The organism is Serratia sp. TSO36, assembly GCF_057808395.1.
This window is the reverse complement of record NZ_JBJZOU010000023.1, coordinates 1-57671: the sequence shown is the minus strand read 5'-3', so window position 1 is coordinate 57671 and position 57671 is coordinate 1. Positions and strand designations below refer to the sequence as shown.

At 59.8% G+C, this 57671-nt stretch carries 47 protein-coding genes and 1 rRNA gene (1 of these 48 running past the window's edge); 35 read left to right on the top strand and 13 right to left on the bottom strand.

Annotated elements, in window-relative coordinates; genetic code table 11:
* On the bottom strand, positions 1-294 hold the beginning of the coding sequence (locus ACK3CV_RS20075) for an MFS transporter (protein ID WP_033654117.1). 945 nt of this gene lie to the left of the window's left edge; only the first 294 of its 1239 coding nucleotides appear in the window; the start codon lies at positions 292-294; its stop codon lies off the left edge, out of view.
* A 178-nt stretch (positions 295-472) separates the two neighbouring features.
* Between ACK3CV_RS20075 and ACK3CV_RS20070 the strand changes: the two genes are divergently transcribed.
* From ACK3CV_RS20070 to ACK3CV_RS20050, 5 genes are all read left to right on the top strand, one after another.
* Positions 473-799 carry a YqcC family protein gene (locus ACK3CV_RS20070; protein WP_033654135.1) on the top strand — a complete coding sequence of 109 codons (327 nt, stop codon included), beginning with the start codon at positions 473-475 and terminating at the stop codon, positions 797-799.
* A gap of 146 nt (positions 800-945) precedes the next feature.
* A complete protein-coding gene (locus ACK3CV_RS20065; protein ID WP_164040294.1) occupies positions 946-6921 on the top strand; it encodes an alpha-2-macroglobulin family protein in 5976 nt (1991 codons plus the stop codon).
* A gap of 49 nt (positions 6922-6970) precedes the next feature.
* Complete coding sequence (gene pbpC / locus ACK3CV_RS20060; protein WP_047570726.1) at positions 6971-9319, top strand: penicillin-binding protein 1C; 2349 nt, start codon at positions 6971-6973, stop codon at positions 9317-9319.
* Between the two features lie 60 nt (positions 9320-9379).
* Positions 9380-10150, top strand: coding sequence for a tRNA pseudouridine(65) synthase TruC (gene truC / locus ACK3CV_RS20055; RefSeq protein WP_033635741.1), 771 nt, complete (start codon positions 9380-9382; stop codon positions 10148-10150).
* A 33-nt stretch (positions 10151-10183) separates the two neighbouring features.
* Positions 10184-10636: a flavodoxin gene (locus tag ACK3CV_RS20050; protein ID WP_016929894.1), complete on the top strand. Its 453-nt coding sequence runs from the start codon at positions 10184-10186 to the stop codon at positions 10634-10636.
* 57 nt (positions 10637-10693) lie between these two features.
* On the opposite strand, the gene ACK3CV_RS20045 is transcribed toward ACK3CV_RS20050, so the two are convergent.
* The 4 genes from ACK3CV_RS20045 to map form a co-directional block, all read right to left on the bottom strand.
* Positions 10694-11083: a DUF3461 family protein gene (locus ACK3CV_RS20045; protein WP_004931929.1), complete on the bottom strand. Its 390-nt coding sequence runs from the start codon at positions 11081-11083 to the stop codon at positions 10694-10696.
* Between the two features lie 129 nt (positions 11084-11212).
* Positions 11213-12037: a 2,3,4,5-tetrahydropyridine-2,6-dicarboxylate N-succinyltransferase gene (dapD, locus tag ACK3CV_RS20040; RefSeq protein WP_004931932.1), complete on the bottom strand. Its 825-nt coding sequence runs from the start codon at positions 12035-12037 to the stop codon at positions 11213-11215.
* Between the two features lie 42 nt (positions 12038-12079).
* Entirely contained in the window at positions 12080-14743 is a 2664-nt protein-coding gene (gene glnD, locus ACK3CV_RS20035) for a bifunctional uridylyltransferase/uridylyl-removing protein GlnD (RefSeq protein WP_164040290.1), read from the bottom strand.
* 73 nt (positions 14744-14816) lie between these two features.
* Positions 14817-15611: a type I methionyl aminopeptidase gene (map, locus tag ACK3CV_RS20030; protein WP_004931936.1), complete on the bottom strand. Its 795-nt coding sequence runs from the start codon at positions 15609-15611 to the stop codon at positions 14817-14819.
* A gap of 345 nt (positions 15612-15956) precedes the next feature.
* On the opposite strand from map, the gene rpsB reads away from it, so the two are divergent.
* From rpsB to ACK3CV_RS19905, 25 genes are all read left to right on the top strand, one after another.
* Complete coding sequence (rpsB, locus tag ACK3CV_RS20025; RefSeq protein WP_016929891.1) at positions 15957-16682, top strand: 30S ribosomal protein S2; 726 nt, start codon at positions 15957-15959, stop codon at positions 16680-16682.
* Positions 16683-16811: 129 nt separating this feature from the next.
* Positions 16812-17663, top strand: coding sequence for a translation elongation factor Ts (gene tsf / locus ACK3CV_RS20020; RefSeq protein ID WP_033635739.1), 852 nt, complete (start codon positions 16812-16814; stop codon positions 17661-17663).
* A gap of 148 nt (positions 17664-17811) precedes the next feature.
* Positions 17812-18537, top strand: a complete 726-nt coding sequence (gene pyrH / locus ACK3CV_RS20015; protein WP_004931940.1) for a UMP kinase — start codon at positions 17812-17814, stop codon at positions 18535-18537.
* Between the two features lie 119 nt (positions 18538-18656).
* A complete protein-coding gene (frr, locus tag ACK3CV_RS20010; protein ID WP_004931943.1) occupies positions 18657-19214 on the top strand; it encodes a ribosome recycling factor in 558 nt (185 codons plus the stop codon).
* A gap of 157 nt (positions 19215-19371) precedes the next feature.
* The gene (ispC, locus tag ACK3CV_RS20005) at positions 19372-20568 is read left to right on the top strand and encodes a 1-deoxy-D-xylulose-5-phosphate reductoisomerase (RefSeq protein ID WP_164040288.1); all 1197 of its coding nucleotides are present in this window, start codon (positions 19372-19374) and stop codon (positions 20566-20568) included.
* A gap of 277 nt (positions 20569-20845) precedes the next feature.
* Positions 20846-21604, top strand: coding sequence for a (2E,6E)-farnesyl-diphosphate-specific ditrans,polycis-undecaprenyl-diphosphate synthase (gene ispU, locus ACK3CV_RS20000; RefSeq protein ID WP_033635737.1), 759 nt, complete (start codon positions 20846-20848; stop codon positions 21602-21604).
* Between the two features lie 9 nt (positions 21605-21613).
* Positions 21614-22456, top strand: coding sequence for a phosphatidate cytidylyltransferase (gene cdsA / locus ACK3CV_RS19995; protein ID WP_004931949.1), 843 nt, complete (start codon positions 21614-21616; stop codon positions 22454-22456).
* 27 nt (positions 22457-22483) lie between these two features.
* Positions 22484-23839, top strand: coding sequence for a sigma E protease regulator RseP (gene rseP / locus ACK3CV_RS19990; protein ID WP_004931952.1), 1356 nt, complete (start codon positions 22484-22486; stop codon positions 23837-23839).
* A gap of 35 nt (positions 23840-23874) precedes the next feature.
* On the top strand, positions 23875-26301 hold the full coding sequence (bamA, locus tag ACK3CV_RS19985) for an outer membrane protein assembly factor BamA (protein WP_033649807.1): 2427 nt from the start codon (positions 23875-23877) through the stop codon (positions 26299-26301).
* A gap of 156 nt (positions 26302-26457) precedes the next feature.
* On the top strand, positions 26458-26955 hold the full coding sequence (gene skp, locus ACK3CV_RS19980; protein WP_004931958.1) for a molecular chaperone Skp: 498 nt from the start codon (positions 26458-26460) through the stop codon (positions 26953-26955).
* Between the two features lie 3 nt (positions 26956-26958).
* Positions 26959-27981, top strand: coding sequence for a UDP-3-O-(3-hydroxymyristoyl)glucosamine N-acyltransferase (gene lpxD / locus ACK3CV_RS19975; protein WP_121535364.1), 1023 nt, complete (start codon positions 26959-26961; stop codon positions 27979-27981).
* A 160-nt stretch (positions 27982-28141) separates the two neighbouring features.
* The gene (gene fabZ, locus ACK3CV_RS19970) at positions 28142-28597 is read left to right on the top strand and encodes a 3-hydroxyacyl-ACP dehydratase FabZ (protein WP_004931962.1); all 456 of its coding nucleotides are present in this window, start codon (positions 28142-28144) and stop codon (positions 28595-28597) included.
* Between the two features lie 3 nt (positions 28598-28600).
* A complete protein-coding gene (lpxA, locus tag ACK3CV_RS19965; protein WP_004931964.1) occupies positions 28601-29389 on the top strand; it encodes an acyl-ACP--UDP-N-acetylglucosamine O-acyltransferase in 789 nt (262 codons plus the stop codon).
* A 3-nt stretch (positions 29390-29392) separates the two neighbouring features.
* Positions 29393-30541: a lipid-A-disaccharide synthase gene (lpxB, locus tag ACK3CV_RS19960; RefSeq protein ID WP_033635734.1), complete on the top strand. Its 1149-nt coding sequence runs from the start codon at positions 29393-29395 to the stop codon at positions 30539-30541.
* Positions 30538-31131 (top strand): ribonuclease HII, encoded by a 594-nt coding sequence (rnhB, locus tag ACK3CV_RS19955; protein ID WP_049195379.1) that lies wholly within the window; start codon positions 30538-30540, stop codon positions 31129-31131. The genes lpxB and rnhB overlap by 4 nt, the downstream gene beginning before the upstream one ends.
* 82 nt (positions 31132-31213) lie before the next feature.
* Positions 31214-34702, top strand: a complete 3489-nt coding sequence (gene dnaE, locus ACK3CV_RS19950) for a DNA polymerase III subunit alpha (protein WP_048321892.1) — start codon at positions 31214-31216, stop codon at positions 34700-34702.
* Positions 34703-34714: 12 nt separating this feature from the next.
* Complete coding sequence (gene accA / locus ACK3CV_RS19945; RefSeq protein ID WP_004931972.1) at positions 34715-35674, top strand: acetyl-CoA carboxylase carboxyl transferase subunit alpha; 960 nt, start codon at positions 34715-34717, stop codon at positions 35672-35674.
* A gap of 111 nt (positions 35675-35785) precedes the next feature.
* Positions 35786-37930 (top strand): lysine decarboxylase LdcC, encoded by a 2145-nt coding sequence (locus ACK3CV_RS19940; protein WP_060431013.1) that lies wholly within the window; start codon positions 35786-35788, stop codon positions 37928-37930.
* Between the two features lie 105 nt (positions 37931-38035).
* Complete coding sequence (locus tag ACK3CV_RS19935; RefSeq protein ID WP_033655316.1) at positions 38036-38425, top strand: VOC family protein; 390 nt, start codon at positions 38036-38038, stop codon at positions 38423-38425.
* Positions 38426-38514: 89 nt separating this feature from the next.
* A complete protein-coding gene (gene cadC / locus ACK3CV_RS19930) occupies positions 38515-40068 on the top strand; it encodes a lysine decarboxylation/transport transcriptional activator CadC (RefSeq protein ID WP_047570737.1) in 1554 nt (517 codons plus the stop codon).
* Positions 40069-40436: 368 nt separating this feature from the next.
* Positions 40437-41780, top strand: a complete 1344-nt coding sequence (cadB, locus tag ACK3CV_RS19925; RefSeq protein ID WP_041036471.1) for a cadaverine/lysine antiporter — start codon at positions 40437-40439, stop codon at positions 41778-41780.
* Positions 41781-41875: 95 nt separating this feature from the next.
* A complete protein-coding gene (cadA, locus tag ACK3CV_RS19920) occupies positions 41876-44014 on the top strand; it encodes a lysine decarboxylase CadA (RefSeq protein ID WP_043139919.1) in 2139 nt (712 codons plus the stop codon).
* 68 nt (positions 44015-44082) lie between these two features.
* Positions 44083-45534: a dipeptide permease DtpD gene (gene dtpD / locus ACK3CV_RS19915; protein WP_049213637.1), complete on the top strand. Its 1452-nt coding sequence runs from the start codon at positions 44083-44085 to the stop codon at positions 45532-45534.
* Between the two features lie 56 nt (positions 45535-45590).
* Positions 45591-46922 carry a tRNA lysidine(34) synthetase TilS gene (gene tilS / locus ACK3CV_RS19910; protein ID WP_049213635.1) on the top strand — a complete coding sequence of 444 codons (1332 nt, stop codon included), beginning with the start codon at positions 45591-45593 and terminating at the stop codon, positions 46920-46922.
* Positions 46922-47236 carry a c-type cytochrome gene (locus tag ACK3CV_RS19905; protein ID WP_033635721.1) on the top strand — a complete coding sequence of 105 codons (315 nt, stop codon included), beginning with the start codon at positions 46922-46924 and terminating at the stop codon, positions 47234-47236. Before tilS ends, ACK3CV_RS19905 begins: the two co-directional genes overlap by 1 nt.
* A 50-nt stretch (positions 47237-47286) precedes the next feature.
* On the opposite strand, the gene rof is transcribed toward ACK3CV_RS19905, so the two are convergent.
* Positions 47287-47550 (bottom strand): Rho-binding antiterminator, encoded by a 264-nt coding sequence (rof, locus tag ACK3CV_RS19900; protein ID WP_004931991.1) that lies wholly within the window; start codon positions 47548-47550, stop codon positions 47287-47289.
* Positions 47537-47737, bottom strand: a complete 201-nt coding sequence (locus ACK3CV_RS19895) for a YaeP family protein (protein ID WP_004931993.1) — start codon at positions 47735-47737, stop codon at positions 47537-47539. The genes rof and ACK3CV_RS19895 overlap by 14 nt, the downstream gene beginning before the upstream one ends.
* 213 nt (positions 47738-47950) lie before the next feature.
* Here ACK3CV_RS19895 and ACK3CV_RS19890 point away from each other — a divergent pair, with 213 nt between their 5' ends.
* From ACK3CV_RS19890 to nlpE, 3 genes are read left to right on the top strand one after another with little or no spacing between them, the layout of a single operon-like run.
* The gene (locus ACK3CV_RS19890) at positions 47951-48499 is read left to right on the top strand and encodes a YaeQ family protein (protein ID WP_033635720.1); all 549 of its coding nucleotides are present in this window, start codon (positions 47951-47953) and stop codon (positions 48497-48499) included.
* A 3-nt stretch (positions 48500-48502) separates the two neighbouring features.
* Complete coding sequence (gene arfB / locus ACK3CV_RS19885) at positions 48503-48916, top strand: alternative ribosome rescue aminoacyl-tRNA hydrolase ArfB (protein WP_028127523.1); 414 nt, start codon at positions 48503-48505, stop codon at positions 48914-48916.
* Between the two features lie 29 nt (positions 48917-48945).
* Positions 48946-49629 (top strand): envelope stress response activation lipoprotein NlpE, encoded by a 684-nt coding sequence (gene nlpE, locus ACK3CV_RS19880; protein WP_164141760.1) that lies wholly within the window; start codon positions 48946-48948, stop codon positions 49627-49629.
* A 60-nt stretch (positions 49630-49689) separates the two neighbouring features.
* Here nlpE and proS read toward each other — a convergent pair whose 3' ends face one another.
* The 6 genes from proS to metN form a co-directional block, all read right to left on the bottom strand.
* Positions 49690-51408 (bottom strand): proline--tRNA ligase, encoded by a 1719-nt coding sequence (gene proS, locus ACK3CV_RS19875; RefSeq protein WP_033655309.1) that lies wholly within the window; start codon positions 51406-51408, stop codon positions 49690-49692.
* 120 nt (positions 51409-51528) lie between these two features.
* A complete protein-coding gene (gene tsaA, locus ACK3CV_RS19870) occupies positions 51529-52236 on the bottom strand; it encodes a tRNA (N6-threonylcarbamoyladenosine(37)-N6)-methyltransferase TrmO (protein WP_033635717.1) in 708 nt (235 codons plus the stop codon).
* Positions 52233-52637, bottom strand: a complete 405-nt coding sequence (gene rcsF / locus ACK3CV_RS19865; protein ID WP_025304011.1) for an Rcs stress response system protein RcsF — start codon at positions 52635-52637, stop codon at positions 52233-52235. The genes tsaA and rcsF overlap by 4 nt, the downstream gene beginning before the upstream one ends.
* Positions 52638-52751: 114 nt before the next feature.
* Positions 52752-53567, bottom strand: a complete 816-nt coding sequence (locus tag ACK3CV_RS19860; protein ID WP_033635716.1) for a MetQ/NlpA family lipoprotein — start codon at positions 53565-53567, stop codon at positions 52752-52754.
* A 39-nt stretch (positions 53568-53606) separates the two neighbouring features.
* A complete protein-coding gene (locus ACK3CV_RS19855) occupies positions 53607-54260 on the bottom strand; it encodes a methionine ABC transporter permease MetI (protein WP_004932010.1) in 654 nt (217 codons plus the stop codon).
* Positions 54253-55284: a methionine ABC transporter ATP-binding protein MetN gene (gene metN / locus ACK3CV_RS19850; protein WP_004932012.1), complete on the bottom strand. Its 1032-nt coding sequence runs from the start codon at positions 55282-55284 to the stop codon at positions 54253-54255. Before metN ends, ACK3CV_RS19855 begins: the two co-directional genes overlap by 8 nt.
* A 188-nt stretch (positions 55285-55472) precedes the next feature.
* Here metN and gmhB point away from each other — a divergent pair, with 188 nt between their 5' ends.
* A complete protein-coding gene (gene gmhB, locus ACK3CV_RS19845; protein WP_033635715.1) occupies positions 55473-56036 on the top strand; it encodes a D-glycero-beta-D-manno-heptose 1,7-bisphosphate 7-phosphatase in 564 nt (187 codons plus the stop codon).
* A 392-nt stretch (positions 56037-56428) separates the two neighbouring features.
* Positions 56429-57671 (top strand): 16S ribosomal RNA (locus tag ACK3CV_RS19840); the annotation flags it as partial.

The following is a 57671-nucleotide window of genomic DNA, read 5'->3' as shown; positions in this document are numbered from 1 at the left end:
GGCGCACAGGCCGGTGAACAGGGAAAACATCAGGATGGTGATCGTGAGCACCCGGATTCGGCCGAAGCGATCGCTGAGGTGGCCGAAGATCACGCCGCCCAGCACCGCGCCGATCAGCGTCCAGGTGACCAGCGAACCGGCGGCCGATGAGGTTAATCCCAATTCGCTGCTGATGGCCGGCAGCATAAAGCCGAGGATCAGCAGGTCAAACCCGTCCATGGCGTAACCGGTGACCGAAGCCAGCATGGCCTTACCGGGCGTCGCGTGGTTTTTTTTCTCTGTTATTACGGACATGAATCTTTATCTGTGTGGTGAACTCGGTGGGCCTATTGTGCCGCGCGGCGGCGGACGCCACCAGATAAAAACGGCGGGCTGTCTCAGACGCGCCGAATTTGGGCTATAAAAATGCTATGCTTTGCCGCCTTTCAGCCAGCGCGCTGAATACCATGATGAAAAGAGATCGGGAATGCAGATGAGTATACATAACCAGGTGCGCCGCAGTTTGCAGGCGATTGAACAATCCATGCGCGATCTGGCGCTGTGGCAGGCCGCGCCGCCTGATCATGAGGCCTTCTCCAGCACCGAGCCGTTCTGCATCGACAGCATGTCGGCCGAAGCCTGGCTGCAGTGGGTGTTCTTGCCGCGCATGTATGCGTTGCTGGACGCCGAAGCGCCGCTGCCGACGCGCTTCGCCATCACGCCTTATTTCGAAGAGGCGTTGAAAGATCGTGAACCGAGCAGCCTGCCGCTGCTGGTGCTGCTGCAACAGCTGGATTTGATGTTGAATAAAGCGCCGTAATTCGCCGGCGGCGCGCAGATTTTTGCCGCCCGGCAGTGTAGAGTACTCGCGCGGATGCCGGGCAGGAGAGCCGAAGGCGTCTTTCGGCTCGGTTGAACCGCGGCGGTTGACCGGGGGCTGCATTAGGATGATGAGGTGCTGCAATAATGGATTTATTAAGGTTTATCCTGCGTTTGCCTTTTACCCTGGTTAAGGGCGTTTGCCGCCTGCTGGGTGGGGCGTTGTCGCTGTTAGGGCGGTTGCTGAGACCGCTGGTCGGCAACCTCAGCTGGCGTGCGCCGGCCTGGTGGGCTGCGCTGCCGCGCGGTTTTTTGCGGCTCGAAAGCGGCGTGGATAAACACCCGAAAGCGATTGGTCTAGGCCTGCTGTTGTTGGCTGGCGCCGCAGGCGGCGCGTTTTACGGCTGGCACTGGTGGCAAAACCGCCCCCAGCCCATCGAACCGGCGCCGATGGCGGTTCAGGAGATCAGCGCCGAGTTGCCCAACCCCGAGCCGATAGACTACGCCGCCGCCCGGCAGGCGCCGCAAACGGTGAGCCTGACTTTCAGCGGCTCGGCCGCGGCAATAAGCGCGGTGGGTAAAACCGTGAGCGCCGGCATCATCCTCAAACCGGCTGCGGAAGGGCAGTGGGCGTGGCGCAATGAGTCGACGCTGGTGTTCACGCCGAAAAAACCGCTGCCGATGGGCGCGAAATATGACGTAACCCTCGAGCCCGCCACCTTGCTGGCGCCGCAGGTCAAGCTCGCCAAAACCCGCTATGCCTTCACCGTGCCCGCGTTCGATTACCGCCTGGGGCAGGCCGAGTATTACCGCGATCCGCAAGATGCGCAGAAACGCAGCGCGATTTTCAATTTGCAGTTCAATGCGCCGGTCGACGTCGCCAGCTTTGAAAAACAGATTTCGCTGGGATTGAAGGAGGGCAGCGCTTCCTCCGAGCAAAAGCTGAACTTCTCCCTGGTCTATGACGAGAAAAAACTGAACGCCTGGGTGCATTCCGAGCCGCTGCAGGCGCTGGATCAGGGCGGTGCTGTGCATCTGACCGTCGGCAAAGGCGTTAAATCGACGGCGGCCGGCAATGCGGTCGCTGAGGCGAAAAGCAACTGGGTCAAAGTACCGACGCTGTACAGCCTGGCGCTGAGCGACGCCAGCGCCCAGGTGGTGGATACCGACGGCGGCCAAGGGCAGCGTGCGCTGGTGGTCGGTTTCAGCGATGCGGTGAAGGATAAAGAGCTGGCGCGGGCCACCAAGGCCTGGCTGCTGCCGCAGCACGATCCGAGCGATGCCGAGACCGCCAACGATGCCGAAGATTTCTATCAATGGACGGTCGACAGCGTCGGCAAAAACGTGCTGGCGCAGGCGACGGCATTGCCATTGACGCTTAACGAGGCGGAAGAGGCCTACCAGCCGCAGTTCAGCTTCCGCTTTGAAGCCCCGGCGCACCGCTTCGTGCTGATCGAGATAGACAACCAGCTGGTCTCCGTCGGCGGTTACAAAATGCCGAAGAAGGTTTATCGAGTGGTCGAAGTGCCGGAGTTCCCGAAATCGCTGCAGTTCATGTCCGCAGGCTCGCTGCTGTCGGTCAACGGCGACAAACAGATCAGCGTGGCGGCGCGCAACGTGGCGGGCCTGCGGCTGGACATCAAGCGGGTGATCCCGAGCCAGCTGCAGCACATTGTTTCCTTCAAAAGCCGGGAATACTCGTCCACGGAATTCAACCGGCTCAACGACGAATATTTCACCGAGCATTTCAAATACCAGACGGCGCTCAACAACGAGCGGCCGGGGGAAGTGAACTATCAGGGCATCGATCTCTCCCGCTATCTCTCCACCAACGCCAGTTCCCATCGCGGAGTATTCCTGCTGACGCTGTCCGAATGGCAGCCGAACCGGAAACCGGCGGCGGAAGAGGCGGGCGCCGAGCCAGAACAGGAACCGGACGAGAGCACCGGGGAAGATCAGCCCGACGTCGGCGATTCGCGCTTTGTGGTGGTGACCGATCTGGGCATCGTCGCCAAGAGCTCGCAGGATAAGACGCGCGACGTCTTTGTGCAGTCGATTCAAAGCGGCGCGCCGGTCAGCGGCGCCAACGTGTCGGTGGTGGCCAAAAATGGCGTGACGCTGCTCAGCCAAATCACCGGGGCCGACGGCCACGTGCGTTTCCCGGCGCTCGACGTGTACACCAACGAGCGCCAGCCGGTGATGTTCCTGGTGGAAAAGGAGGGGGATGTCTCCTTCCTGCCGACCGGCAGCTATAACGATCGCGGGCTGGACTTCTCGCGCTTCGACGTCGCCGGTGAACAAACGCCGACCGATCCGCGCACGCTCAGCAGTTACCTGTTCTCCGATCGCGGCGTTTATCGGCCGGGGGATACCTTTAACATCGGCCTGATCACCCGCGCCGCCGACTGGGGCGTTGGCCTGGCCGGCGTGCCGGTGCGCGCCGAAATCCGCGATCCGCGCGACAAGCTGATGACCACCGTGCCGCTGACGCTGGGCGCCAGCGGTTTCAATGAGCTGAGCTATACCACCGATGAAAACTCGCCTACCGGCGAGTGGAACGTCTATCTGTATCTGATCGGCAAAAACAACGATACCTCCATGCTGCTCGGCCATACCGCGGTCAATGTGAAGGAGTTCGAACCGGATCAGCTGAAAGTGAAGCTGGCGCTGACGCCGAACCGCCAGCAAGGCTGGGTCAAACCGTCCGAGCTGAAGGCCAGCATCGATGTGCAGAACCTGTTCGGCACCCCGGCGCAGGATCGCCGCGTGAGCACCAGGCTGACGCTGCGGCCGATGTATCCGAGCTTCGATCGCTTCCCGGATTATGCGTTCTATGAAAATCGGCAAAACAGCGACGGGTTCGAAACCGAGCTGGAAGATCGCACCACCGATGAGCACGGCGCGGCCGATATCCCGCTCGATCTGAAATCCTACGCCGACGCCACTTATCAGCTGCAGCTGCTGTCGGAGGCGTTCGTCGCCGGCGGCGGGCGCTCGGTGGCGGCGACCGCCCGCACGCTGGTTTCGCCTTACGATTACCTGATCGGGGTGAAGGCGGACGGCGATCTGGGCTACATCAACCGCGACGCGGAGCGGCATCTGAACGTGATCGCCATCGATCCGAATCTGCAACAGATCGCCCTGCCGAATCTGAAGCAGGTATTGATCGAGCAGAAATACATTTCGGTGCTGACCAAACAGGATTCGGGCGTTTACAAATACCAGTCGAAGATGAAGGAAGTGCAGCTGTCGGAACAGCCGCTGGCGCTGAGCGGGCAGGGCGCGGATCTGCGGCTGGCGACCGATAAGCCGGGCGACTTCGTGCTGGTGATTGAAGATGCGCAGGGCAAGACGCTCAACCGCGTCGCCTACAGCGTGGCCGGCAACGCCAACCTGAGCCGTTCGCTGGATCGCAACGCCGAACTGAAGCTGAAACTGAACCAGGCGGAATACCAGCCGGGCGAAGAGATCGAGGTGGCGATCAACGCGCCTTATACCGGCAGCGGCTTGATCACCATCGAGAAGGACAGAGTTTACGCCTGGCAGTGGTTCCACACCGACACCACCAGCTCGGTGCAGAAGATCCGCGTGCCGGCCGGCATGGAGGGCAACGGCTACATCAACGTGCAGTTCGTGCGCGATATCAACTCCAGCGAGATCTTCATGAGCCCGCTGAGCTATGGCGTGATGCCGTTCAAGATCAGCACCAAGGCGCGGCAAAACAGCCTCGAGGTGACGGCGCCGGAGGTCCTCAAGCCGGGTGAAAACCTGACGATGACGGTCAAGACCGACGCGCCGCAGCAGGTGGCGCTGTTCGCCGTCGATGAGGGCATTCTGCAGGTGGCGCGCTACCGCCTGAAGGATCCGCTGGAGTTCTTCTTCAGCAAGCGTGAACTGAACGTGAGCAGCTCGCAGATCCTCGATCTGATCCTGCCGGAGTTCAGCAAGCTGATGGCGCTGACCGCGGCGCCGGGCGGCGATGCGGGCGAAGGGCTGGATCTCAACCTCAACCCGTTCAAGCGCAAGCGCGACAAGCCGGTGGCCTATTGGTCCGGCATTACCGAGGTCAGCGGCGAGAAGCAGTTCGTCTACCCGGTGCCGGACTACTTCAACGGCAAGATCCGCGTGATGGCGATTTCGGTGACCCCGGAGAAAATCGGCAAGGCGCAAACCGCCGCCACGGTGCGCGACAATTTCATCATGACGCCGAACGTGCCGGCGATGGTGGCGCCGGGTGACGAGTTCGACGTCAGCGTGGGCGTCAGCAACAACCTCGACGGGCTGAACGGACAGTCGGTGGCCATCAACGTTCTGCTGACGCCGCCGCCGCAGTTGGAGGTGGTGGGCAACGCGACGCAAAGCCTGACGCTGGCGGAAAAACGCGAAGGCGTGATCGCTTTCCGCCTGCGTGCCAAAGCCGTGCTGGGCGATGCGCCGCTGGTGTTCGACGCCCGTTACGGCGACCAGGCCAGCCGCCGCACTGTCAGCACCTCGGTGCGGCCGGCGGCGCCGTACCGTACCCAGTCGGTGATGGGGCGCATGAGCGGCGGCAGTCAGAACGTCGATGGCCTGCGCCAGATGTTCGACGCTTTCGCGCAGCGCCGGGCGGCGGTGTCGAATTCGCCGCTCGTGCTGACCAGCGGGCTGGCGCAATACCTGGCGGATTACCCGTATTACTGTTCCGAGCAGATCGTCAGCCGCTCCATTCCGCTGATGCTGCAGAGCCGCCACCCCGAGATGAAAAGCAGCCTGAGCCAGGCGGAAGTCAGCAAGCAGCTGCGCAACCTGCTTGGCGTGCTGCGCGCGCGCCAGAACGACAGCGGAGCGATCGGCGCCTGGCGTTCGTCGCCGGATGCCGATCCTTTCGTCACGCCTTATGTGGTGCAGTATCTGCTCGAAGCCAAAGCGGCGGGCTACGCTCTGCCGGAAGGCATGCTGGACGAGGCCAACGGCGCATTGCGCGAGCTGGCGGCCAGCGGATTCGACGATTTGTATCTGCTGCGCCTGCGCAGCTGGGCGGTTTACCTGCTGACGCTGCAAGGCGAAGTGACCACCAACTCGCTGGCGGCGGTGCAGGATACGCTGCAAAAACGCTATGGCGAAGGGTGGAAAACCGATCTGAGCGCGCTGTATCTGGCTTCTTCCTATCGCCTGTTGAAGATGGACGACGAAGCCGCCGCGCTGTTGCAACCGAGCTGGCAGCAGCTGAGCAAGGCGTATGACAGCGCCTGGTGGACGCAGAACTATTTCGATCCGCTGGTGCAGGATGCGACGCGGCTGTATCTGATTACCCGTCACTTCCCGGAGAAGGTGGCGTCGATCCCGCCGCAGGTGCTGGAGAATATGGTCAAGGCGCTGAAAGAAGAGCGTTACACCACCTACTCCTCCGCGATGAGCATTCTGGCGCTGGAAAGCTATTCGGCCCAGGTGGCGGCGCAATCCGCCAATGCGGATGCCTTGGGCATCGTGCAGGTAGGCAAAAGCGGCGGCGAGCCGCAGCGCATCAGTGAGCTGCAGGGGTTGTTCGTTCAGGGGCAGTTCAACGCCGATGCCACCGCGGTGCGCTTCACCAACGGCGGCAGCGCGCCGGCCTGGTATGTGGTGACGCAGGCCGGTTACGACCTGAATGCGCCGCAAAAAGCGCTGTCGCGCGGCATTGAGATCGTCCGCGATTACACCGACGAACAGGGCAAGCCGGTGACGCAGGTGACGCTGGGGCAGAAGATCAATGTCCATCTGAAGGTGCGCGCCAACTCGAAAGAGGGGCAGAGCAACCTGGCGATCGTCGATCTGCTGCCGGGCGGGTTCGAAGTGGTGCAGCAGACGCCGCCGGAACCGGCCGATGCCGGCGAGGAGAGCGAAGACCGCGGCGGTTGGCAGTCGCCGCTGGCCGCTACCGGCTCCACCTGGGCGCCGGATTACAGCGATATCCGTGAAGATCGGGTGATTATCTATGGCAGCGCCGGCACCGAGGTGCAGGAGTTCGTCTATCAGATCAAGGCCACCAATACCGGCAGCTTTATTGTTCCACCGGCCTACGGCGAAGCCATGTATGACCGTGAAGTACAGGCGATGTCGGCCGGCGGCGGCAAGCTGGTGGTGGTGCCGGCGGGCAACGACTAGGCCGGCTCCGGCGCCAGGCCAGCGTCTGGCGCCGGGGTGGTGAGAACGTATGAAGATCCTGACCGGGCGCGTGCTGCAAAACGGCTTGATGGCGGTGTTTTTACTGGCGCTGCTGCTGGCCGCGATTCGGCTGTGGCCGCATCCGCCCCTGTGGCAGGGGCTGCCGCAGTCTTCCGTCTATTACGACAGGCACGGCGCGCTGCTGCGCATCACCCTGGCCAACGACGACCGCTACCGGCTGTGGACGCCGCTGGAGCAGGTGTCGCCGTTGGCGGTGCGCGGGCTGCTGCTGCACGAAGACCGCTGGTTCTACTACAACCCCGGTTTTAACCCCGTCAGCCTGATGCGCGGCTTCTGGCGCAGCTATGTCGCCGGCGGCAAAATGCAGGGTGGATCGACCATCAGCATGCAGCTGGCGCGCATGCGCTGGCATCTCAACACCCGCACGCCGGGCGGCAAGCTGCTACAGGTGCTGCGCGCGGTGCAGCTGGAACTGAGCTACTCCAAGCGCGATATCCTGGAAGCCTACCTGAATTACGCCCCTTACGGCCGCAACATCGAAAGCATCGGCGCCGCCAGCTTGATCTATTTCGCCAAGTCGCCGAAGGATTTGACCCTGCCGGAGGCGCTGACGCTGGCGGTGCTGCCGCAGTCGCCCAGCTACCGTCTGGAGCCGAAAACCGGCGTGCTCGGCGCCGCGTTGACGCAGGCGCGCAACCGTCTGTTCCAGCGCTGGCAGCGGGTTTACCCCACCGACGCCAGCCAGCAAACGCTGTTCCGCCTGCCGCTGGCGCTGCGCCAGCCCGAGCAAGTGCCCTATATCGCGCCGCACTTTATCGAACAGCTGCGCCAGCAGACGCAGCAACTGGTGCAGCGCGATACCCGCGTCGACACCACGCTGGACGCCGGGTTGCAGCGGCTGGTTGAGCGGCAGGTCAATGCCTTTATTGCTCGCAACCGCAGTCGCGGCATCCAAAACGCTGCGGTGCTGCTGGTGGACAGCCGTGATATGGGGGTGCGCGCGCTGGTGGGATCGGCGGACTATTACAACCGTCCGATCCAGGGGCAGGTGAACGGCACCAACGCCAAACGCTCGCCGGGTTCGACGCTCAAACCGTTCATCTACGCGCTGGGCATGGAGCAGGGCGTGCTGCATCCGATGACCATCCTGAAGGACGTGCCTTCGTCGTTCGGCGCCTATGCCCCGGAAAATTTCGACCGGCGCTTTCTCGGCCCGGTGACCGCCACCGACGCGCTGAATTTCAGCCGCAACATCCCGGCGGTGTATGTCGCCTCGCAGCTGCGCCAGCCGACCTTTTATCAGTTTTTGCGCCTGACCGGCGTCGCCAATATGGCCAACGAGAGCCACTACGGGCTGTCGCTGGTGCTGGGCGGCGGCGAGGTGACGGCGCAGGAATTGGCGAAGCTGTATGCGCTGCTGGCGAACCGCGGCGAGCTGCGGCCGCTTCGTATGCAGCTGAACGAGGCCGAATCGACGCCGGTGCGGCTGCTGAGCGAGGAGGCCAGTTTCATCACGCTGGATATGCTGCGCCAGCACCGGCGGCCGGGCGATACGCTGGCGCAGCGTTCTTCTTCGCTGCCGGTGTACTGGAAGACCGGCACTTCCTGGGGCTTTCGCGACGCCTGGAGCGTCGGGATTTTCGGCCCTTACGTGCTGGTGGTGTGGGAAGGCAACTTCGACGGGCGCGGCAACAATGCGTTGGTCGGCGCCGAGGCGGCCGCGCCGCTGTTCTTCAACATCATCGACAGCGTCAATGCCAGCTACCCCGGCCTGCGGGAACCGAAGCACCCGTTCCCCCAACGGCTGCGGCGGGTGGATATTTGCCTCGCCAGCGGCGATCTGCCGACGCCGTGGTGCCAGCAGAAGGGCAAGACCTGGTTCATTCCCGGCAAGTCGCCGATCAAGGTCGACAGCGTCTATCGGCCGGTGGTGCTGGATATTCACAGCGGCGAGGTCGTTTGCCCGCCGTATGACGCGGCGCAGACCCGCACCGAAATCTTTGAGTTCTGGCCTTCCGATCTGGCCAACGTGTTCGCCCAGGCCGGGCTGCCGAAGCGGGCGCCGCCGGTCAACCGCTGCAAGGACAACGGCATCGCCGTCGGCGGCAACGCGCCGCGCATCACTTCGCCGCTGAAAAATACCACCTATACCCTGCGCCAGTCGCAGCAGGGGCGAGATAAAATCGCCTTCAACGCGGTGACGGACGCCGACAGCAAGACGGTGTACTGGTTCGTCGACGATATCTATCTCGGCAGCAGCGCCAGCAAAAAGCCGATCGATTGGCGGCCGATCGACAACGGGCGCTACCGCATTCGGGCGGTGGACGATCGCGGCCGCGCCGATACGCGGCTGGTGACCATCGAATGGGTGAACTAGCGCTGAGCCGCACGCCTGTTATACTCGCGCCCGAAACGGCTATTTACCTGGGAAAGCGATGTGATTGAGATTTTGTATCAGGATGAACACCTGGTGGCGGTGAACAAGCCGTCTGGCTGGTTGGTGCACCGCAGTTGGCTGGATCGTCATGAGACCCGCTTTATGATGCAGACGGTGCGCGATCAGCTCGGGCAGCACGTCTTTACCGTGCACCGTCTCGATCGCCCGACTTCCGGCGTGCTGCTGATGGCGCTCTCCAGCGAGGTGGCGCGTCTGCTGTCGCTGCAGTTCGAGCAGCATCAGGTGCAGAAAACCTACCATGCGGTGGTGCGCGGCTACGTGCAGGAGGGGGCGACCCTCGACTACCCGCTGACGGCGGAGCTGGACAAAATCGCCGATAAACATGCCGATGCCGATAAAGGGCCGCAGCCGGCGGTGACGCACTACCGGCCGCTGGCGCAGGTAGAGATGCCGGTGGCCGTCGGCCGCTACGACAGCGCGCGCTACAGCCTGGTGGAGCTGCAGCCGGAAACCGGCCGCAAGCACCAGCTGCGGCGCCACATGGCGCATCTTCGCCATCCGATCATCGGCGACAGCAAGCACGGCGATCTGCGGCAGAACCGCGGCATGGCGCAGCATTTCGGCTGCCCGCGCCTGATGCTGCACGCCAGCCATCTGCAGCTGACGCACCCGGTGACCGGTGAGGCGCTGCGGGTGACGGCGCGCTGGGACGAAGACTGGCAAGGGGTGATGACGCAGTTCGGCTGGGCGGGAGTATTCCCTGAACTTGCCGGGGTTGAGTTTAGCGCGGCTAACGGTCAGGATAGCTGACAATTTTTAAAGGTAATGAAGGGAGTAGGAGCCATGGCTCAGGTTGGTATCTTCGTGGGAACGGTCTACGGCAATTCGCTGCTGGTGGCGGAAGAGGCGCAAAACATCCTCAGCGAGCAGGGCCATGAGGTCAAACTGTTCGAAGAGGGCACGCTGGAGGCCTGGCAGTATTATCGTCAGCACTACGCGCTGGTGATTACCTCCACCACCGGGCAGGGCGATCTGCCGGACAGCATCGCGCCGCTGTTCCACGCCATTCGCGATCAGGTCGGTTACCAGCCGGAGCTGCGCTATGGGCTGATCGCCCTCGGCGACAGCAGCTATGACAACTTCTGCGGCGCCGGGCGCGCGTTCGACGCGCTGCTGCAGGAGCAGGGCGCTACCCGCGTTGGCGAAGTGCTGGAGATCGATGCGATGGAACAGCCGGAGCCGGAAGTGGCCGCCTGCCCGTGGGTCGAGCAGTGGGGCACGCTGCTGCAATCGTAAAGTAAAAAGGCGCCGCGAAAGGGCGCCTTGGCGATGATGCGGATCAACCGATCCGCATTACTTGCCGCGGGTGAGTTTTTCCAGATCGGCTTCGATCTCGGCAATCTTGTGCGACACCACGCCTTCGAGATGGCGCAGGTCGTCGAGGATTTTACGCTTCAGATCCACTTCCACCTGATCGCGCTGGCACAGCTGATCCAGTTCGTCGATCACGTAGCGCAGGTTCGGGTTGATCTCGTGAATTTCCTTGTAGCCCTGGCCGGCGTTGTCCGCCACCACGGTTTTACGCTGGCGCGGGTACTTGAACTTCACGCTTTTAGCGAAGAACTCGCCCTTGTCCTTGCGGAAATAGATCTTGAGGATGTCGTTGTTGGCCTCTTGACGCAGGCTATAGCGATCGACGTCTTCCGGTTGATTGATGCCCAAACTCTTCAAGTTATCGTACATACTGCGCCCTCTTTAGATGTGATCGTTATATTCCACGACTGCGATTATGGCGGAAAGCGAGGTCTGCGACTGTGACTGCCAGCGAAACGCAGACAAAAAAATAGCGGGTGAATCACCCGCTATTTCAATTTAGTCGATAGTGCGCAATAACTCATTAATGCCGACTTTACCGCGCGTTTTGGCGTCGACTTTCTTGACGATCACCGCGCAGTACAGGCTGTAGGAACCGTCTTTCGACGGCAGGTTGCCGGAAACCACCACCGAACCCGCCGGCACGCGGCCGTAATGGATTTCGCCGGTCTCGCGGTCATAGATGCGGGTGCTCTGGCCGAGGTACACGCCCATCGAAATCACCGAGCCTTCTTCCACGATCACGCCTTCCACCACTTCGGAGCGCGCGCCGATGAAGCAGTTGTCTTCGATGATGGTCGGGTTGGCCTGCAGCGGCTCCAGCACGCCACCGATGCCGACGCCGCCGGACAGGTGAACGTTTTTGCCGATCTGAGCGCAAGAACCGACGGTGGCCCAGGTGTCGACCATGGTGCCTTCGTCGACGTAGGCGCCGATGTTAACGTAAGACGGCATCAGCACGGTGTTGCGCGCGATGAACGCGCCCTGGCGCACGGTGGCCGGCGGCACGACGCGGAAACCTTCCTTCTGGAAGCGCGCTTCATCGTAGTCGGCGAACTTCATCGGCACCTTGTCGTAGTAGCGGGTTTCCGCGCCGTCCATCACCTTGTTGTCGTTGATGCGGAAAGAGAGCAGCACGGCTTTCTTCAGCCACTGATGGGTGACCCATTGACCGTCGATCTTCTCGGCGACGCGCAGGGCGCCACTGTCCAGCAGGCCGATCACCTGGTTTACCGCTTCGCGCGTTACGGTGTCTACGTTCGCCGGGGTGATGTCCGCACGGCGCTCGAAGGCGCTTTCAATAACGTTCTGTAATTGCTGCATGCTGTTCTCTTTCCTGATGTTGTCGGTAAAAAGTTACTTGTATCACATTTTATCGTTTGGGGTGAGGGCCTCTGTCAACCGTTGCTCCAACTTTCTGCGCGTTTCCTGGTCGAGCGCGCGCCGCTCGCCGTCGGCCAGGATAAACAAGTCCTCGACCCGCTCGCCGATGGTGGAAATGCGCGCGCCGTGCAGCGACAGCCCCAGGTCGGCGAACACTTCGCCCACCCGCGCCAGCAGGCCGGGTTGGTCGAGCGCGGTCAGCTCCAGGTAGCTGCGGCGATCGGTATGGGTCGGCAGGAAAGTGACCTCGGTCGGCACGCTGAAGTGACGCAGCTTGGAAGAGGGCCGGCGCACGCGCGGCGGCTGATACTCCCGCTGGGTGATGGCCTGCAGCAGCGCCTGACGGATCGCCGCGTGGCGATCCTGCGCCAGCGGGCTGCCGTCCGGCTCCAGCACGATAAAGGTGTCCATTGCCATGCCGTCGCGGTTGGTGAAGATCTGCGCGTCGTGCACGCTCAGATTGCGGCGATCCATCTCCCCGGCGACGGCGGCGAACAGATAAGGGCGGTCCGGGCTCCAGATGAAGATCTCGGTGCCGCCGCGCGTCGCCTGGCGGCTGACCAGCACCAGCGGCTGGGTGGAATCGTGGGCCAGCAGGTGGCGGGCGTGCCAGGCCAGCTGATTCGGCGAGTGGCGCAGGAAATAGTCGGCGCGGCAGCGGCTCCAGATGCGGTGCAGCGCCTCTTCGTCGATGTTGTCCATGCGCAGCAGCGCCAGCGCCTGCAGGCGGTGATGGCGCACGCGTTCGCGCAGATCCGGGCTGTTTTGCATGCCGCGGCGCAGCTGCTTCTCGGTGGCGAAATACAGCTCGCGCAGCAGGCTCTGTTTCCAGCTGTTCCACAGGGTTTCGTTGGTGGCGCAGATGTCGGCCACCGTCAGGCATACCAGGTAACGCAGGCGGGTTTCGCTCTGCACTTCGCTGCTGAACTGCTGGATCACCGTTGGATCCTGGATATCGCGGCGCTGCGCGGTGACCGACATCAGCAGGTGGCAGCGCACCAGCCAGGCCACCAGCTGGGTTTCACGCGAGTTGAGGCCGTGAAGTTCGGCGAACTCCACCACGTCTTCCGCACCGAGGATCGAGTGGTCGCCGCCGCGCCCTTTGGCGATATCGTGGAACAACGCCGCCAGCAGCAGCAGTTCCGGGTGCGGCAGGCGCGGATACAGCTCCACGCACAGCGGATGGCGCGGCCGAGTCTGGTCGTCGGCGAAACTCTCCAGCTTCTGCAGCACGCGGATGGTGTGTTCATCGACGGTATAGGCGTGGAACAGGTCGAACTGCATCTGCCCGACGATCTTGCCCCACTGCGGCATATAGGCCCACAGCACGCTGTGACGGTGCATTGGCACCAGCGCGCGCGACACCGCGCCGGGATGGCGCAGGATGGCCATAAACAGATCGCGCGCTTCCGGAATGGTGCACAGCGGCTGCTTCAGGTGGCGGCGCGCGTGACGCAGCTGGCGCACGGTGGTGGAATAAATGCCCTTGATCTCGCGGTTGCGCACCATCAGGTAGAACATGCGCATGATGGCCTGCGGCTCGCGGATGAACAGCGTTTCGTCGCGCAGGTCGATCAGATCGCCGCGCAGCTGGAAATCGTCGTTCAGCGGGCGCGGCTTCTCGGTGGCGTCCAGCGCCAGAATGGCCTCGTCGAACAGCTGCAGCAGCATGTGGTTCAGTTCGCTGACGCGCCGCGTCATGCGGTAGAAGTCTTTCATCATGCGCTCGACCGGCTCGTTGCCTTCGCCTTCATAGCGCAGCAGCTGCGCCACGCTGAGCTGGCGATCGAACAACAGGCGGTTGTCGTAACGCGGCAGCACCAGGTGCAGTGCAAAGCGGATGCGCCACAGGAAGCTTTGGCACTCGTTCAGCTCGTTGCGCTCGGCCTGGGTGAGGAAACCGAAGCCGACCATTTCGTCCAGCGAGGTGGCGCCGAAGTGGCGGCGCGCCACCCACAGCAGCGTGTGAATATCGCGCAGGCCGCCGGGGCTGCTTTTGATATCCGGCTCCAGGTTATAGCTGGTGCCGTGGTAGCGCTGATGGCGCTCCTGCTGCTCGTTGATCTTGGCGTGGAAAAACTGCGGCGAAGGCCAGAAGCCGTCGCTGAAGATATGTTTTTGCATCTGCAGGAACAGCGCGACGTCGCCGCAGATCATGCGCGATTCGATCAGGTTGGTGGCCACGGTCAGATCCGCCAACCCTTCCAGCAGGCACTCTTCCAGAGTGCGCACGCTGTGGCCCACTTCCAGCTTGAGATCCCACAGCAGGGTGATGAATTCGCCGACCCGTTGCGACTGCTGTTCCGTCAGCCGGCGCTGGCTGAGCACCAGCACGTCGATGTCCGACAGCGGGTGCAGTTCGCCGCGGCCGTAGCCGCCGACCGCCACCAGCGCGGTTTCCGGGATATCTTCGAAGCCGTAGAACGTCCACAGCCGGCGCAGCAGGCGATCGATAAAGTCGCTGCGCGCCGCCACCAGGCTTTCGGCGCTGGAGCCGGCGTCGAACGCCGCCGCCAGCCACAGCTGGAACTGCTCCAGCCGCTGTTTCAGCACCGGGCAGGTGAGCTCGTCATTGCCGTAGGTGCTGGGGGAGGCGGGCGGCATCGGCACGGCCGGGGCCGCCTGTTGAAGGAGATTGTCAGACATAGTGCGCAGCCCATAAAAAAGGCCGGCAAAAGCCGGCCTGGTGACATTCTGCACGCGGCGTGCGCCGCGGTGCTTACATCTCGTGCGTAATGATGTTGGGGATGGTGTCATCCTTGCGCAACGTCATTATCTCGCAGCCGTTATCAGTGACCACAATAGTATGCTCATACTGCGCCGACAAGCTGCGATCTTTGGTTTTTACCGTCCAGCCGTCTTTCATGGTGCGGATGCGGTAGTCGCCGGCGTTGACCATCGGTTCGATGGTGAAGGCCATGCCCGCCTGCAGCACCACGCCGCCATCGTCGGCATCATAGTGCAGCACCTGCGGCTCTTCGTGGAACACTTCGCCGATGCCGTGGCCGCAGTACTCGCGCACCACGGAGAATTTCTCGGCCTCGACGAATTGCTGGATAGCCTTGCCCAGGGTGCGCAGGCGGATGCCCGGCTTGACCATCTTCAGCGCCAGATACAGGCTTTCCTGAGTGACGCGGCACAGGCGCTCGCCCAGAATGGTCGGTTTGCCGACGATGAACATCTTCGAGGTGTCGCCGTGGAAGCCGTCTTTAATCACGGTCACGTCGATATTGACGATGTCGCCGTCTTTCAGCGTTTTGTCGTCGCTCGGGATGCCGTGGCACACCACTTCGTTCACCGAGATGCACACGGATTTCGGGAAGCCGTGGTAGCCGAGGCAGGCGGAGATGGCCTGCTGCTCGTTGGTGATGTACTCGTGACAGATACGGTCCAGCTCGCCGGTGGTCACGCCAGGTTTGACGTGCGGCTCGATGATTTCCAGCACTTCGGCGGCCAGGCGGCCGGCCACGCGCATTTTTTGGATGTCATCAGGTGTTTTAATTGAGATTGCCATGAAATTCGTCCGCAGGTGTCGTTATCGTCGACAATAAGAAGCAGTGACTTATGGTATCAGCCCGGCCGGGGGCTGCCAAATTTCATTTCCCGATGCCCGGCGCAAAGCAACAAAAGTTGGTGTCGGCGGCGGGTTTATGGTATAAAGCGCGCCGGCGATCCGCGACTTGGTTCTTGTGACCTGGCAGGAATTGGCCGAAAATACTTTAACTGCACTCATTTTGTGTAAATAACACACACGTATCGGCACATCCGCCGGGGTGCCCTGAGGTGACTTGTCGCCGCCAGGGTCGGCGTTATGGGATACGTGGAGGCATAACCCCAATTAATCTATAGAGGTTTAATCATGGCAACTGTTTCCATGCGCGACATGCTCAAGGCTGGTGTTCACTTCGGTCACCAGACCCGTTACTGGAACCCGAAAATGAAGCCTTTCATCTTCGGCGCTCGTAACAAGGTTCACATCATCAACCTGGAGCAGACCGTACCAATGTTCAACGCCGCTCTGGCTGAACTGAGCAAGATCTCTTCCCGTAAAGGCAAGATCCTGTTCGTAGGTACCAAGCGCGCAGCAAGCGAAGCGGTAAAAGACGCTGCTAACAGCTGTGACCAGTTCTTCGTGAACCACCGCTGGTTGGGCGGCATGCTGACTAACTGGAAAACCGTTCGTCAGTCCATCAAGCGTTTGAAAGATCTGGAAATCCAGTCTCAAGACGGCACCCTGGACAAGCTGACCAAGAAAGAAGCGCTGATGCGCACTCGTGAACTGGCCAAGCTGGAAAACTCCCTGGGCGGTATCAAAGATATGGGCGGTCTGCCAGACGCACTGTTCGTTATCGATGCCGATCACGAGCACATCGCGATCAAAGAAGCCAACAACCTGGGTATCCCGGTATTCTCTATCGTTGATACCAACTCCAACCCAGACGGCGTTGACTTCATCATCCCTGGTAACGACGACGCAATCCGTGCAGTAAACCTGTACCTGACTGCCGTTGCTGCCGCTGTGCGTGAAGGTCGTTCTCAAGATCTGGCCGTTCAGGCGGAAGAAGGCTTCGTAGAAGCTGAATAATAAGGCAAGCTCGTCACTGAGCCCTTATTAACCAGGTATTGACATATGTTGGTTAGGGGGGCCTGTTAAGGCCCCCTTTGCTTATCTGAATGAGAACTGTCTCCACGCGAGATAACCGAGGAAAAATAAATGGCTGATATTACCGCTGCCCTGGTAAAAGAACTGCGCGAGCGTACCGGCGCTGGCATGATGGATTGCAAGAAGGCGCTGGTTGAATCCAACGGCGACATCGAACTGGCAATCGAAAACATGCGTAAGTCCGGTGCGATCAAAGCCGCTAAAAAAGCAGGCAACGTAGCTGCTGACGGCGTGATCAAAACCAAGATCGAAGGCAACTACGGCATCATTCTGGAAGTTAACTGCCAGACTGACTTCGTAGCGAAAGACGCCGGCTTCCAGGCGTTCGCCGACAAAGTGCTGGATGCGGCCATGGCCGGCAAAATCACTGACGTTGACGTGCTGAAAGCACAGTTCGAAGAAGAGCGCGTAGCGCTGGTGGCAAAAATCGGCGAAAACATCAACATTCGTCGCGTTGCTTCCCTGGAAGGCGAAGTGCTGGGCAGCTACCTGCACGGCGCGCGTATCGGCGTACTGGTTGCGGCTAAAGGCGCTGACGAAGAGCTGGTTAAGCAAATCGCAATGCACATTGCGGCAAGCAAGCCAGAGTTCGTGAAGCCGGAAGACGTGTCTGCTGAAGTGGTAGAAAAAGAGTACCAGGTTCAGCTGGACATCGCCATGCAGTCCGGCAAGCCGAAAGAAATCGCAGAGAAAATGGTTGAAGGCCGCATGAAGAAATTCACCGGCGAAGTTTCTCTGACCGGTCAGCCTTTCGTTATGGATCCGAGCAAATCCGTTGCTCAGGTGCTGAAAGAGCACAACGCTGACGTGACCAACTTCATTCGCTTCGAAGTGGGCGAAGGCATCGAGAAAGTCGAGACCGACTTCGCTGCTGAAGTTGCCGCGATGAGCAAACAGTCTTAATGACTGTCGATGGAACCGCCGTCTGGCGGTTCCATACTATCCAGCCAGAATTACACCGGTGGCAGGCCCTGCAGCGTGATGCTCACCTCAGGCGCGTTTCATCGGCTGAAATCCCCAATACTAATACTGCTTCTTAGGACAGAACACCATGGCAACCAATGCAAAACCCGTATATCAGCGTATTCTGCTTAAACTGAGTGGCGAAGCCCTGCAAGGTGCAGAAGGTTTTGGTATCGACGCCAGCGTTTTGGATCGCATGGCTCAGGAAGTGAAAGAGCTGGTCGAACTGGGAATTCAGGTCGGTGTAGTTATTGGCGGCGGGAACCTGTTCCGCGGCGCGGGCCTGGCGCAAGCCGGCATGAACCGCGTAGTGGGCGACCACATGGGAATGCTGGCTACCGTGATGAACGGCCTGGCTATGCGTGATGCACTGCACCGTGCCTATGTGAACGCCCGCCTGATGTCGGCGATCCCGCTGAACGGCGTGTGTGACAATTACAGTTGGGCAGAGGCGATCAGCCTGCTGCGCAACAACCGCGTGGTGATCTTCTCCGCCGGTACCGGTAACCCGTTCTTCACCACCGATTCCGCCGCTTGCCTGCGCGGCATCGAGATCGAAGCGGACGTGGTGCTGAAAGCCACCAAAGTGGATGGCGTATACTCCGCCGATCCGGTGAAAAACCCGGATGCGACGCTGTATGAACAATTAACCTATCAGGACGTGCTGGAGCGCGAGCTGAAAGTGATGGATCTGGCGGCGTTTACGCTGGCCCGCGATCACGGTCTGCCGATCCGCGTGTTCAACATGAACAAGCCGGGCGCGCTGCGCCGCGTGGTGATGGGTGAGAACGAAGGTACGCTGATCAGCAAATAAGGCTGTTCACACCCCTTTTTCGGTGCGCGTGACGCCAGGCGCCGCGCGCGCTCCGAGTACGATTACGGGCTATACTTGAGTATCGCCTGCCAAGTAACCAGCTTCCAAGGGTTTGCAACGTGACTAATGAAATCAGAAAAGATGCTGATTCACGCATGGAAAAAAGCGTAGAAGCATTCAAAAACCAAATCAGCAAGATCCGCACCGGCCGCGCTTCTCCAAGCATTCTGGACGGCATCATGGTGGAATACTACGGCGCCGCTACGCCGCTGCGCCAGCTGGCCAACGTGACCGTGGAAGACTCCCGCACGCTGAAAATCAACGTGTTCGACCGCAGCCTGAGCCAGGCCGTTGAGAAAGCGATCATGAGCTCCGATCTGGGCCTCAACCCGTCTTCCGCCGGTTCTGACATTCGCGTTCCGCTGCCTCCGCTGACCGAAGAACGCCGTAAGGATCTGATCAAGATCGTGCGCGGCGAAGCCGAGCAGGGCCGCGTAGCGGTGCGTAACGTGCGCCGCGACGCCAACGACAAGGTCAAGGCGCTGCTGAAAGACAAAGAGATCAGCGAAGACGAAGAACGTCGTTCACAAGACGAGATTCAGAAAATGACCGACGCATACATCAAGCTGGTCGACGCCGCGCTGGCGGAGAAAGAAAAAGAGCTGATGGATTTCTAATCAGCATCGCGCAGAAACAAAGCGTCGCCTGGGCGGCGCTTTGTTTTTTGTGGCGCAGATCCCGTTTCATCGTACTGAAAGATCATGGACAAGCGGTGTCCAAGGTTCCACACTGGAACACCTCCGATCTTATCAGACAGTTATTCAGAGTGAACTCATGAAGCAACTGACCATTCTTGGCTCGACCGGCTCGGTAGGGATCAGCACCCTGGCCGTGGTCAGGGCAAATCCCGACCTTTTTGCGATCAAAGCGCTGGTGGCCGGCCGCAACGTCGCGGTCATGGCGCAGCAATGCATGGAATTTCGGCCCGCCTTCGCCGCGATGGCGGATGAAAGCGCCGCGCGCGAGCTGCGCGCCATTCTGGCGGAAAACGGCGTCGCTACCGAGGTATTGGCCGGGGAGCAAGCGGCCTGCGAACTGGCGGCGTTGGACGACGTCGATCAAGTGACGGCGGCCATCGTCGGCGCCGCGGGGCTGTTGCCGACGCTGGCGGCGATCCGCGCAGGCAAGCAGGTGCTGCTGGCCAACAAAGAGTCGCTGGTCACCTGCGGCCGTCTGTTTATGGATGCGGTGCGGCAAAGCCAGGCGCAGTTGCTGCCGCTCGACAGCGAGCACAACGCGATTTTTCAGAGTTTGCCTGAGAGCATTCAGCGTCAGTTGGGATACTCTTCCCTGGACAGTCATGGTGTTTCGCGCATCGTGCTTACCGGCTCCGGCGGCCCGTTCCGCACCACGCCGCTGGAGCAGTTCGCCGCGATGACCCCGGATCAAGCCTGCGCCCACCCGAACTGGTCGATGGGGCGCAAGATCTCGGTGGATTCCGCCACCATGATGAACAAAGGTCTGGAATACATTGAGGCCCGCTGGCTGTTTAACGCCTCGGCCGAGCAAATGGAAGTGATCCTGCATCCGCAGTCGGTGATTCACTCGATGGTGCGCTATGCCGACGGCAGCGTGCTGGCGCAGCTGGGTACGCCGGATATGCGCACGCCGATCGCCCACGCGATGGCGTATCCGCAGCGCGTGAACTCCGGCGTGGAGGCGCTGGACTTCTGTCGCATCGGTTCGTTGACCTTCGCCGAACCGGAGCGCGAGCGTTATCCTTGCCTGTATTTGGCGATTGAAGCGTTCGATGCCGGCCAGGCGGCGACCACTGCGCTGAACGCGGCCAACGAAATCGCCGTGGCGGCATTTTTGCAGCAGCAGATTCGCTTCACCGACATTGCGGCGGTCAACCGCCAGGTGGTGGAGCGCCTCGCGCTGCAGGAACCGACCAGCATCGAAGCGGTCTTAGACATTGACCGCCAGGCGCGCGCCGCCGCCGAGGAGCGCGTTCGCACGTTGCGCGGTTGAGGACGGCGATTATCCGATTTTGCTCGTAATTCACGCGTGCCGCAGCGGGGCCGTTTGTTCATGCCCCGCTGAGGTGGTATAGTCTGCGCCACCTGTCAGCGGTTATACCGTTGAATTATGGCCTGATTGGCGCCTTGTGCGCCAATGGCGGCCCGGCTGCGCCGGGCATCGCGAGGGCTGGCTGAAAGCCGTGTCGGGCACACGGCTTTTTTTGCGCGTAAGGACCTGATGTTCCGGAAAGGCAGTTATATTTCTATTGAGGAAATAAGTACGAGTTATGTCGTCCGCAAACCAACAAGAGGCTAATCCATCTTCCCCGGGGCCGCGCCATGTCGCCATTATCATGGACGGTAACGGACGCTGGGCCAAACGTCAGGGCAAGTTACGTGTCTTCGGTCATAAAGCAGGGGTGAAATCGGTTCGCCGCGCGGTCAGTTTTGCCGCCAGCCACCATTTAGATGCGCTCACGCTTTATGCCTTCAGCAGCGAAAACTGGAACCGTCCGGTGCAGGAAGTCTCCGCCCTGATGGAGCTTTTTGTCCGTGCTCTGGATAGTGAAGTAAAAAGCCTGCATAAACATAACGTCAGGCTGCGGGTGATCGGCGATATCAGCCGCTTCAGCTCGCGTTTGCAGGAGCGGATCCGCCGCTCTGAAGCACTGACGGAAAATAACGATGGCCTGACGCTCAATATCGCTGCCAACTACGGTGGCCGTTGGGATATCATTCAGGGAGTAAGGGAACTGGCCGAACGGGTACGGGTGGGGGAGTTGCACCCGGATCAGATCAGCGAGGAATTATTGAACGAGCGGGTTTGCATGAGCGACCTGGCGCCGGTGGATCTGGTTATCCGCACCGGTGGCGAGCATCGCATCAGTAACTTCCTGCTGTGGCAAATCGCCTATGCTGAACTTTACTTTACTGATGTGCTCTGGCCTGATTTCGATGAACTTGTCTTTGAAGGTGCGCTGAATGCATTTGCACAACGTGAGCGCCGCTTCGGGGGAACAACACCTATCGGCGCCGATGCGTCCTAGGGAGAACTTTTGCTGAAGTATCGCCTCATAACTGCTCTGATTTTAATCCCGATCGTTATCGCGGCGCTGTTCCTGTTGCCGCCGCTGGCCTTTGCTCTGGTAACGCTCGTCGTGTGCATGTTAGCAGCCTGGGAGTGGGGCCAACTGGCCGGTTTTACCTCTCGTTCGCAGCGCATCTGGCTGGCGATACTGTGCGGTTTTCTGCTGGCGCTGATGATGCTCAGCGTTCCCGCGTACCATCAATCCGTGCCGCAGGTGAGCGGCTCGCTGTGGCTGTCGCTGGCCTGGTGGCTGGCGGCGCTGCTGCTGGTGCTGTTTTACCCTGGCTCGGCCGCCATCTGGCGCAATTCGCGCCCGCTGCGCCTGCTGTTCGGCCTGCTGACCATCGTGCCGTTCTTCTGGGGCATGCTGGCGCTGCGCCAGTTCGGCTACGAGCAAAACCCGTTTACCGGCGCCTGGTGGCTGCTGTACGTGATGCTGCTGGTGTGGGGTGCGGATTCCGGCGCCTATATGTTCGGCAAGCTGTTCGGCAAGCATAAGCTGGCGCCGAAGGTCTCGCCGGGTAAAACCTGGGAAGGGCTGATTGGCGGGCTGCTGACGTCGGCGGTCATTTCCTGGCTGTTCGGCCGTTACGCGCCACTGAACGTGGTGCCGACCACGCTGTTGGCCTGTTCGGTGATCGCCGCGCTGGCTTCGGTGCTGGGCGATTTGACCGAAAGCATGTTCAAACGCGAAGCGGGCATCAAGGACAGCGGTCACTTGATCCCCGGTCACGGCGGCATACTGGATCGTATCGACAGCCTGACCGCGGCGGTGCCGGTGTTTGCCTGCCTGATGCTGTTGGTGTTTTAATCCGTCGATGACGGAAAGTGAGGGATGATGGTCAGCGTGCTTTGGAACCTGGTGGCGTTTCTGATTGCGCTCGGTATTTTGATCACCGTGCACGAGTTCGGACACTTTTGGGTTGCCCGCCGTTGCGGCGTGCGCGTTGAACGCTTCTCCATCGGCTTCGGCCGGGCGCTGTGGCGCCGCACCGATCGCCAGGGCACCGAGTACGTCATCGCCTTGATTCCGCTCGGCGGCTACGTGAAGATGCTGGACGAGCGCGTGGAGTCGGTGGCGCCGGAAATGCGCCATCAGGCCTTCAACAACAAAACCGTCTGGCAGCGCGCGGCCATCATCAGCGCCGGCCCCATCGCCAACTTCCTGTTTGCTATCCTTGCCTATTGGCTGGTGTTCATCATCGGCGTGCCGAGTTTCCGTCCGGTGATCGGCGAAATCGCGCCGCAATCCATTGCCGCCAAGGCTGAAATTTCGTCTGGCATGGAACTAAAGTCGGTTGACGGCATCGAAACGCCTGATTGGGAATCAGTTCGTCTGGCGCTGGTGGCGAAGATTGGCGATGCGCAAACCGAAGTCGGCGTCGCGCCGTTCGGCTCTTCGCAGGTGGTGACCAAAACCCTGGATTTGCGCCAGTGGAACTTTGAACCGGACAAGCAGGATCCCGTTGTCGCGTTGGGCATTATGCCGCGCGGCCCGCAGATAGAATCCGTGTTGGCGGAAGTGCAGCCTAACTCGGCGGCGCAAAAGGCGGGTTTACAAGCGGGGGACAGGATCGTTAAAGTCGATGGTCAGCCGTTGGGTCGTTGGCAGACGCTGGTGAAGCGTATCCACGATGGCCCGGGGCAACCGCTGGCTTTGGAGATTGAAAGAAACGGCGCCCCCTTGTCTTTGACGCTGATACCGGATACAAAGCCGGTGGGAAAAGACAAATCGGTGGGGTTTGCAGGCATCATTCCAAAGGTGCTGCCGCTGCCGGACGAGTATAAAACGATTCGCCAGTATGGACCGTTTCCGGCGCTGTATCAGGCCGGCGACAAGACCTGGCAGCTGATGCGGCTGACGGTCAACATGCTGGGCAAATTAATAACCGGTGATGTAAAGCTGAACAACCTGAGTGGCCCGATCTCGATTGCACAGGGAGCAGGGGCGTCAGCCGGAGTCGGGTTCGTGTATTATCTGATGTTCCTGGCGTTGATTAGCGTCAACCTGGGTATCATCAACCTGTTCCCATTACCGGTGTTAGATGGTGGGCATCTCCTCTTCCTGGCGATAGAAAAGCTGAAGGGTGGGCCGGTTTCCGAGCGAGTACAGGACTACAGCTACCGCATAGGTTCGATCGTGCTGGTGTTGTTGATGGGTCTTGCACTTTTCAATGATTTTTCCCGCCTCTAGGGGCGGGGATAGGTTAGGAAGAACGCATAACAACGATGGCGATGAAAAAGTTGCTCATAGCGTCGCTGCTGTTTGGCAGCGCCACCGTATACGGTGCAGACGGGTTCGTAGTGAAAGATATTCATTTCGAAGGCCTGCAGCGAGTCGCCGTCGGTGCGGCGTTACTCAACATGCCGGTTCGCGTCGGCGATACCGTCACTGACGATGACATCAGTAATACCATCCGTGCCTTGTTTGCCACCGGCAACTTCGAGGACGTGCGCGTACTGCGCGATGGTAATACCTTGATCGTGCAGGTGAAGGAACGTCCTACCATCGCCAGCATCACTTTCTCCGGCAACAAGTCGGTGAAAGATGACATGCTCAAGCAGAACCTGGAAGCCTCCGGTGTCCGGGTGGGCGAGGCGCTCGACCGCACCACGATCTCCAGCATTGAAAAAGGGCTGGAAGACTTCTACTACAGCGTCGGTAAATACAGCGCCTCGGTGAAAGCCGTAGTCACGCCGCTGCCGCGCAACCGTGTCGACCTGAAACTGGTGTTCACGGAAGGGGTCTCCGCCAAGATTCAACAAATCAACATCGTCGGCAACCATGCCTTCACCAACGACGAACTGATCTCGCGCTTCCAACTGCGTGACGAAGTGCCGTGGTGGAACCTGGTCGGCGATCGCAAATACCAGAAGCAGAAACTGGCGGGCGATCTCGAAACCCTGCGCAGCTTCTATCTGGATCGCGGCTATGCCCGCTTCAACATCGATTCTACCCAGGTGAGCCTGACGCCGGATAAAAAAGGCATCTACATCACCATCAACATCACCGAAGGCGATCAGTACAAGCTTTCCGATGTTGTCGTGAACGGCAACCTGGCCGGCCACTCGGCGGAAGTCGCTCAGATCACCAAAATCGAGCCGGGCGAGCTGTACAACGGCAGCAAGGTGACCAAAATGGAAGACAACATCAAAACGATGTTGGGCCGTTATGGTTACGCTTACCCGCGCGTCGGCACTCAGCCTGAGATCAACGACGCGGATAAAACCGTCAAACTGCACGTCAACGTCGACGCGGGCAACCGCTTCTACGTGCGTCGCATCAAGTTCGAAGGCAACGATACCAGCAAGGATTCCGTACTGCGTCGCGAAATGCGCCAGATGGAAGGCGCCTGGCTCGGCAACGAGCAGGTCGAGCAGGGTAAGGAGCGTCTGAACCGTCTGGGCTACTTCGAAACGGTTGACGTGGAAACCCAGCGCGTGCCGGGCACCGCCGATCAGGTCGACGTCACCTACAAGGTGAAAGAGCGCAACACCGGTACCTTCAACTTCGGCGTCGGTTACGGCACCGAGAGCGGCGTCAGCTTCCAGGCGGGCGTGCAGCAGGATAACTGGTTGGGTACCGGCTACTCGGTGGGCATCAGCGGCACCAAGAACGACTACCAGACCTATACCGAACTGTCGGTCACCAACCCGTACTTCACCGTTGACGGTGTGAGCCTGGGTGGCCGCATCTTCTACAACGACTTTAAGGCGGATGACGCGGATCTGTCGGACTATACCAACAAGAGTTACGGTATCGACGGCACGCTGGGCTTCCCGATCAACGAAAACAACTCGTTGCGTACCGGCCTGGGCTACGTCCACAACGGCCTGTCGAACATGCAGCCGCAGATCGCCATGTGGCGTTACCTCGACTCGATGGGCGTGGATGCGAACAAGACCGATCGCGCCAGCTACTCGACGGACGACTTTACGCTGAACCTGGGTTGGACCTACAACAACCTGGACCGCGGCTACTTCCCGACGTCGGGTAACCGCACTACGTTGAACGGCAAGGTCACCATTCCGGGCTCGGACAACGAATACTACAAGGTGACGCTGGACAGCGTACAGTACGTGCCGATCAACGACGATCGCACCTGGGTGCTGTTGGGCCGTGGCCGTCTGGGTTACGCGGATGGCTTGGGCGGCAAGGAAATGCCGTTCTACGAGAACTTCTACGCCGGTGGTTCGAGCACCGTGCGTGGCTTCCAGTCCAACACCATTGGTCCGAAGGCGGTGTACTACAATTCCAACTCGTACCAGTGTCAGTTCAACGCCGGCAGCACGACCACGCGTCAGAACATCTGTAGCTCGGATGACGCGGTGGGCGGTAACGCCATGGCGGTCGCCAGCCTGGAGCTGATCACCCCGACGCCGTTCATCAGCGAGAAATACGCCAACTCAGTGCGGACGTCGCTGTTCATCGATGCCGGTACCGTGTGGGATACCAAGTGGAAGAATACCGACGAAACGCTGATGTACGGCGTGCCGGACTACAGCAAGGCCAGCAATATTCGTTCTTCCGCCGGTATCGCGCTGCAGTGGATGTCGCCGCTGGGGCCATTGGTGTTCTCTTACGCCAACCCGATCAAGAAATACGAAGGCGACAAGTCCGAACAGTTCCAGTTTAACATCGGTAAGACCTGGTAACGGGTCTCGCCTCTGGGCATAAAAGTTATTAAGAATCGCAATGGCCAGGCGCCCGCCGGCAGAGGGAGATGATTCTCATTGTTTGGTGGGATAAGTCTGGCAAATTGTGTACTTCAGTGTCATATGACACAAATGGGTGATGGTAAGGAGTTTATAGTGAAAAAGTGGTTGTGTGCCGCAGGCCTCGGTTTAGCAATGGCTGCTTCAGCTGGCGTTCAGGCAGCAGATAAGATCGCTGTCGTTAACGTCTCCAGCATTTTCCAACAGCTGCCGGCCCGCGAAGCGGTCGCTAAACAGCTGGAAAACGAGTTTAAAGGCCGTGCAAGCGAACTCCAGAACATGGAACGTAGCCTGCAGACCAAAATGCAACGTCTGCAGCGTGACGGCGCTACCATGAAAGCCAGCGATCGCAGCAAGTTGGAAAAAGACGTGATGGCGCAGCGCGAGCAGTTCTCTCAGAAAGCCCAGGCTTTCGAGCAGGACAACCGTCGTCGCCAGATGGAAGAGCGTAACAAGATCCTGAGCCGCATTCAGGACGCGGTGAAATCTGTCGCCAGCAAAGGCGGTTATGACGTGGTGATCGACGCCAACGCCGTTGCCTATGCAGACTCTTCCAAAGATATCACTGCTGACGTGCTGAAACAGGTTAAATAACACATGCTTTCAATTCGACTGGCTGATTTAGCGCAGCAGTTGGATGCACAATTGCACGGTGATGGCGATCTCGTCATCACCGGCATTGCTTCTATGCATTCGGCACAGCCTGGCCAAATCACGTTTTTGTCAAACAGCCGCTATCAAGAGCAGCTGTCTTCCTGCCAGGCAAGCGCCGTGGTGCTTACCGAAGCGGATTTACCACACTGCCGTACTGCGGCGCTGGTGGTTAAAAACCCTTACCTGACCTACGCGCGCATGGCGCAGCTGATGGACACCACGCCGGCGCCGGCGCAGGATATCGCGCCAAGCGCGGTTGTCTCGCCTGAAGCGCAACTGGGGCAGAACGTCGCCATTGGGGCGAACGCGGTGATTGAGTCGGGTGCGGCGCTTGGCGATAACGTGGTTATCGGCCCGGGCTGCTTCATCGGCAAACACGCGCGCATCGGCGCGGGAACGCGTCTGTGGGCGAACGTCACGATTTATCATGCGGTTGAAATCGGCCAGCGCTGCCTGATCCAGTCCGGCACCGTGATCGGCGCGGACGGTTTCGGCTATGCCAATGAGCGCGGCGAGTGGATCAAAATCCCTCAGTTGGGCACGGTGATTATCGGCGATCGCGTCGAAATCGGCGCCTGCACTACCATCGACCGCGGCGCTTTGGATAACACCCAAATCGGGAATGGTGTTATCATCGACAACCAATGCCAGATTGCACATAACGTCGTGATTGGCGACAATACCGCCGTCGCCGGCGGTGTGATCATGGCCGGCAGCCTGAAAATCGGCCGCTACTGCCAGATCGGCGGTGCCAGCGTGATCAACGGTCACATGGAAATTGCCGACAAGGTTGTTGTTACCGGAATGGGAATGGTTATGCGACCAATCACCGAACCTGGGGTATACTCTTCGGGCATTCCGTTGCAGCCTAACAAGGTTTGGCGTAAAACCGCTGCGTTGGTGATGAATATCGATGAGATCAGCAAACGCTTGAAAGCTGTCGAACGTAAAGTCGGAAAAGACTAATCATTGCCGCCCGCCTTCGCGGGTACAAAACGAAACGCGTTGGTCGTGAGACCAAAAGCGCAAAGAGATGTTAATTTGCGGCCTGCATAATGATCTCCTTTTGGGGTCAGCGCAGGCCGTGTTGTTGATGCCATCAGTTTTTAGAGACAGGAAGAGTATTTTGACTACTGACACTCATACTCTGGATATTGCAGAAATTTTGGATCTGCTTCCTCACCGTTACCCGTTCTTGCTGGTCGACCGCGTCCTCGAGTTTGAAGAGCACAAATATCTGCGTGCGGTGAAGAACGTATCGGTGAACGAACCGTTTTTCCAGGGCCACTTCCCTGGCAAACCGATTTTCCCAGGCGTATTGATTCTGGAAGCCATGGCGCAGGCCACTGGTATCCTGGCGTTTAAAAGCGTCGGCAAACTGGAGCCGGGCGAGCTGTATTACTTCGCCGGTATCGACGAAGCACGCTTCAAACGCCCTGTGGTGCCAGGCGATCAGATGGTCATGGAAGTCACCTTCGAGAAAACTCGCCGCGGCCTGACTCGCTTCAAAGGCGTGGCGACCGTTGACGGTAAAATTGTCTGCGAAGCAACCATGATGTGTGCCCGCAGCCGGGAGGCTTAATCCGTGATTGACCAAACCGCCTTTATCCATCCTAGCGCGATAGTCGAAGAAGGCGCCGTGATCGGCGCCAACGTGCATATCGGCCCTTTCTGCTACGTCGGCTCCCAGGTGGAAATCGGCGCCGGCACGGTGCTGAAATCCCACGTGGTGGTGAACGGCATTACCAAGATTGGCTGCGATAACCAGATTTATCAGTTCGCTTCTATCGGTGAAGTGAACCAGGATCTGAAATACGCGGGCGAACCGACGCGCGTTGAAGTGGGCGATCGCAACCGCATCCGCGAAAGCGTGACCATTCACCGCGGCACCGCGCAGGGCACCGGCCTGACCAAAGTGGGCAATGACAACCTGCTGATGGTCAACGTGCACGTCGCCCACGACTGCGTGGTCGGCAACGCTTGCGTGCTGGCCAACAACGCCACGCTGGCGGGGCATGTGGAAATCGACGATCACGCCATCATCGGCGGCATGACGGCGATCCACCAGTTCTGCATTATCGGCGCGCATGTGATGGTAGGCGGTTGTTCCGGCGTCGCTCAGGACGTGCCTCCCTTCGTCATCGCTCAGGGTAACCACGCGACGCCGTTCGGCGTCAACGCGGTCGGCCTGAAGCGTCGCGGTTTTGACAAGGATGAAATGCAGGCGATCCGCAACGCCTACAAGATCCTGTATCGCAGCGAGAAAACGCTGGATGAAGCGAAAGCGGAAATCGAAGCCCTGGCTAAAGAACAGCCGGTGGTGCAGCAATACCTCGATTTCTTTACCCGTTCCACCCGCGGTATTATTCGCTGAGTTATGTCGAATCGTCCATTGACTATCGGATTGGTCGCCGGAGAAACCTCCGGTGACATTCTCGGCGCCGGTTTGATCCGCGCGCTCAAGGCGCAGATCCCCGACGCGCGTTTTGTTGGCGTCGCCGGCCCGCTGATGCAGGCCGAAGGATGTGAAGCCTGGTACGAAATGGAAGAGCTGGCGGTAATGGGCGTGGTGGAAGTGCTCGAGCGTTTGCCACGCCTGTTGAAGATCCGCAAGGATCTTACCCGCCGCTTCGGCGAGCTGCGGCCGGACGTGTTTGTCGGCATCGACGCGCCGGACTTCAACATCACGCTGGAAGGCCGCCTCAAGCAGCGCGGCATCCGTACCATTCACTACGTCAGCCCTTCCGTGTGGGCCTGGCGGCAAAAGCGCGTTTTCAAAATTGGCAAAGCCACCGATCTGGTGCTGGCCTTTCTCCCTTTCGAAAAAGCGTTTTACGATCGTTTCAACGTGCCCTGCCGGTTTATCGGCCACACCATGGCGGACGCCATGCCGTTGCAGCCCGATCGGCTGGCGGCGCGCGCTCAGCTTGGCATCGATCCGCAGGCGCGCTGCCTGGCGTTGCTGCCGGGCAGCCGCGGCGCCGAAGTCGAGATGCTGAGCGCCGACTTCCTCAAGACCGCGCAGCTGCTGCGCACCCGTTATCCCGAGCTGGAAGTGGTGGTGCCGCTGGTCAACGCCAAACGGCGCGAGCAGTTTGAGCGCATCAAGGCGGAAGTGGCGCCGGATCTGACCGTACACCTGCTGAACGGCCAGGGGCGCGAGGCGATGATCGCCAGCGACGCGGCGCTGCTGGCATCCGGCACGGCGGCGCTGGAGTGCATGCTGGCCAAGTGCCCGATGGTGGTGGGCTATCGCATGAAGCCGTTCACTTTCTGGCTGGCGCAGAAGCTGGTGAAAACGCCTTACGTTTCGCTGCCGAATCTGCTGGCGGGGCGGGAGATCGTTACCGAGCTGCTGCAGCATGACTGCGTGCCGGACAAACTGGCCGCCGCCGTGATGCCGCTGCTGGAAGAGAGCCCGCAAACCGAAGCGCTGAAACAGACTTTCCTTACCTTGCACCAAAGCATCCGTTGCGGTGCGGACGAACAGGCCGCTCAGGCTGTGTTGGAGCTGGCGAAAGCATGATTGAACCCTTTATCTATCCCGCTGCCACGCTGATTGCCGGCGTGGACGAAGTGGGCCGCGGGCCGTTGGTCGGCGCGGTGGTTACCGCCGCCGTGATCCTCGATCCGGCGCAGCCGATCGTCGGGCTGGCGGATTCCAAGAAACTCAGTGAAAAACGCCGCCTGGCGCTGTATGACGAAATCGTCGCCAAGGCGCTCTCCTGGAGCCTGGGGCGCGCCGAGCCGGCGGAAATCGACCAACTGAACATTTTGCACGCCACCATGCTGGCGATGCAGCGGGCGGTGGCCGGGTTGCATATCGCGCCGGACATGGTTTTAATCGACGGTAACCGTTGCCCGAACCTGCCGATGCGTTCGCAGGCGGTGGTGAAGGGCGACAGCCGCGTGGCGGAGATCAGCGCGGCGTCCATTCTGGCGAAGGTCACGCGCGATCGTGAAATGGCCGAGCTGGACAGCGAGTTCCCGGACTACGGTTTCGCGCAGCATAAGGGTTACCCGACCGCCTTCCACCTGGAGCGGCTGGCCGCGCTGGGCGCCACCGAGCATCACCGCCGCAGCTTCGCGCCGGTGAAAAGGGCGCTGGCGCTGTAGCCTGCGGGCCTGGTTGACCAGGCCCGACGATAGCATTAACCCGGGTTCAGCCTGCTGAGCCCCTTCAATCAGGTATCTGGAGATGGCCGAACCTCGTTTTATTCACCTGCGCGTCCACAGTGACTATTCCATGATTGATGGATTGGCCAAGACGGCGCCGCTGGTGAAAAGAGCCGCCGCGTTAGCCATGCCTGCTCTGGCAATCACCGATTTCACCAACCTGTGCGGATTGGTGAAGTTCTACGGCAGCGCGCACGGCGCCGGGATCAAACCGATCATCGGCGCGGATTTCCATGTGCAAAGCGAAGAGCTGGGCGACGAGCTGGCTCAGCTGACGGTGCTGGCCAGCAACAACGAAGGCTACCAGAACCTGACGCTGCTGATTTCCCGCGCCTATCAGCGCGGCTACGGCGCCGCCGGCCCGATCATCGATCGCGACTGGCTGATTGAACATCGCGAAGGGCTGATTCTGCTCTCCGGCGCGCGTCAGGGCGACGTCGGCAAGTTTCTGCTGCGCGGCAACCAGGCGCAGGTGGATCAGTGTCTGGACTTCTACCAGCAGCACTTCCCGGACTGTTACTACTTGGAACTGATTCGCACCGGCCGCCCGGACGAAGAGAACTACCTGCATGCGGCGGTGGCGCTGGCCACCGAGCGCGGTTTGCCGGTGGTGGCCACCAACGACGTGCGCTTCCTGGTGGAAGATGACTTCGACGCCCATGAAATTCGCGTCGCCATCCACGACGGCTTTACGCTGGACGATCCCAAGCGGCCGCGCAACTACAGCCCGCAGCAATACATGCGCAGCGAAGACGAGATGTGCGAGCTATTCGCCGACATCCCCGAAGCGCTGCTGAACAGCGTCGAAATCGCCAAGCGCTGCAACGTCACCATTCGCCTCGGCGAATACTTCCTGCCGCAGTTCCCGACCGGCGACATGAGCACCGAGGACTTCCTGGTACTCAAATCGAAAGAGGGGCTGGAAGAGCGTCTCGAGTTCCTGTTCCCCGATCCTGAAGTGCGCGCGCAGCGCCGCCCGGAATACGACGAGCGTCTGGACGTCGAGCTGAAGGTGATCAACCAGATGGGGTTCCCCGGCTACTTCCTGATCGTGATGGAGTTTATCCAGTGGTCGAAGGACAACAACGTGCCGGTGGGCCCGGGGCGCGGTTCCGGCGCCGGTTCGCTGGTGGCCTATGCGTTGAAAATCACCGACCTCGATCCGCTGGAGTTCGACCTGCTGTTCGAACGTTTCCTGAACCCGGAACGTGTCTCGATGCCCGACTTCGACGTCGACTTCTGCATGGAGAAGCGCGATCAGGTAATTGAGCACGTGGCGGAGATGTACGGCCGCGAAGCGGTATCGCAGATCATCACCTTCGGCACCATGGCGGCGAAAGCGGTTATCCGCGACGTGGGCCGCGTGCTGGGGCACCCGTACGGCTTCGTCGATCGCATCTCCAAGCTGGTGCCGCCGGATCCGGGCATGACGCTGGAAAAAGCCTTCGCTGCCGAACCGCAGCTGCCGGAAATTTACGAGGCAGACGAAGAGGTCAAGGCGCTGATCGACATGGCGCGCAAGCTGGAAGGGGTGACGCGTAACGCCGGTAAACACGCCGGGGGCGTGGTGATAGCGCCGACCAAAATCACCGACTTCGCGCCGCTGTACTGCGACGCCGAAGGGCAGCACCCGGTGACCCAGTTCGACAAGAACGACGTGGAATACGCCGGGCTGGTGAAGTTCGACTTCCTCGGTCTGCGCACCCTGACCATCATCGACTGGGCGCTGGAGATGATCAACGCCCGGCGCGCCAAGACCGGGCTGGAGCCGATCGACATCGCCGCCATTCCGCTCGACGACAAGAAAAGCTTCGACATGCTGCAGCGCTCGGAAACCACGGCGGTGTTCCAGCTTGAATCGCGCGGCATGAAAGACCTGATCAAACGTCTGAAGCCCGACTGCTTCGAAGACATGATCGCACTGGTGGCGCTGTTCCGTCCGGGGCCGCTGCAGTCGGGGATGGTGGATAACTTCATCGACCGCAAGCACGGCCGCGAAGAGATCTCCTACCCGGACATCCAGTGGCAGCACGAGTCGCTCAAGCCGGTGCTGGAACCCACCTATGGCATCATTCTGTATCAGGAACAGGTGATGCAGATTGCCCAGGTGCTGGCGGGCTATACGCTGGGCGGCGCGGACATGCTGCGCCGTGCGATGGGTAAAAAGAACCCGGTCGAAATGGCCAAGCAGCGCGGCGGCTTTGAAGATGGCGCCAAAGCGCGCGGCATCGATGGCGAACTGTCGGTGAAAATCTTCGACCTGGTGGAGAAATTCGCCGGATACGGCTTCAACAAATCGCACTCCGCCGCCTATGCGCTGGTGTCGTATCAGACGCTGTGGCTGAAAGCGCACTACCCGGCCGAGTTTATGGCGGCGGTGATGACCGCCGATATGGACAACACCGATAAGGTGGTGGGGCTGGTGGACGAATGCTGGCGCATGGGGCTGAAGATCCTGCCGCCGGACATCAACAGCGGCCTGTATCACTTCCACGTCAACGACGACGGCGAGATCGTTTACGGCATCGGCGCCATCAAGGGCGTGGGGGAAGGGCCGATCGAAGCCATCATCGAGGCGCGCAACAGCGGCGAGCAGGGTTACTTCAAAGACCTGTTCGATCTCTGCGCGCGCTCAGACATCAAGAAACTGAACCGCCGCATTCTGGAAAAACTGATCATGTCCGGCGCGTTCGATCGCCTCGGGCCGCACCGCGCCGCGCTGATGAATTCGCTCGGCGACGCGTTGAAAGCGGCGGATCAGCATGCGAAAGCCGAAGCGATCGGCCAGGTGGATATGTTTGGCGTGCTGGCGGAAGCGCCGGAGCAGGTGGAGCAATCCTACGCCAATATCGCGCCCTGGCCGGAGCAGGTGGTGCTGGACGGGGAACGGGAGACGCTGGGGCTGTACCTGACCGGCCACCCGATCACCCAGTACCTGAAGGAGATCGAACGTTACGCCGGTGGCCAGCGTTTGAAAGACATGCACCCGACGGATCGGGGCAAAATGACCACCGCCGTCGGGCTGGTGGTCGCCGCGCGGGTGATGGTGACCAAGCGCGGCAACCGCATCGGCATCTGTACATTGGATGACCGTTCGGGCCGCCTGGAAGTGATGTTATTCACCGAAGCGTTAGAAAAATACCAGCATTTGTTGGAAAAAGACCGTATCCTTATCGCCAGTGGACAGGTCAGCTTTGATGACTTTAGCGGCGGGCTTAAAATGATGGCCCGCGAGGTAATGGACATCAGTGAAGCCCGGGAAAAATACGCTCGCGGGCTTGCTATCTCGCTGACTGACAGGCAAATTGATGACCAGCTTTTGAACCGTCTCCGTCAGTCGTTGGAACCCCATCGCTCGGGGACGATTCCAGTGCATCTCTACTATCAACGGGAAGATGCGCGAGCCAAGCTGCGTTTTGGCGCAACCTGGCGCGTGACGCCCACCGACCGCTTGTTGATCGACTTGCGGACGTTGGTAGGCAATGAGCAGGTGGACTTGGAATTTGACTAAAATAGGAATGCTATGAGTCTGAATTTTCTTGATTTTGAACAGCCGATTGCAGAGCTGGAAGCGAAAATTGACTCGCTGACTGCAGTCAGCCGTCAAGACGAAAAATTAGATATTAATCTGGACGAAGAGGTTCAGCGCCTGCGTGAAAAGAGCGTTGAGCTGACGCGCAAGATTTTTGCCGATCTTGGGGCCTGGCAGATTGCCCAATTGGCACGCCACCCGCGCCGTCCTTATACCCTGGATTATATCAAACACATCTTTACCGACTTCGAAGAGTTGGCGGGCGATCGCGCTTACGCCGACGACAAAGCGATCGTCGGCGGTATTGCGCGCCTGGATGGCCGCCCGGTGATGATCATCGGGCACCAGAAAGGCCGTGAAACCAAAGAGAAGATCCGCCGCAACTTCGGCATGCCGGCGCCGGAAGGCTACCGCAAGGCGCTGCGCCTGATGGAAATGGCCGCGCGCTTCAAGATGCCGATCATCACCTTTATCGATACCCCGGGCGCTTATCCGGGCGTGGGCGCGGAAGAGCGCGGCCAGTCCGAAGCCATCGCGCGCAACCTGCGTGAGATGTCGCGCCTGAACGTGCCGGTCATCTGCACCGTCATCGGTGAAGGCGGCTCCGGCGGCGCGCTGGCGATCGGCGTGGGCGATAAGGTGAACATGCTGCAGTACAGCACCTACTCGGTGATTTCGCCGGAAGGCTGTGCCTCCATTCTGTGGAAGAGCGCCGATAAGGCGCCGCTGGCCGCAGAAGCGATGGGCATCACCGCGCCGCGTCTGAAAGAGCTGAAGCTGATCGACTCGGTGATCCCGGAGCCGCTGGGTTCCGCGCACCGCGACGTGCCGGCAATGGCCGCCGCGCTGAAAGCGCAGCTGCTGGCCGATCTGAAAGATCTGGACGGCCTGAACGACGAAGAGTTGCTCAACCGCCGCTATCAGCGTCTGATGAACTACGGCTACTGCTGAGTTCTGTGCTTCGCTGCAAGAAACCGCCTCCGGGCGGTTTTTTTTTGGCTACACACCACCGGATTTTCGTGGTGTTATAGAGACTTGGCCGTTAACTGACAGGAGCTGCCGATGAATATCATCGCCATCATGGGCCCGACGGGCGTCTACTACAAAGATGAGCCGATCCGCGAGCTCCACGCGGCGCTGGCCGCCATGGGATTCCAGCTGGTGTACCCCAAAAACAGCGGTGATCTGCTGAAGCTGATCGAAGCCAATGCCCGCATTTGCGGGGTGATCTTCGACTGGGACGACTACAGCCTGGAGCTATGCAGCGAAATCAACGAGCTGAATGAATACCTGCCGCTGTACGCCTTTATCAATACCCATTCCACCTTCGACGTCAGCCTGCATGAAATGCGCATGGTGCTCTATTTCTTCGAGTATGGCCTGAATGCGGCCGACGATATCGCGCAGCGCATCCAGCAGTACACCGCGGAATACATCGATACCATTACGCCGCCGCTGACCAAGGCGCTGTTCAACTATGTGCGCGAAGGGAAGTACACCTTCTGCACGCCGGGCCACATGGCCGGCACCGCGTTTCAAAAAAGCCCGGTGGGCTGCCTGTTCTATGACTTTTTCGGCGCCAATACCCTGAAGGCCGACATCTCGATTTCGGTTACCGAGCTCGGTTCGCTGCTGGATCACACCGGGCCGCACCTGGAGGCCGAAGAGTATATCGCGCGCACCTTCAACGCCGAGCAGAGCTATCTGGTCACCAACGGCACCTCCACCGCCAACAAGATCGTCGGCATGTATTCGGCACCGGCCGGCAGCACCGTGCTTATCGACCGCAACTGCCACAAATCGCTGTGCCACCTGCTGATGATGAGCGATATCGTGCCGATCTATCTGCGCCCGCTGCGCAACGCCTACGGCATCCTCGGCGGCATTCCGCAGCGCGAGTTCACCCGCGAAAGCATCGCCGCCCGGGTGCAGGAGACCGAGAACGCCACCTGGCCGGTGCATGCGGTGATCACCAATTCCACCTATGACGGCCTGCTGTACAACACCGACTACATCAAGCAGACGCTGGAGGTGCCATCGATCCACTTTGACTCCGCCTGGGTGCCTTACACCAACTTCCATCCGATTTACGACGGCAAGAGCGGCATGAGCGGCGAGCGGGTGCCCGGTAAGGTTTTCTACGAGACCCAGTCGACGCACAAGCTGCTGGCGGCCTTCTCGCAGGCCTCGATGATTCATATCAAGGGCGACTACGACGAGAGCACCTTCAACGAAGCCTACATGATGCACACCACCACCTCGCCGCACTACGGCATCGTGGCGTCGATGGAGACCGCAGCCGCCATGCTGCGCGGCAACCCGGGGCGCCGCTTGATCAACCGCTCGGTGGAGCGCGCGCTGCATTTTCGCCGTGAAGTGCAGCGGCTGCGCGAGGAGAGCGACAGTTGGTTCTTCGACATTTGGCAGCCGGAAGAGATCGATGAGGCGCAATGCTGGCCACTGGATCCGGACGACAACTGGCACGGTTTCGGCCAGACCGATCGCGATCACATGTACCTCGATCCGATCAAGGTGACGATCCTGACGCCGGGCATGAACGAGCTGGGTGCGCTGGAGGAGGAGGGGATCCCGGCGGCGCTGGTGGCGAAGTACCTCGACGAGCGCGGCATCGTGGTGGAGAAGACCGGGCCGTACAACCTGCTGTTCCTGTTCAGCATCGGCATCGACAAAACCAAGGCGATGAGCCTGCTGCGCGGCCTGACCGACTTCAAGCGCGCCTACGATCTCAATCTGCGGGTGAAGAACATGCTGCCGGATCTGTACGCCGAGGATCCGGATTTCTATCGCAACATGCGCATTCAGGATCTGGCCGCCGGCATTCATCGCCTGATCTGCCAGCACGATCTGCCGCGCCTGATGCAGAGGGCGTTCGACGTGCTGCCGGAAATGAAGCTGACGCCGCACCAGATGTTCCAGGAGCAGGTGCGCGGCAACGTGGAAACCTGCGAGCTGGATCAGCTGGTGGGCAAGGTGGCGGCCAATATGATCCTGCCGTATCCGCCGGGCGTGCCGCTGGTGATGCCGGGGGAAATGATCACCGAAGAGAGCCGGGCGGTACTCGATTTTCTGCTGATGCTGTGCTCGATCGGCGAGCGCTATCCCGGTTTTGAAACCGACATCCACGGCGCCAGGCTGACGGAGGACGGGCGCTATCTGGTGAAGGTGTTGAAAGCCCCACAGCCATAATGCATAACACGCCCGGCGGTTTGGAAAGATATGCCGGGCGTTCCCATTGACGGCATCACCGCCGCCGGATACCTTGCCTCATCAGACCGAACAGGAGAGGCCGCCATGCTGGCGTTACGTCAGGTACACCATATCGCGATCATTGGCGCGGATTACGCCGCCAGCAAGCGTTTTTACTGCGACATTCTCGGATTCACCCTGCTGAGCGAGGTCTACCGCGAGGAGCGCGACTCCTGGAAAGCGGATCTGGCGCTCAACGGGCAATACGCCATCGAGCTGTTTTCTTTCCCTTCGCCGCCGGCTCGCGTCAGCCGCCCGGAGGCCTGCGGCCTGCGCCATTTGGCGTTCAGCGTTGACGACATTGACCAGGCCATCGCCCATCTGCAGGCGGCCGGCGTCGCCTGCGAACCGGTACGCGTCGATCCTTACACCCAATCCCGCTTTACCTTTTTCAGCGATCCCGATGGTTTACCGTTAGAATTATACGAGAGTTAACGGCTTAATCGCCTCCCGGCGGCCACAGCCGGGGGCGGTTATGCTATGATCGCGCCCTTGCCCTACATGCCTACAGAGTTATTTCCGCCATGCAAGAGCCTGCTTTTCGCGTCGGGGAGTGGCTGGTTACCCCTGCCGACAACACCATCAGCCGCGACGGACGCCAAAAAACGCTGGAACCGCGCCTGATCGACATGCTGTGCTATTTCGCCCGCCATCCGGACGTGGTGCTGAGCCGCGACGAGCTGATCGACAACGTCTGGAAGCGCAATATCGTCACCAACCACGTGGTGACCCAATGTATTTCGGAGCTGCGCAAATACCTGAAAGACGGCGACAGCGACAGCCCGGAATACATTATCACCGTGCCCAAGCGCGGGTATAAGCTGGCGACGTCGGTGATCTGGTGTGAAGAGGGGGAGACGCAACCCGCTCCCGCACCGGCGCCGCAGATTGCGGTGATCATGCATGAACCGGAAGACGGCAGCGAGGAAGACGAGACGCCGTATGTGCCGCCGCGCCGGGCAAGCGCGCCGGTTGCCGCGCCCGGCGAAAAGAAGCCGCGCTTTTATCGCCGCTCGACCTTCTGGGTGTGGCTGGCGTTTCTGGCGGCGCTCAGCGTCTGCGTGGCGTTTGTCGGCATCGCCACGCTGTCGCAGCGCGTGCCGGTATCGACCATGCCGGTGCTGCTCAACCCGCGCGATATCGATATTCGCATCCAGGGCGGCGAGAGCTGCAGCAACTGGATGCCGCAGCTCTCCTATGTGGTGGGCGTCAGCGAGCTGATCACCGATTCGCTGAACACCTACTCGACCTTCCTGGTGCACGACCAGACCAACTACAACTATTCCGGCCCCAGCAACTCGGGCAAGTCGCTGTATATCGAGTTCGTCAATCAGCGCCACTACCGCGCCCAGCAGTGTTTCCTGTCCGTGCGGTTGGTGGATAACGCCGACAGCTCAGTCATGCTGGACAAGCGTTACTTCATTACCGCCGATAACCAGCTGAAGATCCAGACCGACTTCCTCTCCAGCCTGTCCGCAGCGCTGAAGCAGCCCTGGCCGCCACAGCTGGAGCAGCGTCTGGCGCAGCTGCTGCCCGACAACGGGCCGCTGCTGCAGCGTTTCTACCAGGCGCATCAGTTGCTGATCCACGGCGACGCCGATTCGTTGACCCGCGCCAGCGCCCAGCTGAGCGAGTTGATTAAAAGCGCGCCGAACTTCCACTACCTGCTGGCGGAAAAAGCGCTGGTGGACCTGCTGCGCAATTCTTATCAACCGTTCGACAGCCAGGCCTTGGCGCAACTGCGCGCCGATATCAGCCATCTGGCGACCATCCCGGAATTGAAAAACACGCCAATCATGCAGCAAGTTCTGGCGGTAGATGCATTGACGCAGGGGCGCATTGACGAGGCGCACCGGGCGATCGATCTGGGGATTGAATTGCAAATGTCGTGGCTGAATTATGTGCTGCTGGGGAAAGTGTATGAAATGCAGGGGCAGAACCATTTGGCGGCGGATTCTTATATTACCGCATTCAATCTTCGCCCCGGCGAAGACACATTGCATTGGATCACCAATGGCGTATTCCAGACGTCATTGACCAACGTGGTGCCTTATTTAAATAACTATCAGCGCCAATAATTAACCGCTATCACGCTGCCATTATTCTCCGGGATCATGGCGGCGTTATTTATTGGTAAAGCCATGTTGCATGAATGTATTATTTTTCTGCGCAATATTGCTCTTTTTTTGCCGTTTGTTATGCGTGATTAACCTCGCTATTTTGCTGTTTTTAAATGATGTTTATCTTTTCTTTAGCTTACCTTTTTATCTTGATGTGTTAATGAAAAACCTCAGGTTATCATTTGTATGATCATGAGCGTAATCTCACTTTATCTTTAGGACTTTATTCCCCCCGATGGTTAGCATCCTGACTATCAAGCCGGCTCATTAAAATCTTTCATTTATGGGTGTGGCTTATAAGAAACGTAAATCAGGAGAAACTGACCATGGCTTCACCCAAGAAAATAGGGCTTATTGCCTGCACCGGCGTCGTCGCCGGTAATATGATGGGGAGCGGGATTGCCTTATTGCCCGCCAACCTGGCGAGTCTCGGATCTATCGCCATTTGGGGATGGGTGATCTCGATTATCGGGGCGATGTCGCTGGCCTATGTGTATGCCCGCCTCGCCACCAAAAACCCGCAGCAGGGCGGCCCTATCGCCTACGCGGGTGAAATTTCCCCGGCCTTCGGTTTCCAGACCGGCGTGCTTTATTACCATGCCAACTGGATCGGTAACCTGGCCATCGGCATTACCGCCGTTTCTTATCTCTCCACCTTCTTCCCGGCGCTGAATAACCCGGTACCTGCCGGCATCGCCTGTATCGCCATCGTATGGATCTTCACCTTCGTGAACATGCTGGGCGGAACCTGGGTCAGCCGTTTGACCACCCTGGGCCTGGTGCTGGTGCTGATCCCGGTGATCGTGACTGCCACCCTCGGCTGGCACTGGTTTGACGTCGCCACCTACCAGGCTAACTGGAATACCTCCGGTACCACCGACAGCCATGCGGTGATTAAAAGTATCCTGCTGTGCCTGTGGGCATTTATCGGTGTGGAATCCGCAGCGGTCAGCACCGGCATGGTGAAAAACCCGAAACGCACCGTGCCGCTGGCGACCATGCTCGGCACCGGCCTGGCGGGCATTATCTACATCGCCGCCACTCAGGTGATCAGCGGTATGTTCCCGGCGTCTGAAATGGCCGCCAGCGGCGCGCCGTTCGCCATCAGCGCCTCGGCGATTATGGGCAACTGGGCAGCACCGATGGTTTCCGCCTTCACTGCCTTCGCCTGCCTGACGTCGCTCGGTTCGTGGATGATGCTGGTCGGCCAGGCCGGGGTACGCGCCGCCAACGACGGCAACTTCCCGAAAGTGTACGGCGAGCTGGATAAAAACGGCATTCCGAAGAAAGGCCTGCTGCTGGCCGGCTGCAAAATGACCGCGCTGATGGTGCTGATCACCCTGATGAGCTCCGCCGGCGGCAAAGCGTCCGACCTGTTCGGCGAACTGACCGGCATCGCGGTGCTGCTGACCATGCTGCCTTACTTCTACTCTTGCGTAGACCTGATCCGCTTCGAAGGGGTCAACGTGCGCAACCTGCTGAGCCTGATCGCTTCGGTGTGCGGCTGCGGTTTCTGCTTCATCGCGCTGATGGGCGCCAACTCATTCGAACTGTCCGGCACCTTTATCATCAGCCTGATTATCCTGATGTTCTACGCCCGGAAAATGAATACCCGCCAGGCTGCCAACGCCGCGGCGGTCGATGAAAACACCACGGCCAAAGCGCACTGATTCGCGTCCGCTGACCGACTGAATTTACCCAGCCCCTTTCTTTCCGACCTGTCAGCCGCGACGGGAAGGGGCTTGCTTTGCCAGGAGAAATGCATATGAACGTTATCGCCATCATGAATCACATGGGTGTCTACTTCAAAGAAGAGCCTATCCGTGAACTGCATCAGGCGCTGGAAAGTCTGGATTTCCGCATCGTTTACCCTAACGATCGCGAAGACCTGCTGAAACTGATCGAGAACAACGCCCGCTTGTGCGGGGTGATCTTCGACTGGGACAAATACAACCTGGAGCTGTGCGAAGAGATCAGCCAGCTGAACGAATACATGCCGCTGTACGCGTTCGCCAACACCTATTCGACGCTGGACGTCAGCCTGAACGATCTGCGCATGCAGGTGCGCTTCTTCGAATATGCGCTCGGCGCGGCAACCGACATCGCCGCCAAGATCAAACAGAACACCGACGAGTACATCGACACCATCCTGCCGCCGTTGACCAAGGCGCTGTTCAAATACGTGCGCGAAGGCAAATACACCTTCTGTACGCCGGGCCACATGGGCGGCACCGCATTCCAGAAAAGCCCGGTGGGCAGCCTGTTCTACGATTTCTTCGGCCCGAACACCATGAAGTCGGATATCTCGATTTCGGTGTCCGAACTGGGATCGCTGCTGGATCACTCCGGCCCGCACAAAGAGGCGGAAGAGTACATTTCCCGCGTGTTCAACGCCGAACGCAGCTACATGGTCACCAACGGTACCTCCACCGCCAACAAGATCGTCGGCATGTATTCGGCGCCGGCGGGCAGCACGGTGCTGATTGACCGTAACTGCCACAAGTCACTGACTCACCTGATGATGATGAGCGACATCACGCCGATCTACTTCCGCCCGACCCGCAACGCCTACGGCATCCTCGGCGGCATTCCGCAGAGCGAGTTCCAGCGCGCCACCATCGCCAAACGCGTGAAGGAGACCCCGAACGCCACCTGGCCGGTACACGCGGTGATCACCAACTCCACCTATGACGGCCTGCTGTACAACACCGACTTTATCAAGAACACCCTGGACGTGAAGTCTATCCACTTCGATTCCGCCTGGGTGCCTTACACCAACTTCCACCCGATCTATAAAGGCAAGTGCGGCATGAGCGGCGGCCGCGTGGAGGGCAAGGTGATCTATGAAACCCAGTCCACCCACAAACTGCTGGCGGCCTTCTCGCAGGCTTCGATGATTCACGTGAAGGGCGACATCAACGAAGAAACCTTCAACGAAGCCTACATGATGCACACCACCACCTCGCCGCACTACGGCATCGTGGCGTCGACCGAAACCGCCGCGGCGATGATGAAAGGCAACGCCGGCAAGCGCCTGATCAACGGCTCTATCGAGCGCGCGATCAAGTTCCGCAAAGAGATTAAACGCCTGAAAGTCGAGTCCGACGGCTGGTTCTTCGACGTCTGGCAGCCGGAGCATATCGATGAGCCGGAATGCTGGCCGCTGCGTTCCGACAGCGCCTGGCACGGCTTCAAGAACATCGATAACGAACACATGTATCTCGACCCGATCAAGGTCACCATTCTGACGCCGGGGATGAGCAAGGAAGGCGAGATGCAGCCGTTCGGCATCCCGGCCAGCATCGTGGCGAAATACCTCGACGAACGCGGCATCATCGTCGAGAAAACCGGGCCGTACAACCTGCTGTTCCTGTTCAGCATCGGCATCGACAAAACCAAGGCGCTCAGCCTGCTGCGCGCGATGACCGACTTCAAACGCTCGTTCGATCTGAACCTGCGGGTGAAAAACATGCTGCCTTCGCTGTATCACGAAGCGCCTGATTTCTATGAAAACATGCGCATTCAGGATCTGGCGCAGAACATTCACCGCCTGGTGGAGCAGCACAACCTGCCGGACCTGATGTACCGCGCGTTCGAAGTGCTGCCAACCATGGTGATGAACCCATACCAGGCGTTCCAGAAAGAGCTGCACGGCGAAGTGGAAGAGGTTTATCTGGAAGAGATGGTCGGCAAGGTCAACGCCAATATGATCCTCCCATACCCACCGGGCGTGCCGCTGGTGATGCCGGGCGAAATGCTGACCGAGGAGAGCCGGCCGGTGCTGGAGTTCCTGCAGATGCTGTGCGAAATCGGCGCGCATTATCCGGGCTTTGAAACCGATATTCACGGCGCCTATCGTCAGGCGGACGGACGTTATCGGGTGAAAGTGCTGAAGGCGAAATAACCGCAGCCAATAACAGGGGAGGCGCTCGCGCTTCCCCTTTGCCGTTCACCGACTGATGGGAGACCTCCATGAAAACACCCTCACAGCCGCGCGCAATCTACTATGTCGTAGCCATACAAATTTGGGAATATTTCAGCTTTTACGGCATGCGTGCGTTACTGATTCTCTATCTGACCCACCAACTCGGCTATACCGACAGCCACGCCATCGATCTCTACAGCGCTTACGCTTCGTTAGTTTACGTCACTCCTATTTTGGGCGGCTGGCTCGCCGACCGCCTGCTGGGCAATCGCGTCGCGGTGATCGCCGGCGCGGCGCTGATGACGCTGGGGCATATCGTACTCGGCCTGAGCGCGGTCTCCGCCCAGTCGCTCTATCTGGCGCTGGCCATCATCATCTGCGGCTACGGCCTGTTCAAATCCAATATCAGCTGCCTGCTGGGCGAACTGTATCCGGCGCACGACTCGCGCCGCGAAGGGGGCTTCTCGCTGCTGTACGCCGCCGGCAACGTCGGTTCCATTTTGGCGCCGATCGCCTGTGGGTTGGCGGCCGAGCGCTATGGCTGGCACGTCGGCTTTGCGTTGGCCGGGATCGGCATGTTCGCCGGCCTGGCGATCTTCCTGCTCGGCGGGCGCCACTTCCGCCATACCCGCGGCGTGAATGCACCGCTGATGCGCGCCAAAAGCCTGGGTTTGCCGCACTGGGGTTGGCTGCTGGCGGCGCTGCTGGCATCGCCGCTGTTCTTCACGCTGCTGTTTGTGCACGACTGGGCCGGCTATTTGCTCGGGCTGGTGTGCGTGGCGGCGGTGGCGCTGGTGGCACGCATTATGCTGCGTGCGGACGCCGGCCAGCGCCGGGGGCTATGGCAGATTGTTGTGCTGATGCTGCTGGGCACGCTGTTCTGGGCTTTCGCCCAGCAGGGCGGCAGCTCCATCAGCCTGTTTATCGATCACTTCGTCGATCGGCGCTGGTTCGGCTGGACGGTGCCGACCGCGCTGTTCCAGTCGGTTAACGCCTGCGCGGTGATGCTGGGCGGCGTGGCGCTGGCATGGCTGGCGAACGGCGACGGTACGGGCGATCGCACGCTGCGCATCTGGTGCAAGTTCGCCTTCGGTCTGCTGTTGATCGGCGTCGGCTTTACGCTGATGGCACTCAATACGCGGCTGCACGGGCCGGGATCGATGGGGCTGATGATCGCCGGCCTGGCGGTGATGGGCTTCGCCGAACTGTTTATCGATCCGGTGGCGATGGCGCAGATCACCCGGCTGAATATCCCCGGCGCCACCGGCGTGCTGACCGGCATCTATATGCTGGCGACCGGCTCGATCGCCAACTATCTGGCGGGCATCATCGCCAACCAGACCGCCGAGGATCACGTCGAGGGGGCGGCGATGCAGGCGTATGGCCGCATTTTCGCCCAGATTGGCTGGGGAGCGGCCGGATGCGCGCTGGCGGTGATCGCGGTGCTGGGCGGTTGGTGGCTGCTGACGCGGCGCCAGGCACGGACGGTTAATGCTTGATTGATGACGGTAGGCGGGGTTAACGTGCAGCTATGTAGAAGTGACAAAGCCGACCGATGAATACTGATCAATTAACGACGCGGGTGGCAGACCAGTTGGGCGCGCAGCAGCGGCTGCTGGTGGCGTTCAGCGGCGGCCTGGATTCCAGCGTACTGCTGCATGTGCTGGCGGCGTTGCGCCGCCGGCGTCCGGGAATGCAACTGCGCGCGCTGCATGTGCATCACGGCCTGAGCGCCTTCGCCGACCGCTGGGTTGAGCATTGCCGCAGCCGCTGCGCCGACTGGCAGATCCCGCTGACGGTGACGCACGTGCAGGTGGACGCCCGCCAGGGCGGCATCGAAGCGGCGGCGCGCGCGGCGCGCTATGCCGCCTTCAGCGCCGCGCTAACGGAGGGCGAAGCGCTACTCACCGCCCAACACCTCGACGATCAAAGCGAAACCTTCCTGCTGGCGCTCAAGCGCGGCAGCGGGCCGGCGGGGCTGTCGGCGATGGCGGCGCGCACCGCGTTGGGCGAGCACCTGCTGTTGCGGCCACTGTTGGGTTGCTCACGCCAGACGTTGGAAAACTACGCGCAACGCCACGCCTTAACCTGGATAGATGACGACAGCAATCAGGACACGCGCTTCGATCGCAATTTCCTGCGGTTGCAGGTGTTGCCGCAGCTCAACCAGCGCTGGCCGCACTTCGCCTCGGCGGTGGCGCGCAGCGCCGGCCTGTGCGCCGAGCAGGAGCAGCTGCTGGACGAACTGCTGGCAGAACCGCTGCAAAGCCTGTTGGCGGCGGATCGCTCATTGGCGATCGACGGCCTGACGGACTGTTCGCCGGTGCGGCGCTTCGCCTTGCTGCGGCGCTGGATCGCGTTGTTTAACGTCACCATGCCGGCGCGTGAGCAGCTTCAGCGCCTGTGGGAGGAGGTGGCGCTCAGCCGGGAGGATGCCGAACCGCAGCTGCAGCTCGGCGCCTATCAGATTCGCCGTTTCCGCGGCCGGTTGCACCTGTTGCCGCCGCTGGCGGCGCTGCGCGATGTGCATCTGCCCTGGCAGCCTGATCAGCCGCTGGCGCTGCCGGACGGGCTGGGGCGGCTTGTCGCGGGTGAGGGCGAGCTGGCGCTGCGCGCGCCGCAGCCGTCGCAGCGGATCAGCATTCGTTTCGGCGGCGTGCAGGGCGCGGTGCGCATCGTGGGGCGCGCCCATTCGCGGCCGATAAAAAAATTGTGGCAGGAGCTGGGGATCCCGCCCTGGCAGCGTGAACGCATCCCGTTGATTTATTATGATGAGCAGCTGATCGCCGCGCTGGGCGTATTCGTCTGTGAGGCGGGGCAGGTGCCGGAAGGCGAACGTCCGTGGCGGCTGCGCTGGGAAAAAAATCATAATCGCGAGGAGCAATAATGAAGTTTGTGGGGATCACGCTGTTGGCCGCCGGCCTGTTCAGCCTGCCGGCGTTGGCGGCGGGGGATGCGGCGGCCGGCCAGGCGAAAGCCGCCGCCTGTGCTGCGTGCCACGGCGCGCAGGGCAAGGTGACGGTGCCGATGTACCCGAATCTGGCCGGGCAGAACGCCATGTACCTGCAGCACGCGCTGCAGGCGTACAAAAAAGGGGAGCGCAACGGCGGCCAGGCCGAGGTGATGAAGGCCTACGTGTCGGGGCTGTCGGATGACGATATCGCCGATCTGGCGGCCTTTTACGCCAGCCTGAAGCCGTAAATGACGAGGGCAGCCGTTGGGCTGCCCTGTTGGGATGGGGTTACCGCTGCTCAGTCCGACAGACTGACGACCACGGTACCGATTTCCGGATGACTGAAACTGCTGATATGGTCCAGACGCAGGTCGCGCTGTTGGCCATTCTGTTCGATGGTCAGATACTCAACGCGTTTCTTTTGCAGCAGGTCGATCGCCTTGGCCTCGATCACTTCTCCGTCGCGTAACTCCAGCTTCAGAATAAGTTTATGCTGACAGGCGAGTTCCAGGTTGTCGTAGTCATCGCAATTGATGGGTTGGTACTCATCATTCATCAACATAGTCGCTCACCAATAAGTTAGCGGCGGCAAAGGCCGCCTGTTCCCTAACGGAGGACGGTAGCGCATCGTTCGCTGCGACATCGTCCAATGCCTTTAACGCACAAGCCAGCGCATCGGGCACGTAGCCAAGATCTCCACTGCCAATCTCGGCGTAAGTACGGCGTACTAACTCACAGTATTGTTGCACAGTTTCCTCCCTTAAGAACCTCTGCATCATCAAGACTACTATCGCGATGAGGCGCAGGCTCTTGGAGTTTTATCCTATCCCAGACGACTATAGCACAGCTGTTATGGAGTTATCAGCACCCCGGCACGCCTTTCGCACTGCCGCGGCCGGGCCGCGCTGGCGGCGTTCGGCCCTGATCAAGTACACTGTCGCCGGATAATAACGAGGTCACCCATGGCGCTGAAAGCAACCATTTATAAAGCCGCGGTCAATATCGCTGATATGGATCGTCATTTCTACCACGACGCCACGCTGACGCTGGCGCAACACCCGTCCGAAAACGAGCAGCGCATGATGCTGCGCCTGTTGGCCTGGATCTGCCATGCCGACGAGCGGCTGGTGTTCACCAAAGGGCTGAGCGCCGACGACGAGCCGGAGATCTGGCAGCGCAACGACCACAATGGGCTGGAAATGTGGATCGAGATGGGGTTGCCCGACGAAAAACGCATCCGCAAGGCCTGCAACCAGTCGCCGCGCGTGGTGCTGTACGCTTACGGCGAGCGCGCCGCACATGTGTGGTGGCAGGGAATGCAGGGCAAGGTGGCCGGCTACAAGAACCTGAGCGTGCGTTTCCTCGACGACGAACAGCTGGCGCGCCTGACTGCGCTGGCCAGCCGCACCATGACGCTGCAGGCGACGTTGCAGGAGGGAACTATTTGGCTGTCCGATGCTCAGAATAGTCTGGAAATCCAGTTCGCCGAGTGGCAGCTGGCGCAGGTGTGACCGGTGCTGGAACTGTCAAGAAACGTCGCCATACCGGATAATGAGCTGGAATTGACGGCGATCCGCGCGCAGGGCGCGGGCGGCCAGCACGTGAACAAAACCTCAACGGCGATCCATTTGCGCTTTGACATCCGGGCATCCAGCCTGCCAGAGTATTATAAGGAACGGCTGCTGGCGCTGAATCATCATCTCATTACCGCCGATGGCGTGGTGATTATCAAGGCGCAAGAGTATCGCAGTCAGGAATTGAATCGCGAAGCGGCGTTGGCCAGGCTGGCCGCGCTGATTCGGCAGGCGATGGTGGTGGAAAAAACGCGCAAGGCGACCAAGCCCACAAAAGGGGCCAAACTGCGTCGCCTGGAAGGCAAGGCGCGTAAAGGCGCCACCAAGGCGCTGCGTGGCAAGGTTCGCACTTAGGAATACATGAACACAGTAGGAGAATAACTGTGAAAAAAATTACGGTAGCCCTGTTCCTCGCGGCAGGCGCACTCTCGTTGTTGGGATGCAACAATCATTATCAGCCGAAGGAACAACCGCTGCAGCCGATGCCGCAGAGCTATCAAGGGGGGTTGCCTTGCGCCGATTGCGGCGGTCTGGATACGGCGCTGTTCCTGGATGAGGACGGCACCTTCGTGCTGCAGGAAACCTATCGCGGCACCAAAGACGGCGATCAGACCTTTGCCGACTACGGCAAATGGGCGCGCACCGCGGATAAACTGGTGCTGACCGACAGCAACGGCGAAAAACGCTATTTCCGCCCGGTGGGCAAGAGCCTGGAAATGCTGGATCGCAGCGGCGTGCCGATCGAGTCCAAGCTGAATTACCGTCTGGATCCGGTTGAGAAGCCGTTGCCTAAAACGCCGATGACGCTGAAAGGCAGCTACACCTATATGGCGGACGCGGCGGTCTTCAAGGACTGCGCTACCGGCAAAACCTTCCCGGTGGACAACAACATCGCGCTGGAGCAAGGTTACGCCAAAGCATACAAGACCGCCGGCGAGCCGGTATTCCTGACGTTCAGCGCGCACTTCAGCGTGCAGCCGTCGATGGAGGAAGGTCTGACCGAGAAGGCGCTGGTGCCGGATGGCAAAATCGTGTTTGACCGCAGCAAGAACTGCAGCAGCAAATAAGCGATTTCGGATATAAAAAAACCCGCCTAGGCGGGTTTTTTACTTTCTGGCATTCGATGCTTAGCGTTTGATCTGGCCCAGCAGGAAATCAACGATTTCGCCGGTTTTGATCATTTGCTTCTCGCCGACGCGGCGGTTCTTGTACTCGATCTCTTCGTTGTCGAGATTGCGGTCGCCGATAACGATAGAGTGCGGCACGCCGATCAGCTCCATATCTGCGAACATCACGCCCGGGCGCTCTTTGCGGTCATCGAGGATCACGTCGATGCCGTGGGAGCGCAGGGTGTTGTACAGCTCTTCGGCCAGCGCCTGCACGCGGAACGACTTGTGCATGTTCATCGGCAGGATAGCGACCTGGAACGGCGCGATGGCGTCCGGCCAGATGATGCCGCGTTCGTCGTGGTTCTGCTCGATGGCGGCGGCCACGACGCGCGTGACCCCGATGCCGTAGCAACCCATGGTCAGCACCTGGTTGCGGCCGTCTTCGCCCTGCACGGTCGCTTTCATCGCTTCCGAGTACTTGGTGCCGAGCTGGAAGATATGGCCCACTTCGATGCCGCGTTTGATCAGCAGCGTGCCCTGACCGTCCGGGCTGGCGTCGCCGTCCACCACGTTACGGATATCGGCCACCTGCGGCAGCGGCAGATCGCGCTCCCAGTTGATGCCGAAGTAGTGTTTGCCGTCGACGTTGGCGCCGGCGCCAAAGTCGCTCATTGCCGCCACGCTGCGGTCGGCAACCACCGGCATCGGCAGGTTGACCGGGCCGAGTGAACCCGGGCCGGCGCCGACGATGGCGCGAATTTCTTCTTCAGTGGCGAAGGTCAGCGGCGTGGCAACCTGCGCCAGCTTCTCGGCCTTGACTTCGTTCAGCTCGTGATCGCCGCGCACCAGCAGGGCAACCAGCTTGTGGCCGCTCTCTTCGGTGGCGCGTACCATCAGCGTCTTCACGGTTTTTTCCACCGGCAACTGGAACTGATCGACCAGCTCAACGATGGTTTTGGCGTTCGGCGTATCCACCAGACGCAATTCTTCGCCGGCCGCCGCGCGAGGCGCCGCCGGCGCGACCGCTTCCGCCAGCTCGATGTTGGCGGCGAAGTCGGAACCGGTGGAGAACACGATATCGTCTTCACCGCTGTCTGCCAGCACCTGGAATTCGTGCGAGGCGCTGCCGCCGATCGAGCCGGTATCGGCCTGCACCGGGCGGAAATCCAGACCCATGCGGCTGAAGATTTTGCTGTACGCTTCGTACATCGCGTCGTAAGTCTCTTGCAGAGACTCCTGCGAGGTATGGAAGGAGTAGGCATCCTTCATCAGGAACTCACGGGAACGCATTACGCCGAAACGCGGGCGCACTTCATCACGGAACTTGGTCTGGATCTGGAAGAAGTTCAGCGGCAGCTGTTTGTACGAGCTGATCTCGTTGCGGATCAGATCGGTGATCACTTCTTCATGCGTCGGGCCCAGCACGAACGGACGATCGCCGCGGTCGACGAAGCGCAGCAGCTCGGGGCCGTATTGCTCCCAACGGCCGCTTTCCTGCCACAGATCGGCAGGCTGAACCACCGGCATGGAAACTTCGATCGCGTTAGCATTGTTCATTTCTTCGCGAACGATGTTTTCAACCTTTTTCAGAACGCGCAGGCCGGTCGGCAGCCAGGTGTAAAGACCGGAGGCCAGCTTGCGGATCATCCCGGCGCGCAGCATCAGCTGGTGGCTGATCACTTCGGCGTCGGCAGGTGTCTCCTTCAATGTGGAGAGCAGATATTGGCTAGTACGCATGGTGTTTTGGTTCCGTTAGAACTGCAAATTGCATCGGGCTGCCAGAGTGGCGGCCAAAAGTGACAAAAGTGGTTTAGTTTACCAGCGCGAGCGGGTCGCCAAAAGAGAGGCGGCGGAATTTTAACGCGGGTCGAGCGCCAACACTTCGGTATGACCGTCCACGACGCGCCAGCGCACGTTGAAATCCAGCAGCCAGACGGCGTAATCCCGTTCGACGTCCTCTCCTTTACGATAGGCGGGACGGGGATCTTGCGCCAGCACCTGGCTGATAAAACGCCTTAATTGCGGATAACGCGCCTGATGTTGCAGCAGCTGCTGCTCGGCCTGAGGCGCGAAACGCACCGGCATATCGCCGGCGGGCGCGGCCTGGGCAAAACCGGCGCGGGCCTGCGGTTGGCTCTCGGCGAACGGCAGATAAGGCTTGATGTCTACCACCGGGGTGCCGTCGACCAGATCGAGGCTGCCCAGCTCCAGCGCCACTTCGCCGTTTTTCACCCGCACGCCTTTTAGCTCAATGAGGGACATGCCGAGCGGGTTGGGGCGGAAGGTGGAGCGGGTGGCGAACACGCCCATGCGGGCATTGCCGCCTAAACGCGGCGGGCGCACCGTCGGCCGCCAGCCGCCTTCCAGGGTTTGATGGAAAATGAACATCACCCACAGATGGCTGAAATCGCTGAGGCCGCGTACCGCCTCCGCCTGGTTGTAAGGTGGCAGCAGCAGCAGTTCGCCGCCACCGTCTTCGACCAGCCCCGGCTGGCGGGGAACGGCGAATTTTTCTTTATACGGCGAGCGGATCACGCCGATCTGCTCGAAAACGAATTCGGTCATTTGGACGAGACGTTAAGCGCCGAGCCCTGGCAGACGGCCTGCTGGTAACAACCGGCGACGCCGCTGACAATCTGGCAGTCGTGCAGCAGCACGGCGTTGGCCTTCATGTAAGACGCGCGGATCTGCATGCGTTTACGGGCGGTAGCCAGATTCGGTGGGGAGTCTTGTACGGTGGTTTGGCACGATTCGCCGGACACTTCACCCAGATCGCGGAATGGCTTGCCCACGAGCTCTTCTGCACTTTTGTACAGTTTTACCGGAGCGGGGCGGGCGGCCGGCGTGGTCTTGGCCGGGGCGGTAGTGGTCGGCTTGCTGGTGCTGTTTGTTGAGGACGGCGCGATACGTTGCGATGAACATCCGGCCAGCGCGAGCGCTAACAAACAGAGAGGTAAAACACGCATTGAGATTCCTCTGCCTTAATGAAAGTGGCGCTATTGAAGCAATCTATGGCGGAAATAACAAGACGGGCCTTGGCCCGTCTTGCAATTATAGGAATAAAATTGGTGAATAAGCGCTTACCAGCCTTTCACCGCACCGCCGTTGAAAATTTTGTTGGCGGCGGCGTCCACTTCGTCAGACTGATAGGCCTGTACGAATTTCTTCACGTTTTCCGCATCTTTGTTATCTTCGCGCGCAACCAGCAGGTTGACGTAAGGCGAGTCTTTATCTTCCACGAACAGGCCGTCTTTCGCCGGCGTCAGACCGATCTGGCTGGCGTAGGTGGTGTTGATCACCGCCAGCGCGATCTGCTGATCGTCCAGAGAACGCGGCAGCTGAGGCGCTTCCAGCTCAACCAGCTTCAGGTTTTTCGGGTTCTCGGTCACGTCCAGCACGGTCGGCAGCAGGCCAACGCCGTCTTTCAGTTTGATCAGGCCGACTTTCTGCAGCAGCAGCAGCGAACGGCCCAGGTTGGTCGGATCGTTAGGCAGTGCGATCTGAGAGCCTTCTTTCAGCTCGTCCAGCGATTTGATTTTCTTGGAGTAACCGGCGATCGGGTAAACAAAGGTGTTGCCGACCGGCACCAGCTTGTAGCCGCGATCTTTGATCTGCTGGTCCAGGTATGGCTTGTGCTGGAAGGCGTTCAGGTCGATATCGCCTTTGCTCAACGCTTCGTTAGGCAGCACGTAGTCGTTGAAGGTCACCAGCTCAACGTCCAGACCGTATTTCTCTTTCGCCACTTTCTGAGCTACTTCGGCCACTTGCTGCTCAGCGCCGACGATCACGCCGACCTTGATGTGGTTCGGATTCTTTTCATCCTGGCCGCAGCCCGCCAGAGCCAGAGAGCCGATCAGTGCGCCAATTGCCGCGATGGATTTAAATTTTAACGACATATCCCTTCCTCATTAGACTCGCATTAACATGCTGTGAAACTATTTATGGGTAACGGCTTTGACGATGCGATCGCCGCAGAATTGGATCAGATAAACCAAAACTACCAGTAATACTAATACGGTATTCATCACTGTGGCGTTATAACCGATATAACCGTATTGGTAACCGATTTGGCCCAGACCGCCGGCGCCGACCGCGCCGCCCATGGCGGAGTAGCCCACCAGGGTGATCAGCGTGATGGTCGCGGCGTTGACCAGGCCCGGCAGGGCTTCCGGCAGCAACACTTTCTTGATGATCTGCATCGGCGTGGCGCCCATGGCGCGCGCCGCTTCCACCAGACCGGACGGGATCTCCAGCAGGGCGTTTTCCACCATGCGCGCGATGAACGGCGCGGCGCCCACGGTCAACGGCACGATGGCCGCCTGCAGACCGATAGAGGTGCCGACGATCATGCGGGTAAATGGAATCATCCAAACCAGCAGGATAATGAACGGGATAGAACGGAAGATGTTCACCAGCCCGGACAGGATTTTATACAGCGAGTTGTTGGCGATGATCTGCCCCGGGCGGGTGACATACAACAGCACGCCTACCGGCAGGCCGAGCACGAAACCGAAGAAGCCGGAGACAAAGGTCATCATGACGGTTTCCCACACGCCACGCGCCATCAACCACATCATTGCCTCAGACATAACCCAGAACCTCTACTTTTACCTGATTTTCCTGCAGGAACTTAATCGTCGCCAGCGCGTCTTCGTCGCTGCCGTGCAGCTCCGCCAGCATCACGCCGAATTTCACGCCGCCGGCATAATCCATCTGGGCGCTGATAATGTTGTTGTTCACGTTGAAGCGGCGAGCGGCTTCAGACAGCAGCGGCGCATCGACCGACTGGCCGGTGAACTCCAGGCGCAGCAGCGGTTGGCGGTCGCCCTGACGCTCCGGCGACAGGCGCGCGGCGTAGTCGTCCGGGATATCCAGATGCAGCGTGGACTGAATGAACTGCTGAGCCAGCGGGGTTTTCGGGTGCGAGAACACTTCGCTGACGCTGTCTTTTTCGATCAGTTGCCCCTGGCTGATGACCGCGACCTGGTCGCAGATGCGTTTCACCACGTCCATTTCATGGGTGATCAGCAGAATGGTCAGGCCCAGCCGGCGGTTGATGTCTTTCAGCAGTTCCAGGATGGAACGGGTGGTGGCCGGATCCAACGCGCTGGTGGCTTCATCGCACAGCAGCACTTTAGGATTGCTGGCCAGCGCGCGGGCGATCGCCACGCGCTGTTTCTGGCCGCCGGACAGATTGGCCGGGTAGGCGTCGTGCTTGTCCGCCAGGCCGACCAGCTCCAGCAGTTCGGTCACGCGCTTTTTGATCTCGGCGCGCGGCGTATTGTCCAGCTCCAGCGGCAGCGCCACGTTGCCGAACACCGTGCGGGAAGAGAGCAGGTTGAAGTGCTGGAAGATCATGCCGATTTGGCGACGGGCGCGCGTCAGTTCACTTTCCGACAGCGAGGTCAGATCCTGACCATCGACCAGCACCTGGCCGGACGTTGGGCGCTCCAGCATGTTGGCGCAGCGAATCAGCGTGCTTTTACCGGCGCCGGAGGAACCGATGACGCCATAGATTTGCCCGGCAGGGACGTGAAGGGTCACGTCAGAGAGCGCGGTAATGGTGCGCGAACCCTGCTGGAACACTTTAGTGATGTTAGAAAGTTTAATCATATTCTTCTTATTTTAGCGTGGTTGCCCGTGGCTAGATAAAAGTAAACCTCGGCGTGGAACCAAGGTATGGATCAGATGTTAAGGCGTCTAGACGTCCAAGTCAACGGCCTGCGACGTTCTCTGGCGTTCTCAGTGCGGGGTAAAACATGCGATACTGTCCGCGTATTCAGCCCCTCAGGAGCAAAGCGGTGACACAAAGCGTTCCAGCAATTTTTCTCGATCGTGACGGTACGATTAACGTTGACCATGGCTATGTCCATGAAATCGACAACTTCCACTTTATTGACGGCGTGATTGACGCCTGTCGCGAACTCAAAAAGATGGGCTTCGCGCTGGTAATGGTGACCAACCAGTCCGGCATTGCGCGCGGCAAGTTCAGCGAAGACCAATTCATGTACCTGACCGAGTGGATGGACTGGTCGCTGGCCGATCGCGACGTTGACTTCGACGGCATCTATTTCTGCCCGCACCATCCGGAGGCGGTAGTAGAAGAGTATCGTCAGGTGTGTGACTGCCGTAAACCGCAGCCGGGCATGCTGCTGCAAGCGCAGCAGGAATTGAACATCGATATGGCCGCTTCTTATATGGTGGGCGATAAACCGGAAGATATGCAGGCGGCGATCGCGGCCGGCGTCGGCACCAAGGTGCTGGTGCGTACCGGCAAGCCGGTGACGGAGCAGGGCGAAAAGCTGGCCGATTGGGTGCTAAATAGCCTGGCGGACCTGCCTGAAGCCATCAAAAAGCGGGTTTAATAGGCGTTACGAATGAATAGTGAGCGGTCAGATAAAAAATGCATATTATCGCTTGTCATTCTGAACCGGCTCCCTATAATGCGCCTCCATCGACACGGCGCAAGTGATTCACTTCACACAGCGGCCGGGAAGAAAGAGAAAAAATCCTGAAAATTAGGGTTGACTCTGAAAGAGGAGAGCGTAATATACGCCACCTCGAGTTAGCAAGCGAAAGTGCCTAACTCACTGCTCTTTAACAATTTATCAGACAATCTGTGTGGGCACTCCACAAGACGATATCCAGCATCTTCGGATGCAAAAAAATATCAAGTCTTGAAGAGTGACTAACTGAAGTAAAATTCATGCAGTAAATCTTTGAGCATCGCTTCTCGAGTGGAAGCACATCAAGCTTTTAATTGAAGAGTTTGATCATGGCTCAGATTGAACGCTGGCGGCAGGCTTAACACATGCAAGTCGAGCGGTAGCACAGGGGAGCTTGCTCCCCGGGTGACGAGCGGCGGACGGGTGAGTAATGTCTGGGAAACTGCCTGATGGAGGGGGATAACTACTGGAAACGGTAGCTAATACCGCATAACGTCGCAAGACCAAAGAGGGGGACCTTCGGGCCTCTTGCCATCAGATGTGCCCAGATGGGATTAGCTAGTAGGTGGGGTAATGGCTCACCTAGGCGACGATCCCTAGCTGGTCTGAGAGGATGACCAGCCACACTGGAACTGAGACACGGTCCAGACTCCTACGGGAGGCAGCAGTGGGGAATATTGCACAATGGGCGCAAGCCTGATGCAGCCATGCCGCGTGTGTGAAGAAGGCCTTCGGGTTGTAAAGCACTTTCAGCGAGGAGGAAGGTGGTGAGCTTAATACGCTCATCAATTGACGTTACTCGCAGAAGAAGCACCGGCTAACTCCGTGCCAGCAGCCGCGGTAATACGGAGGGTGCAAGCGTTAATCGGAATTACTGGGCGTAAAGCGCACGCAGGCGGTTTGTTAAGTCAGATGTGAAATCCCCGGGCTCAACCTGGGAACTGCATTTGAAACTGGCAAGCTAGAGTCTCGTAGAGGGGGGTAGAATTCCAGGTGTAGCGGTGAAATGCGTAGAGATCTGGAGGAATACCGGTGGCGAAGGCGGCCCCCTGGACGAAGACTGACGCTCAGGTGCGAAAGCGTGGGGAGCAAACAGGATTAGATACCCTGGTAGTCCACGCTGTAAACGATGTCGATTTGGAGGTTGTGCCCTTGAGGCGTGGCTTCCGGAGCTAACGCGTTAAATCGACCGCCTGGGGAGTACGGCCGCAAGGTTAAAACTCAAATGAATTGACGGGGGCCCGCACAAGCGGTGGAGCATGTGGTTTAATTCGATGCAACGCGAAGAACCTTACCTACTCTTGACATCCAGAGAACTTTCCAGAGATGGATTGGTGCCTTCGGGAACTCTGAGACAGGTGCTGCATGGCTGTCGTCAGCTCGTGTTGTGAAATGTTGGGTTAAGTCCCGCAACGAGCGCAACCCTTATCCTTTGTTGCCAGCGGTTCGGCCGGGAACTCAAAGGAGACTGCCAGTGATAAACTGGAGGAAGGTGGGGATGACGTCAAGTCATCATGGCCCTTACGAGTAGGGCTACACACGTGCTACAATGGC

Coding starts and splice junctions, on each gene's coding strand:
- ACK3CV_RS19860 (WP_033635716.1), bottom strand. CDS start 53,567: ATGTCGTTAAAATTTAAATCCATCGCGGCAATTGGCGCACTGATCGGC.
- proS (WP_033655309.1), bottom strand. CDS start 51,408: ATGCGTACTAGCCAATATCTGCTCTCCACATTGAAGGAGACACCTGCC.
- rseP (WP_004931952.1), top strand. CDS start 22,484: ATGGTCAGCGTGCTTTGGAACCTGGTGGCGTTTCTGATTGCGCTCGGT.
- dapD (WP_004931932.1), bottom strand. CDS start 12,037: ATGCAGCAATTACAGAACGTTATTGAAAGCGCCTTCGAGCGCCGTGCG.
- dnaE (WP_048321892.1), top strand. CDS start 31,214: ATGGCCGAACCTCGTTTTATTCACCTGCGCGTCCACAGTGACTATTCC.
- rcsF (WP_025304011.1), bottom strand. CDS start 52,637: ATGCGTGTTTTACCTCTCTGTTTGTTAGCGCTCGCGCTGGCCGGATGT.
- glnD (WP_164040290.1), bottom strand. CDS start 14,743: ATGTCTGACAATCTCCTTCAACAGGCGGCCCCGGCCGTGCCGATGCCG.
- lpxD (WP_121535364.1), top strand. CDS start 26,959: ATGCTTTCAATTCGACTGGCTGATTTAGCGCAGCAGTTGGATGCACAA.
- rnhB (WP_049195379.1), top strand. CDS start 30,538: ATGATTGAACCCTTTATCTATCCCGCTGCCACGCTGATTGCCGGCGTG.
- rpsB (WP_016929891.1), top strand. CDS start 15,957: ATGGCAACTGTTTCCATGCGCGACATGCTCAAGGCTGGTGTTCACTTC.
- lpxB (WP_033635734.1), top strand. CDS start 29,393: ATGTCGAATCGTCCATTGACTATCGGATTGGTCGCCGGAGAAACCTCC.
- ACK3CV_RS19940 (WP_060431013.1), top strand. CDS start 35,786: ATGAATATCATCGCCATCATGGGCCCGACGGGCGTCTACTACAAAGAT.
- ACK3CV_RS19935 (WP_033655316.1), top strand. CDS start 38,036: ATGCTGGCGTTACGTCAGGTACACCATATCGCGATCATTGGCGCGGAT.
- ACK3CV_RS20065 (WP_164040294.1), top strand. CDS start 946: ATGGATTTATTAAGGTTTATCCTGCGTTTGCCTTTTACCCTGGTTAAG.
- ACK3CV_RS19855 (WP_004932010.1), bottom strand. CDS start 54,260: ATGTCTGAGGCAATGATGTGGTTGATGGCGCGTGGCGTGTGGGAAACC.
- pyrH (WP_004931940.1), top strand. CDS start 17,812: ATGGCAACCAATGCAAAACCCGTATATCAGCGTATTCTGCTTAAACTG.
- rof (WP_004931991.1), bottom strand. CDS start 47,550: ATGTTGATGAATGATGAGTACCAACCCATCAATTGCGATGACTACGAC.
- ACK3CV_RS19905 (WP_033635721.1), top strand. CDS start 46,922: ATGAAGTTTGTGGGGATCACGCTGTTGGCCGCCGGCCTGTTCAGCCTG.
- dtpD (WP_049213637.1), top strand. CDS start 44,083: ATGAAAACACCCTCACAGCCGCGCGCAATCTACTATGTCGTAGCCATA.
- bamA (WP_033649807.1), top strand. CDS start 23,875: ATGGCGATGAAAAAGTTGCTCATAGCGTCGCTGCTGTTTGGCAGCGCC.
- ispC (WP_164040288.1), top strand. CDS start 19,372: ATGAAGCAACTGACCATTCTTGGCTCGACCGGCTCGGTAGGGATCAGC.
- tsf (WP_033635739.1), top strand. CDS start 16,812: ATGGCTGATATTACCGCTGCCCTGGTAAAAGAACTGCGCGAGCGTACC.
- ACK3CV_RS20070 (WP_033654135.1), top strand. CDS start 473: ATGAGTATACATAACCAGGTGCGCCGCAGTTTGCAGGCGATTGAACAA.
- pbpC (WP_047570726.1), top strand. CDS start 6,971: ATGAAGATCCTGACCGGGCGCGTGCTGCAAAACGGCTTGATGGCGGTG.
- cadB (WP_041036471.1), top strand. CDS start 40,437: ATGGCTTCACCCAAGAAAATAGGGCTTATTGCCTGCACCGGCGTCGTC.
- accA (WP_004931972.1), top strand. CDS start 34,715: ATGAGTCTGAATTTTCTTGATTTTGAACAGCCGATTGCAGAGCTGGAA.
- map (WP_004931936.1), bottom strand. CDS start 15,611: ATGGCAATCTCAATTAAAACACCTGATGACATCCAAAAAATGCGCGTG.
- tsaA (WP_033635717.1), bottom strand. CDS start 52,236: ATGACCGAATTCGTTTTCGAGCAGATCGGCGTGATCCGCTCGCCGTAT.
- ACK3CV_RS20045 (WP_004931929.1), bottom strand. CDS start 11,083: ATGTACGATAACTTGAAGAGTTTGGGCATCAATCAACCGGAAGACGTC.
- cadC (WP_047570737.1), top strand. CDS start 38,515: ATGCAAGAGCCTGCTTTTCGCGTCGGGGAGTGGCTGGTTACCCCTGCC.
- tilS (WP_049213635.1), top strand. CDS start 45,591: ATGAATACTGATCAATTAACGACGCGGGTGGCAGACCAGTTGGGCGCG.
- ispU (WP_033635737.1), top strand. CDS start 20,846: ATGTCGTCCGCAAACCAACAAGAGGCTAATCCATCTTCCCCGGGGCCG.
- ACK3CV_RS19890 (WP_033635720.1), top strand. CDS start 47,951: ATGGCGCTGAAAGCAACCATTTATAAAGCCGCGGTCAATATCGCTGAT.
- metN (WP_004932012.1), bottom strand. CDS start 55,284: ATGATTAAACTTTCTAACATCACTAAAGTGTTCCAGCAGGGTTCGCGC.
- cadA (WP_043139919.1), top strand. CDS start 41,876: ATGAACGTTATCGCCATCATGAATCACATGGGTGTCTACTTCAAAGAA.
- ACK3CV_RS20050 (WP_016929894.1), top strand. CDS start 10,184: ATGGCTCAGGTTGGTATCTTCGTGGGAACGGTCTACGGCAATTCGCTG.